Origin of the sequence: Bradyrhizobium dasycarpum (assembly GCF_042019905.1) — a bacterium.
Classification (GTDB): domain Bacteria; phylum Pseudomonadota; class Alphaproteobacteria; order Rhizobiales; family Xanthobacteraceae; genus Bradyrhizobium; species Bradyrhizobium japonicum_B.
This window is the reverse complement of the sequence record NZ_CP169574.1, coordinates 1,863,981-1,918,645: the sequence shown is the minus strand read 5'-3', so window position 1 is coordinate 1,918,645 and position 54,665 is coordinate 1,863,981. Positions and strand designations below refer to the sequence as shown.

General features: G+C 64.4%; 52 protein-coding genes, 1 tRNA gene and 7 pseudogenes (1 of these 60 only partly in view). 36 read left to right on the top strand and 24 right to left on the bottom strand.

The window, feature by feature from the left end:
* The 3 genes and pseudogenes from ACETMP_RS09650 to ACETMP_RS09640 all read left to right on the top strand — a co-directional run.
* Positions 1-314, top strand: a pseudogene (locus ACETMP_RS09650) (type I secretion system permease/ATPase); it begins 1,619 nt to the left of the window's first position.
* Positions 311-1,624, top strand: a complete 1,314-nt coding sequence (locus ACETMP_RS09645; RefSeq protein WP_375160743.1) for an HlyD family type I secretion periplasmic adaptor subunit — start codon at positions 311-313, stop codon at positions 1,622-1,624. The pseudogene ACETMP_RS09650 and the gene ACETMP_RS09645 overlap by 4 nt, the downstream one beginning before the upstream one ends.
* 809 nt (positions 1,625-2,433) lie before the next feature.
* Positions 2,434-3,048 carry a transglutaminase-like cysteine peptidase gene (locus ACETMP_RS09640; RefSeq protein ID WP_375160742.1) on the top strand — a complete coding sequence of 205 codons (615 nt, stop codon included), beginning with the start codon at positions 2,434-2,436 and terminating at the stop codon, positions 3,046-3,048.
* A 46-nt stretch (positions 3,049-3,094) separates the two neighbouring features.
* Here ACETMP_RS09640 and ACETMP_RS09635 read toward each other — a convergent pair whose 3' ends face one another.
* The 3 genes from ACETMP_RS09635 to ACETMP_RS09625 form a co-directional block, all read right to left on the bottom strand.
* Entirely contained in the window at positions 3,095-4,096 is a 1,002-nt protein-coding gene (locus ACETMP_RS09635; RefSeq protein WP_375160741.1) for a methionyl-tRNA formyltransferase, read from the bottom strand.
* 1 nt (position 4,097) lies between these two features.
* Positions 4,098-5,060, bottom strand: a complete 963-nt coding sequence (locus ACETMP_RS09630) for a hypothetical protein (RefSeq protein WP_375160740.1) — start codon at positions 5,058-5,060, stop codon at positions 4,098-4,100.
* Between the two features lie 139 nt (positions 5,061-5,199).
* The gene (locus ACETMP_RS09625; protein WP_375160739.1) at positions 5,200-6,039 is read right to left on the bottom strand and encodes a 2OG-Fe(II) oxygenase; all 840 of its coding nucleotides are present in this window, start codon (positions 6,037-6,039) and stop codon (positions 5,200-5,202) included.
* Between the two features lie 273 nt (positions 6,040-6,312).
* Here ACETMP_RS09625 and ACETMP_RS09620 point away from each other — a divergent pair, with 273 nt between their 5' ends.
* Positions 6,313-6,534: a hypothetical protein gene (locus ACETMP_RS09620; protein WP_375160738.1), complete on the top strand. Its 222-nt coding sequence runs from the start codon at positions 6,313-6,315 to the stop codon at positions 6,532-6,534.
* Between the two features lie 42 nt (positions 6,535-6,576).
* Here ACETMP_RS09620 and ACETMP_RS09615 read toward each other — a convergent pair whose 3' ends face one another.
* Positions 6,577-7,221: an H-NS family nucleoid-associated regulatory protein gene (locus ACETMP_RS09615; protein ID WP_375160737.1), complete on the bottom strand. Its 645-nt coding sequence runs from the start codon at positions 7,219-7,221 to the stop codon at positions 6,577-6,579.
* A gap of 626 nt (positions 7,222-7,847) precedes the next feature.
* Between ACETMP_RS09615 and ACETMP_RS09610 the strand changes: the two genes are divergently transcribed.
* Together ACETMP_RS09610 and ACETMP_RS09605 are read left to right on the top strand one after the other, a co-directional pair.
* Positions 7,848-8,534 carry a LuxR C-terminal-related transcriptional regulator gene (locus ACETMP_RS09610; RefSeq protein ID WP_375160736.1) on the top strand — a complete coding sequence of 229 codons (687 nt, stop codon included), beginning with the start codon at positions 7,848-7,850 and terminating at the stop codon, positions 8,532-8,534.
* A gap of 643 nt (positions 8,535-9,177) precedes the next feature.
* Positions 9,178-9,459: pseudogene (locus ACETMP_RS09605) on the top strand (hypothetical protein); the annotation flags it as partial.
* Positions 9,460-10,296: 837 nt separating this feature from the next.
* On the opposite strand, the gene ACETMP_RS09600 reads toward ACETMP_RS09605, so the two are convergent.
* A complete protein-coding gene (locus ACETMP_RS09600) occupies positions 10,297-10,542 on the bottom strand; it encodes a Crp/Fnr family transcriptional regulator (protein WP_375161874.1) in 246 nt (81 codons plus the stop codon).
* 689 nt (positions 10,543-11,231) lie between these two features.
* Here ACETMP_RS09600 and ACETMP_RS09595 point away from each other — a divergent pair.
* The 5 genes from ACETMP_RS09595 (at position 11,232) to ACETMP_RS09575 (ending at position 17,466) form a co-directional block, all read left to right on the top strand.
* Positions 11,232-11,600: a DUF2200 domain-containing protein gene (locus ACETMP_RS09595; RefSeq protein WP_375160735.1), complete on the top strand. Its 369-nt coding sequence runs from the start codon at positions 11,232-11,234 to the stop codon at positions 11,598-11,600.
* Between the two features lie 248 nt (positions 11,601-11,848).
* Positions 11,849-13,156: a cation:proton antiporter gene (locus tag ACETMP_RS09590; protein WP_375160734.1), complete on the top strand. Its 1,308-nt coding sequence runs from the start codon at positions 11,849-11,851 to the stop codon at positions 13,154-13,156.
* Positions 13,157-13,450: 294 nt separating this feature from the next.
* The gene (locus tag ACETMP_RS09585) at positions 13,451-14,893 is read left to right on the top strand and encodes a cytochrome ubiquinol oxidase subunit I (RefSeq protein ID WP_375160733.1); all 1,443 of its coding nucleotides are present in this window, start codon (positions 13,451-13,453) and stop codon (positions 14,891-14,893) included.
* On the top strand, positions 14,890-15,900 hold the full coding sequence (gene cydB / locus ACETMP_RS09580) for a cytochrome d ubiquinol oxidase subunit II (protein ID WP_375160732.1): 1,011 nt from the start codon (positions 14,890-14,892) through the stop codon (positions 15,898-15,900). The genes ACETMP_RS09585 and cydB overlap by 4 nt, the downstream gene beginning before the upstream one ends.
* A gap of 309 nt (positions 15,901-16,209) precedes the next feature.
* On the top strand, positions 16,210-17,466 hold the full coding sequence (locus ACETMP_RS09575) for a serine hydrolase domain-containing protein (protein ID WP_375160731.1): 1,257 nt from the start codon (positions 16,210-16,212) through the stop codon (positions 17,464-17,466).
* 184 nt (positions 17,467-17,650) lie between these two features.
* Here the strand turns inward: ACETMP_RS09575 and ACETMP_RS09570 are convergent, their stop codons facing one another.
* Complete coding sequence (locus ACETMP_RS09570) at positions 17,651-17,995, bottom strand: cupin domain-containing protein (protein ID WP_375160730.1); 345 nt, start codon at positions 17,993-17,995, stop codon at positions 17,651-17,653.
* A gap of 162 nt (positions 17,996-18,157) precedes the next feature.
* Between ACETMP_RS09570 and ACETMP_RS09565 the strand changes: the two genes are divergently transcribed.
* The gene (locus ACETMP_RS09565; RefSeq protein ID WP_375160729.1) at positions 18,158-18,820 is read left to right on the top strand and encodes an SRPBCC family protein; all 663 of its coding nucleotides are present in this window, start codon (positions 18,158-18,160) and stop codon (positions 18,818-18,820) included.
* A complete protein-coding gene (locus tag ACETMP_RS09560) occupies positions 18,820-19,182 on the top strand; it encodes a helix-turn-helix transcriptional regulator (RefSeq protein ID WP_028135835.1) in 363 nt (120 codons plus the stop codon). The genes ACETMP_RS09565 and ACETMP_RS09560 overlap by 1 nt, the downstream gene beginning before the upstream one ends.
* 105 nt (positions 19,183-19,287) lie before the next feature.
* Here ACETMP_RS09560 and ACETMP_RS09555 read toward each other — a convergent pair whose 3' ends face one another.
* Complete coding sequence (locus tag ACETMP_RS09555; RefSeq protein ID WP_375160728.1) at positions 19,288-19,791, bottom strand: peptide deformylase; 504 nt, start codon at positions 19,789-19,791, stop codon at positions 19,288-19,290.
* A gap of 76 nt (positions 19,792-19,867) precedes the next feature.
* On the opposite strand from ACETMP_RS09555, the pseudogene ACETMP_RS09550 reads away from it, so the two are divergent.
* Both ACETMP_RS09550 and ACETMP_RS09545 read left to right on the top strand, forming a co-directional pair.
* Positions 19,868-20,451: pseudogene (locus ACETMP_RS09550) on the top strand (TetR/AcrR family transcriptional regulator).
* Positions 20,452-20,537: 86 nt separating this feature from the next.
* Positions 20,538-21,113, top strand: coding sequence for a DUF308 domain-containing protein (locus ACETMP_RS09545; protein WP_375160727.1), 576 nt, complete (start codon positions 20,538-20,540; stop codon positions 21,111-21,113).
* A gap of 8 nt (positions 21,114-21,121) precedes the next feature.
* Here the strand turns inward: ACETMP_RS09545 and ACETMP_RS09540 are convergent, their stop codons facing one another.
* Positions 21,122-21,580 carry a cupin domain-containing protein gene (locus ACETMP_RS09540; RefSeq protein ID WP_375160726.1) on the bottom strand — a complete coding sequence of 153 codons (459 nt, stop codon included), beginning with the start codon at positions 21,578-21,580 and terminating at the stop codon, positions 21,122-21,124.
* 261 nt (positions 21,581-21,841) lie between these two features.
* On the opposite strand from ACETMP_RS09540, the gene ACETMP_RS09535 reads away from it, so the two are divergent.
* Positions 21,842-23,062 (top strand): MFS transporter, encoded by a 1,221-nt coding sequence (locus tag ACETMP_RS09535; protein WP_375160725.1) that lies wholly within the window; start codon positions 21,842-21,844, stop codon positions 23,060-23,062.
* Between the two features lie 36 nt (positions 23,063-23,098).
* Here ACETMP_RS09535 and ACETMP_RS09530 read toward each other — a convergent pair whose 3' ends face one another.
* Together ACETMP_RS09530 and ACETMP_RS09525 are read right to left on the bottom strand one after the other, a co-directional pair.
* Positions 23,099-23,503 (bottom strand): ester cyclase, encoded by a 405-nt coding sequence (locus ACETMP_RS09530; protein WP_375160724.1) that lies wholly within the window; start codon positions 23,501-23,503, stop codon positions 23,099-23,101.
* A 57-nt stretch (positions 23,504-23,560) separates the two neighbouring features.
* Entirely contained in the window at positions 23,561-24,433 is an 873-nt protein-coding gene (locus ACETMP_RS09525) for a GNAT family N-acetyltransferase (RefSeq protein WP_375160723.1), read from the bottom strand.
* A gap of 208 nt (positions 24,434-24,641) precedes the next feature.
* Between ACETMP_RS09525 and ACETMP_RS09520 the strand changes: the two genes are divergently transcribed.
* The 4 genes from ACETMP_RS09520 to ACETMP_RS09505 all read left to right on the top strand — a co-directional run bounded on the left by ACETMP_RS09520 (position 24,642) and on the right by ACETMP_RS09505 (position 28,832).
* Entirely contained in the window at positions 24,642-26,306 is a 1,665-nt protein-coding gene (locus tag ACETMP_RS09520) for an acetolactate synthase large subunit (RefSeq protein ID WP_375160722.1), read from the top strand.
* A gap of 222 nt (positions 26,307-26,528) precedes the next feature.
* On the top strand, positions 26,529-26,876 hold the full coding sequence (locus ACETMP_RS09515; protein ID WP_028135844.1) for a Lin0512 family protein: 348 nt from the start codon (positions 26,529-26,531) through the stop codon (positions 26,874-26,876).
* 4 nt (positions 26,877-26,880) lie between these two features.
* Positions 26,881-27,573 carry a GNAT family N-acetyltransferase gene (locus ACETMP_RS09510; RefSeq protein ID WP_375160721.1) on the top strand — a complete coding sequence of 231 codons (693 nt, stop codon included), beginning with the start codon at positions 26,881-26,883 and terminating at the stop codon, positions 27,571-27,573.
* 74 nt (positions 27,574-27,647) lie between these two features.
* Positions 27,648-28,832 carry a serine hydrolase domain-containing protein gene (locus tag ACETMP_RS09505; protein ID WP_375160720.1) on the top strand — a complete coding sequence of 395 codons (1,185 nt, stop codon included), beginning with the start codon at positions 27,648-27,650 and terminating at the stop codon, positions 28,830-28,832.
* Between the two features lie 75 nt (positions 28,833-28,907).
* Here the strand turns inward: ACETMP_RS09505 and ACETMP_RS09500 are convergent, their stop codons facing one another.
* The 3 genes from ACETMP_RS09500 to ACETMP_RS09490 form a co-directional block, all read right to left on the bottom strand.
* Positions 28,908-30,248, bottom strand: a complete 1,341-nt coding sequence (locus ACETMP_RS09500) for an RtcB family protein (RefSeq protein ID WP_375160719.1) — start codon at positions 30,246-30,248, stop codon at positions 28,908-28,910.
* Between the two features lie 112 nt (positions 30,249-30,360).
* A complete protein-coding gene (locus tag ACETMP_RS09495; RefSeq protein WP_375160718.1) occupies positions 30,361-31,686 on the bottom strand; it encodes a TROVE domain-containing protein in 1,326 nt (441 codons plus the stop codon).
* Positions 31,687-31,793: 107 nt separating this feature from the next.
* Positions 31,794-31,950 (bottom strand) — tRNA-Arg (locus tag ACETMP_RS09490).
* Between the two features lie 976 nt (positions 31,951-32,926).
* Here ACETMP_RS09490 and ACETMP_RS09485 point away from each other — a divergent pair.
* Positions 32,927-33,592, top strand: coding sequence for a DUF429 domain-containing protein (locus tag ACETMP_RS09485; RefSeq protein ID WP_375161873.1), 666 nt, complete (start codon positions 32,927-32,929; stop codon positions 33,590-33,592).
* 5 nt (positions 33,593-33,597) lie between these two features.
* Here ACETMP_RS09485 and ACETMP_RS09480 read toward each other — a convergent pair whose 3' ends face one another.
* Entirely contained in the window at positions 33,598-33,810 is a 213-nt protein-coding gene (locus ACETMP_RS09480; RefSeq protein WP_375160717.1) for a hypothetical protein, read from the bottom strand.
* Between the two features lie 152 nt (positions 33,811-33,962).
* Here ACETMP_RS09480 and ACETMP_RS09475 point away from each other — a divergent pair, with 152 nt between their 5' ends.
* From ACETMP_RS09475 to ACETMP_RS09465, 3 genes and pseudogenes are all read left to right on the top strand, one after another.
* On the top strand, positions 33,963-34,121 hold the full coding sequence (locus ACETMP_RS09475) for a hypothetical protein (protein ID WP_375160716.1): 159 nt from the start codon (positions 33,963-33,965) through the stop codon (positions 34,119-34,121).
* A 113-nt stretch (positions 34,122-34,234) separates the two neighbouring features.
* A pseudogene (locus ACETMP_RS09470) lies at positions 34,235-34,925 on the top strand (glutathione S-transferase family protein).
* 125 nt (positions 34,926-35,050) lie between these two features.
* Positions 35,051-35,660: pseudogene (locus tag ACETMP_RS09465) on the top strand (cysteine hydrolase family protein).
* A gap of 11 nt (positions 35,661-35,671) precedes the next feature.
* Here the strand turns inward: ACETMP_RS09465 and ACETMP_RS09460 are convergent.
* From ACETMP_RS09460 to ACETMP_RS09440, 5 genes are all read right to left on the bottom strand, one after another.
* Entirely contained in the window at positions 35,672-36,844 is a 1,173-nt protein-coding gene (locus ACETMP_RS09460) for a DUF305 domain-containing protein (protein ID WP_375160715.1), read from the bottom strand.
* A complete protein-coding gene (locus ACETMP_RS09455; protein ID WP_375160714.1) occupies positions 36,841-37,020 on the bottom strand; it encodes a CsbD family protein in 180 nt (59 codons plus the stop codon). Before ACETMP_RS09455 ends, ACETMP_RS09460 begins: the two co-directional genes overlap by 4 nt.
* 183 nt (positions 37,021-37,203) lie before the next feature.
* Positions 37,204-38,808 (bottom strand): alpha-amylase family glycosyl hydrolase, encoded by a 1,605-nt coding sequence (locus ACETMP_RS09450; protein WP_375160713.1) that lies wholly within the window; start codon positions 38,806-38,808, stop codon positions 37,204-37,206.
* Complete coding sequence (locus tag ACETMP_RS09445) at positions 38,789-39,358, bottom strand: hypothetical protein (protein ID WP_375160712.1); 570 nt, start codon at positions 39,356-39,358, stop codon at positions 38,789-38,791. The genes ACETMP_RS09450 and ACETMP_RS09445 overlap by 20 nt, the downstream gene beginning before the upstream one ends.
* A 12-nt stretch (positions 39,359-39,370) precedes the next feature.
* Positions 39,371-40,546, bottom strand: coding sequence for a zinc-dependent alcohol dehydrogenase (locus ACETMP_RS09440; RefSeq protein ID WP_126258655.1), 1,176 nt, complete (start codon positions 40,544-40,546; stop codon positions 39,371-39,373).
* A gap of 150 nt (positions 40,547-40,696) precedes the next feature.
* Here ACETMP_RS09440 and ACETMP_RS09435 point away from each other — a divergent pair, with 150 nt between their 5' ends.
* Positions 40,697-41,479: an SDR family NAD(P)-dependent oxidoreductase gene (locus ACETMP_RS09435; protein ID WP_375160711.1), complete on the top strand. Its 783-nt coding sequence runs from the start codon at positions 40,697-40,699 to the stop codon at positions 41,477-41,479.
* A 279-nt stretch (positions 41,480-41,758) separates the two neighbouring features.
* Here the strand turns inward: ACETMP_RS09435 and ACETMP_RS09430 are convergent, their stop codons facing one another.
* Complete coding sequence (locus tag ACETMP_RS09430; protein ID WP_375160710.1) at positions 41,759-42,232, bottom strand: response regulator; 474 nt, start codon at positions 42,230-42,232, stop codon at positions 41,759-41,761.
* 353 nt (positions 42,233-42,585) lie between these two features.
* Here ACETMP_RS09430 and ACETMP_RS09425 point away from each other — a divergent pair, with 353 nt between their 5' ends.
* From ACETMP_RS09425 to ACETMP_RS09415, 3 genes are all read left to right on the top strand, one after another.
* Positions 42,586-44,337: a PAS domain-containing protein gene (locus ACETMP_RS09425; protein WP_375160709.1), complete on the top strand. Its 1,752-nt coding sequence runs from the start codon at positions 42,586-42,588 to the stop codon at positions 44,335-44,337.
* The gene (locus tag ACETMP_RS09420) at positions 44,337-45,083 is read left to right on the top strand and encodes a Crp/Fnr family transcriptional regulator (RefSeq protein WP_375160708.1); all 747 of its coding nucleotides are present in this window, start codon (positions 44,337-44,339) and stop codon (positions 45,081-45,083) included. Before ACETMP_RS09425 ends, ACETMP_RS09420 begins: the two co-directional genes overlap by 1 nt.
* Before the next feature lie 640 nt (positions 45,084-45,723).
* On the top strand, positions 45,724-45,924 hold the full coding sequence (locus tag ACETMP_RS09415) for a hypothetical protein (protein ID WP_375160707.1): 201 nt from the start codon (positions 45,724-45,726) through the stop codon (positions 45,922-45,924).
* A 157-nt stretch (positions 45,925-46,081) separates the two neighbouring features.
* Here the strand turns inward: ACETMP_RS09415 and ACETMP_RS09410 are convergent, their stop codons facing one another.
* Positions 46,082-46,366, bottom strand: coding sequence for a hypothetical protein (locus ACETMP_RS09410; protein ID WP_375160706.1), 285 nt, complete (start codon positions 46,364-46,366; stop codon positions 46,082-46,084).
* 272 nt (positions 46,367-46,638) lie between these two features.
* Here ACETMP_RS09410 and ACETMP_RS09405 point away from each other — a divergent pair, with 272 nt between their 5' ends.
* The 6 genes and pseudogenes from ACETMP_RS09405 (at position 46,639) to ACETMP_RS09380 (ending at position 49,696) form a co-directional block, all read left to right on the top strand.
* Positions 46,639-46,848 carry a hypothetical protein gene (locus tag ACETMP_RS09405; RefSeq protein WP_375160705.1) on the top strand — a complete coding sequence of 70 codons (210 nt, stop codon included), beginning with the start codon at positions 46,639-46,641 and terminating at the stop codon, positions 46,846-46,848.
* Positions 46,848-47,048 (top strand): hypothetical protein, encoded by a 201-nt coding sequence (locus tag ACETMP_RS09400; RefSeq protein ID WP_375160704.1) that lies wholly within the window; start codon positions 46,848-46,850, stop codon positions 47,046-47,048. Before ACETMP_RS09405 ends, ACETMP_RS09400 begins: the two co-directional genes overlap by 1 nt.
* Positions 47,049-47,108: 60 nt before the next feature.
* Entirely contained in the window at positions 47,109-48,185 is a 1,077-nt protein-coding gene (locus tag ACETMP_RS09395; RefSeq protein WP_375160703.1) for a flavodoxin family protein, read from the top strand.
* On the top strand, positions 48,182-49,081 hold the full coding sequence (locus ACETMP_RS09390) for an NAD(P)/FAD-dependent oxidoreductase (RefSeq protein ID WP_375160702.1): 900 nt from the start codon (positions 48,182-48,184) through the stop codon (positions 49,079-49,081). The genes ACETMP_RS09395 and ACETMP_RS09390 overlap by 4 nt, the downstream gene beginning before the upstream one ends.
* A gap of 82 nt (positions 49,082-49,163) precedes the next feature.
* Positions 49,164-49,494, top strand: a pseudogene (locus tag ACETMP_RS09385) (four-helix bundle copper-binding protein).
* A gap of 13 nt (positions 49,495-49,507) precedes the next feature.
* Complete coding sequence (locus ACETMP_RS09380) at positions 49,508-49,696, top strand: hypothetical protein (protein WP_028135865.1); 189 nt, start codon at positions 49,508-49,510, stop codon at positions 49,694-49,696.
* Positions 49,697-49,705: 9 nt separating this feature from the next.
* Here the strand turns inward: ACETMP_RS09380 and ACETMP_RS09375 are convergent.
* Positions 49,706-49,965 (bottom strand): annotated as a pseudogene (locus ACETMP_RS09375) (hypothetical protein).
* A 289-nt stretch (positions 49,966-50,254) separates the two neighbouring features.
* On the opposite strand from ACETMP_RS09375, the gene ACETMP_RS09370 reads away from it, so the two are divergent.
* A complete protein-coding gene (locus ACETMP_RS09370; RefSeq protein ID WP_375161872.1) occupies positions 50,255-50,629 on the top strand; it encodes a hypothetical protein in 375 nt (124 codons plus the stop codon).
* Positions 50,630-50,632: 3 nt separating this feature from the next.
* Here the strand turns inward: ACETMP_RS09370 and ACETMP_RS09365 are convergent, their stop codons facing one another.
* Together ACETMP_RS09365 and ACETMP_RS09360 are read right to left on the bottom strand one after the other, a co-directional pair.
* Positions 50,633-51,907: a polysaccharide deacetylase family protein gene (locus ACETMP_RS09365; RefSeq protein WP_375160701.1), complete on the bottom strand. Its 1,275-nt coding sequence runs from the start codon at positions 51,905-51,907 to the stop codon at positions 50,633-50,635.
* Between the two features lie 179 nt (positions 51,908-52,086).
* Positions 52,087-52,893 carry a polysaccharide deacetylase family protein gene (locus tag ACETMP_RS09360; protein WP_375160700.1) on the bottom strand — a complete coding sequence of 269 codons (807 nt, stop codon included), beginning with the start codon at positions 52,891-52,893 and terminating at the stop codon, positions 52,087-52,089.
* Positions 52,894-52,976: 83 nt separating this feature from the next.
* On the opposite strand from ACETMP_RS09360, the gene mgtE reads away from it, so the two are divergent.
* Positions 52,977-54,398 carry a magnesium transporter gene (mgtE, locus tag ACETMP_RS09355; protein WP_375160699.1) on the top strand — a complete coding sequence of 474 codons (1,422 nt, stop codon included), beginning with the start codon at positions 52,977-52,979 and terminating at the stop codon, positions 54,396-54,398.
* The last annotated feature ends 267 nt before the right edge of the window (positions 54,399-54,665 follow it).

The window sequence follows — 54,665 nt, the reverse complement described above, 5'->3', positions numbered from 1 at the left end:
GCAGCGGCAGCGTATCGGGCTCGCACGTGCCTTCTACGGCAAGCCGTTCCTGGTCGTGCTCGATGAGCCCTCGTCAAACCTCGATGCCGAGGGCGAAGAGGCGCTGACCGAGGCGATCCTGAACGTGCGTCGCCGCGGCGGGATAGTCGTCGTTGTTGCCCATCGTCCAAAGGCGCTTGAAGCCGTAGACCATGTCTTGTGTCTCGGGGAGGGCAGGGTTCAGTCCTTCGGAAAGAGAGGAGGTCCTCAGGAAGGTCTTGCGGAATCCCGTGCCGCTCAAGGTGGTGGCGGAAGCTCAAGGAGGCAGCCGATGAGCGGCCAGGTGGCGCCGGCGATGCAATCGATCCAGCGTTACATGATCGTCGGTATGATCATGTTGGGTCTGGTCACTTTCGGGATCGGCGGTTGGGCAACGACAAGCCAATTGTCGGGCGCGGTGATCGCTCAGGGCGTCGTCGTGGTGGATTCGAGCGTCAAGAAGGTTCAGCACGCCACTGGCGGAATCGTGGGTGAGTTGCGCGTGCGACAGGGTGATCGGGTCAAAGCGGGCGACGTTTTGATCCGCCTCGACCAGACGCAGACGCTCGCAAATGCGACGATCGTCACCAATAGCATCGATGAGCTGCTGGCGCGACAGGCGCGCCTCGAGGCCGAGCGCGATGGTGCCGAGCAGGTCGTGTTTCCAAAATTGCTGCTCGACCGGGCCAGGGATAGCAACTCCGAGGCGAGCCGTGCGATCACCGCGGAGCGGAAGTTGTTCGACCTTCGCCGTCAGGCGAGGAGCGGCCAAAAAGCGCAACTGCAGGAGAAAGGCGCGCAGCTGGAAAACGAAATCAAGGGCTATACGGGTCAGACCGAGGCCAAGCAGAAGGAAGTCGAATTCATCCGCCAGGAGCTCGAGGGTGTGCGCACCCTCTGGCAGAAGAATCTGGTGCCGATCACGCGGCTCAATTCCCTCGAGCGCGACTCCGCCCGCATCGAAGGCGAGCGCAGCCAGCTTGCAGGAATGATCGCTCAGTCGAAGGGCAAGATCTCCGAAATCGGACTCCAGATCATTCAGATCGACCAGGACCTCCGAACGGAGGTCGGCAAGGACCTGATCGAAACGCGCTCGAAACTCTCCGAGCTGGGCGAGCGCAAGACAGCGGCGGTCGACCAGTTGAATCGCGTCGATATCAGGGCGCCGCAATCCGGCCGCGTCCATGAGCTCAGCGTCCATACGGTCGGAGGGGTGATCTCTCCTGGCGAGCAAATCATGCTGATCGTACCCGATGCGGACTCGCTTGCGGTCGAGGTCAAGATCGCACCGAAGGATATCGACCAGGTCTATGTGGGGCAGACTGCGACAATGCGCTTCGCAGCCTTCAACCAGAAGACCACGCCCGAAATCGATGGCGAGGTCAGCATGGTCTCGGCAGACATCACGCAGGATCAGCGTGCCGGCACGAGTTACTACACAGGCCGCGTCCTGCTGAAGCCGGAAGGGCTGGCGGAGCTCGGGGCCGCAAAGTTGCTGCCCGGCATGCCAGTCGAGGTCTTCATCAAGACGGCAGGCCGGACCGCGCTTTCATACCTGCTCAAGCCGCTGCAGGATCAGGCCGGGAGGGCGTTTAAGGAGCGCTGAGTTGGTGCAAGATGGCAGCAGCGCTCGACTGCATGGATCCGGGACCGGCGTGTTTTCCCTGCGCGTCGGTGTCGCGACCAGCCGAAGAAGGCACGGCCGGGCGGTCGCAAGCACCGAGGACGGGCGCGCCGGCCCGACGCGCGCGCGTCTGAAACCGGACCAGCGATGGCGCTCTGGTTTGAAGGACCCGTAGCAGCATTTTGGCTATCGGCGCGCTGTAGAAAATCCGGTGGAACGAGCGTAATGAGATCGTCCACCTCCCGGTCACCCGCGGTAAACCGCGGAGCTTTCGACGGAGCGACCGCGCTGGATGTCGTTTCTCTCCCCGCGAGACGATGGGGCGCTCGAATGATCGTCCGCTCAGGACGTCCATTCGCCTGGCATGCAGCCTCATTGTGGCTACGAAGCCCAGTAGCAAAGCTTCAGCTCCGAGAATGACGAGTAGTTCGACCGGCATGCGACTGGTCCCGCCCGAGATCGCCCGTTTGATGGTTTGACCCCGGTAATTTTTCAAATCAACGATTAAATTACGTTGGTGGCAAACAATTATTGCGCCGCTGTGCGGAGCGAGCCCTTTGCCGCGCGCCGCTTCAACACCATCCACCCGAATATACATCCGCGATCGAAGCGGTGTCGCTCCCCGTTTTCGGCGCGTCGGCACAGTTGCGCGCGTCGCGCATGAGCGACGGATTTAATATTTATGGCTATTTAAATATAATTGAATATAATATATTAAATAACGATTATGTGGGTCGGGCGTTTGCGCCGGCTGGACCGACACGGTTTGACGCACGGAGGGGGATCGGCAGATGCAGCGAACCTCGGGCCCGGTCATCGCAGCGGCCATAGCAATCGTCATCGGAGGCGTTCAGTGGGCGCGAGCGGCTTTGCTGGTCACGCCGAGAGTCCCCCAGGCGGATTCTGCGCATATCGAGCTGGGGCGCCCGGCTCTGCCGCCCCTCACTTACACGGTGTTTTGCCTGCGCTATCAGGCCGAATGTCGCCCGCGACGCTCCTTTCGAGGCGGCCCGATCCGGTTGACCGAGAAGCGATGGGCAGACCTGCGGGAGATCAATCGTACCGTCAATCTGGCGATAGAACCGGTCCGCAACGAGCTTGGTCTTTCGGGCGAGGTATGGACTATCCACCCCGCGCGTGGCGATTGCAACGATTACGCGGTGAGCAAGCGCCACGACTTGCTTCGGCGCGGCTGGCCCTCGCGCGTCCTCCTATTGGGCGAAGTCGTCGTCAGTTCCGGTGAACATCATCTGGTGCTTCTCGTGCGTACCAGAAGCGGCGATCTGGTCCTCGACAATCTCACGTCACAGATCAAGCCGTGGTCGCGGACGTCCTATCGCTGGGTTCGCGTGCAGAGCCCGGGCCCTGACGGGCTGTGGGCCACGGTTGGACGGGAAGGGGTATGAGACAGGAGCTAATGCTCTGAGCCTTCCCTTGCCTGAATGGTTGTGCTTACTCGGGAGCGCATTTGAGCTGCTCCAGCGAGGCGAGCCTATCTTCAAGCGCAACGATCCGGTGGAGAAGGTCGAGACGCGACAGCCCGAGGGTCGCTCGCGTCGATCCGATGACGGAAGCGGCAGCACACGGCCGCTCGGAATTGGGAGGAAGGACGCTGAACAGGCGCAGCACGCCGTCGCCAGTCAACACATCCACCCAGCCATCGGTAGGCGACCGCCCGACGATCCGGCCTGGTACGCGGCCGATATAGCAGGGCGCGTCAACCCGAGGTGAAGCGTTGGCAATGATGAGCCGATGGCCGCCAAGATGGGTGAAGGCACCAGGAAATGGCGGCGTTAAGCCGCGGATCAGCCGGTCGATGGTATCGGTAGGTTGCCGCCAGTCTATCTCTCCATCTTCCGGAACACGGGCGCAGCCATAGGAGGCATGGTCGGTATTTTGAGACGTGCCCTGGTAACCGGTGATCGCTCGTACCACGACCCCGCCGAGTTCGCGTTCCTGAATCGCGTTGAGGCGCTCGTAGAGCGCGGTGACCGTGTCATCCGCGCCGATCGGGATAGCCTGCTGAAACAGCAGATTGCCGCCGTCGAGTTCCGGGATGACGAGATGAATGCTGATGCCGGCAGTCGTCTCGCCATTGATGATCGCCCAGTTGACGTTGGCGCGACCGCGATAGTGCGGCAAAAGTGAATAGTGGACGTTGACGAAGCGGCACAATGCGAGAATGTGCGGCGGGATGATCCTATCGAACGAAGAAATCACAACGGCCGCCGGGCGCGCGTCCGCGATCACTTTCCGAAGTTGTGCCAGTTCCTGCAGCTCCGCGATCGGGATGTCGCGATTGTTCGCAAATGACCTTAGCGCGCCCGCCTCGGGCTGGTCCGGTTTTCGGAAGATCTGCACTACGCGGCACCGCGCCGCCAATGAGCGAAGCGCCGTGAAGCCGGTCGGTCCGTCCGCGAGGAGTACGACGTCGGGCAGGAGCTGCTCTGTCATGTCACCCCTGCCATGGTACGAGCTGGGCGAATCCATCTCGCGTCAAGGTGCCGCCGCGGCGAACCCATTCGGCCGCGCGCAAGCCGCCCGTTTGCAATCGTACGATCGGCTCGGGACCGATCTCGGACAGAAGAATGCCCATGTGGCCCTGTCCGACAGACTGCATGGGCCAGACCGCGAGACCGTTGGCTTGCAGCGCCGCTCGATCTATGTCGCCCCAGAACTGCACCACAATCGCGCCGGCAGGGGCGCATGCAGCCAGATGCGCAGCCTCTCCCTGGCCGACGCGCGGCGAGTCCGCGGGCCGCAACGCGACGACGAAGGCGTCCCACGCGCCGCGATGGACCGCCGCAACGCTGTTGAACGCCTCGACGTTCGCGCCCAGGCGTTGAAGCCCGTTCTGCACCGGGGCAAGGAAGTCATTGTCGCAGAGCAGGCCGATGCTGTTGCCGAGGACCGCCAGACCACAGTCGTGCAACTGCTTCACGGCGAGCGGGCCCAGGAACGAGAAGACATCGACAGCGGGGTGCCGCTCGTTGACGCCGACCACCGGGATCTTGCGCCGTGCGCACGCCTCGATATCGAGGTCCTCATGACGAAATTCCCAAGCCTCGAACATCAAGGCAATCACGGCGTCATCCCGCAGTTGGGCGATCAGTTCGGCTGTAAGAGGACGAAGGTGGCCACTGTTGGTTAAGATGTCGACGCTGTGGAGTACCTCAGGACTTATCGTGCCCAGAATCTCGATGCGATCAGCGACGCCCAGCGGGGCTGCGAGCTCCAAAGTCTCCCGCTTGGCGTCGGACACGGTCCCATGGCGGCCAGATTTCGTGAACGCGTAGACGTGCTTGGCTCCTGCCATTGCAGCAAGCACCGGGGTCACGGCATACGCGCCGGTCGCGGCTTCGGTCAGCACAGTCATTCCCGACATATCCAGCCCGGTGTCCGCGAGGGCGAGCTTCATCAGCGTTCGCAGTCGAACGGGCGAGAAGCCGGGCCTGCGAAGAACCCTCGTTTCCGCATCGCCAGGTCGCAATTGCACGGCCGTCGTTTGGTTCCCGGTCATTGATCGATCCTGTTGTTGCCGCTGAAAGAGGCCAGCTTCATGGTTCTTTCGACCGGCGCACTCCGGATATCCGATCGCGCGCTGCCCGGAGCACGTTGTAGAGTGGGTCGGGTATGAGCGTACGAAGGTGATCCTGCCAACACATTCGCTCGATCGCTTGATCCTCGCCTGGTCGCGCGGCCCAATACCGGACGCGGCGTTCGCCCGACGCGGCGACGCGGCGCGTTGTCGTGTAGTAATAGGATGCGACTGAAAGGCGCATTCGACCAGGCGGGCAGGTGACCGGATCCGGAAGGCCGTGAAGGGTGGCGCCGTGCGTCTCCCAAAGGATCATGGTGTTGAACCGCGGGAAGATGCGGCATCCAAGCGCGGACATATCCGCAGGCCACAATTCGAGGCTGCCGCCGTAAGCCTCGGGCCAATCCCGATTGAGATAGACGAGCAAATTGACCCGGTGGAACAGCCCGGTCGTCGGGTGAACTTCGAAATCGCGGTGAATCTTCGTGAAGCCCCCTGGAGGCGTTCGATGTACTCCCGCAAATTTGTGTGTCGGATCGCAAAGAAGATCACGAACGCCCGTGACCGCCGAAATGAATTCTCGGAAGCGGGCACTGTCCACCAGGTTCAGCAGATGCTGGGTGGCCGGCCCCAATCCATCCGATATCTCCTGCTTCACCAGGCAATCAGTATTCGTGGTAATCAGACGTGCCTCTGGGAGGGCGGTGCATTCGGCCGCGGCCACGTCCAACAGCCTCTCGGGAAAGGCGTCGTTGACGACGATGTGGGGCCAAGGTTTGGCGGCTACATATTCGTCGCGCAGAGAGTCAACGCGGGCAAGGAGGCCGCTCAGCGAGTGAAGCTGGAAATCAACATGCAATTCTGCAGACTCCGACTGTGCCTGGGGACGCTATCCCCGGGCTGTCGACCCTCCCATCAAATGTAATATTAAATCATCAAAAATTAAATGTCAAAAGTAAATACATCGGAGTCTGAGTTCAGGGCGCACTAGGGATGTCATCGAAATTGCCGTCGGATCCCGGCGCAAATGTGATCGGCCGAAATTAAACCATCAGAATCATCATATTTAATTTGCCCGCTGGTGAGCCGCGGTTTATCTTGAATGAGGCTGGGATTGGAGTAGGACGAGCTTATGACTCATCTCGATGCAGAAGGCGACGATCGTCGCGAATTCCTGAAGAGCTGCGGCAAGTTTGCCGCCGTGACCCCGCCAGCCGTGACGCTGTTGCTCTCCACCTCGCTGACCTCGGCTGCGATAGCCAGTTCAGGCGGTCGCATTGTGCGGGGCAACAATGGTTTCGGCAATGGCGGCGGTGACGGCAGCCCCAACGGGAAAGAAGATCGCGACCGATAAATTCTGCGGTGCAACGGGCAGCCGCTGGCAGCGGGGCCGGGTTCAACCGGTCCGGCGGCGCCTTTGCGCGGACGAGCGATCGATCAGGAGATCATGCAGCTTCTTACCGGCTCGAAGCTGAGCCTTCAGCCATCGGGGCTGCTTACCGCGACCCGACCAAGTTTCCGAGGGATTCTTCGGGTTCTGGTATTTCGGCAGCACTGGGGGGTAGGGGCGGCGAGAACGTTCCTCGTTCTGGGCCGCAGCGGCCGTCCCCTCAATCCTGCGAAGCCGTTCTTCGAGTTTGGCTTTCTCCGCGGTCATCCTGCGGCCAAGGACAGTCGTGACCTCATCGTAAAGTCGCCACAGCTCGGCTGTGGTCATGGACGCCCAGTCGCCGTTCTCCATGGAAGCCGTCCCCAATACCCCCGAACCGAAACTGAGGGGGATTATCAGGTCCAGCGGGGGTCCGGCAAGCGCGATCGACTTGCGCGTGCCTGGGCCCATTTCAACGTGGCGGTCGGAGTTACCGGCCGGGCCCGTGCCTTCGCATGCGCAATCGCCTTCCAAGCGCCCGCCCCTGGGGCGCCGCCTCGGCGCGAGCAACCGCTGCTCGGCCATCGACACGCGACTACGTAGGTTCTGCAATTCAGTGAATTGAATGATCAGGGCTTGATGAGTTTGACGCAAAACAGCCGAAGAATACATGTGAACACCTACTCATTGCCAACGACGCCCCTGCGACCCGTCCATTGAAGGTGCTGAATTGAGGAAATGCAGCTCCAACGTGGGGTGAGCAGCTTTCATCAGTGCTGGGACGAGCCGTGAAACGACGCAGCCGCCATTTTGTAATTACTTGCCCAGCTTTGTTTTGATGAATAGTATTACTTTTCTCCCTTTCAGAAGCGAGGCCTTCGCAGGCGTCGCTTTCGCTAAAACTTCGTCGAATGTTAGATTTGAATCGTGAAGGCACCAATATATCATTCGTAATAACGACGCCAACGAAGTTAATTGGGTGTTGACCATAATGTCAGGCAACCAGCCGGCGCACGGACGACATTTCTGAGAGAATTTCCCGGTCCATTCTGCCCTAAGTTGTTTAGGACGCGGTCCTTACGTTCGGGATTTGCGGGCTGAAGTTTTGCGGAAAGCACCGCATTCTTACGGTGCTGCGCGCATTCGCTGCGCAAGTTACGGTGGCGCGCCATAGATGTTGCCGGGCAGGCCAAGACTTGACGGCACGGCGTTACGGTCGAGCGGACTGGCTATCCTCGCGAACAGAGTGTTGGATTAAACGGCTGCACGGGGGGTTATCAGCAATAGGCAGGGGCAACATGCGCCGCATCAGAATTGTCATTGCGGATCGACATCCGATCGTCTTGCAAGGCATCAAGAGCGTTCTTGCGATGCACCGTGATTTCACCGTCGTCGCGTCTTGCAGCGATGGTGCGAGCTGCATCGAGGCCATCCGATCTCTTGTGCCGGACATCGCGCTTGTCGACGCTGCACTGCCCGACGTCAGTCCGCAGCAGATCCTCGCTCCCGCAACCGCTGTGAGCCCGAGCCTGCCGATCATCTTCTTCGCCGTTACCACGGGCGACCGTGACTTACAAAGGCTTGCCCTGGACGGCGCCTGCATCGTCCTTCCGAAAGACGCGGATCCGGAGATGCTGGTCGCGACCCTGCGGGAGGCTACGCAGGACCAAGCCGCGGTCGCGCCGAGCGCCGAGCAGGCCAGCGAGGAGCCCCGCGCCGGTGATCAGGTCCTGACGCTACTCACGGACCGGGAGCGTCAGATCGTGCGGCTCGTGTCGGAGGGTCTATCGAATAAAGCGATTGGACGTCGGCTGAATCTTGTCGACGGGACGATCAAGGTCCACCTCCATCACATTTTCCAGAAGCTGGATGTGAGCAACCGTACACTGCTCGCGGCATTGGCGATTTCGCGGAGCGAACCGCACGCAGCGTCGAGTGAGCTCAATCCTCGTGCTCTGTTGCAGCAGGATCCGGTCGAGGACTAACGGGGGCGCCTTGCGGTTCCGAAGCGTAGCAAAGCGGCGGGCTTATCGCGGTGCCAGATGCCCAATTGCGGTGCGGCAGGCCCCTTCGGCCTCGGCTAGCGTTCGAAACGGCGAGCCGCCAATCTTGATTGCAGCTTGGTTCTTGTAGAGCGGGCGCCAGCTCGCCAAGTAGCCGGTGCGGCCGTGAAAGCCCGGACCTCCGGGGCTTCCGAAACTGATGACGAACGAGAAGCCGTCGCTGCTCGCGCTCCAGATCTCCATGTCGCCCAGGGACCGATGGAATTGCAGTGGCATCGCAATGATCCAACATAATCAAATATCGCATCTATGTTAATCGTGTTAAATTGATAATAGCGATATTAAATTGCGAGAGCAACTCGAAATCGCGCGGGAGCGACAGGGTGCGTCGGAAAGTGGAAGCGGCGAGCCCGAAAATTGCCGGCAATCCTACGGCAACGCACGTTCGGCAGCGCCATTCGGGTAAATAAGATTACTGGTTGAAAAGTTATTTAATATATAATAGCGTGCGTTGAAATATTTAAATCGAGGAGTGCGTATCGTGACCCGGAACGGCAACGAAGACGACGACCGGCGGGCGTTTTTGAGAACTTGCGGAAGATTTGCGGCCGTGACGCCCCCAGTGATGACCCTGCTTCTATCCACATCTCTGACCTCCAGAGCCATTGCAAGTTCGGGCGGACTGCGTGGAGTGACACAGAACGACCGGGGGCCGTCGGTCTTCGATAATGATCGGCCGTCCGCGGCGGGGCCGGGGAGTTCCAGCGGCGGGTCATCGGGAGGTGGCGGAGCGCCGGGCGGTCCCTCTACTGGATCGTCTCGCGCCGGAGGGACATCTCGCAAGGATGGCGGATCCAGTGGCGGCGGCGGATCCGGTGGCGGATCCGGTGGTGGAGGCAAAGGGCCTTTCGCAACCGGCGGCGGCTCCGGAATTCCAACCGCTGATGGCGGGGTCGATTGCGCCGACGAAAAGAACGAGGAAAGGCGCAAGGCGGACTGCCCCGGAGCTAGTACTCGGATTTCCATCGTAACCGAAACGGGCCGGTAGGAGCGTTGTCAACGGTACGCACCTCCGTGGGCGGCTGACGGCGAGGCAATGCTGGGCCCTTGGCGCCGGCGCGCCGGACGCAAGCGTACCGACCGCAAAGCGGCCTCTCGATGCACCGCCGCGGCCTTTACGAGCGCAACATGTCACATGTTAGTGCAATTTTCCGAGGATTGCATATTTTTCCCGACTCTCGAAAGTGGGCGAGTTCTAAGAGCTCGATCAGGAGGCGCGTCATGAATAGCCCCGTTCAAGCCGGCGATCCCCGGGCTCTGCTTCGACAGCGTCTCGAAGCGCTTGTCACCGAACTCGCGGAGCTTGAGGAGCTCAGAGAAACGGTGAATAGAGAGGAGAATCGCCAGCGCGAGCTGCGGAAGGTGGGCAGGTTGCGTAGTCCAGCCCGGACCGCGAGCGGTCGTCGTAGCTTCGCAGAGGCAAAGCTCGTGCCTGTGCTACTCGGTCTCAATAAGTCCGGTTGTTGTAACGAGCGCCGCAAGGCGAATGAATGAGGGGCTTGATGCCTATAGGCAAACGGGCTCTATGAGCTTGTGCCGGCTCTTCGGCTGCCAGAGCAAGTGGAAGGCACCCCGCGCCGGCGTCCCATGAACCAGTCCAATCGCGCCACGTGAAACTATTGGATCAATTTCGCAGCTCATGACTTTGTAGCACTCGCATGCCAGCGCTTCGAGCCGCGGCCGGTCAATCTCGAGGCTGGCAGCGCCGATTGGATTTCAGTGCTCTCGATGCGCGCATTGTGCTCACGACATGTGTGACTGTGGTGCGGCGGACCCCCAGCAATTCCGACAATGTTTCCTGGGCCAGCGGGAGCAGTTCGCCGCCATTCGCTCGATCGTTAATGTGAAGCAGCCAGCGCGCCAGACGGGCTTCGACGGAATGCAGTGCATTGCATGCCGCCACGTGCTGGAGTTGCGTCAGCAACGACATCGTGAAGACCATGCACCATGGATGCGATTGCAGGGCTGCGATGTTGCGCTGCCAGAAATTGTGCGCGAGAGATCTGCAGCGCGGTCCCTGGTATGCGAACGACCGCTGTCGCGGGCGAGGCGGACGCGCCTGACGTCAAACCCACAGCCCCCTCGTGCCCGATGATCGCAGTGGCGACGGTCTGCCCGTTCGGCAACTCCGTGATAGCGGCGATCGCGCCGCTGAGCGGGAAAAAAGATGTTCGATCCGATCGCCCGATCGGACGAGCACGGAATCGCGTTGCATCACGACTTTCCTCAGCTGAGGCGGCGCGCAGCATGTTCGCTGGGCGGGCGGCAAGCTCGCGCAACTGCATAAGCTGCCGCCTTATAGAGCGAACGGCCAGGGCGTCGTCCGCGTTGTGTTGTTGCTTGTCGGCCCGCCACATCGACGGTATTGCAAAGCAGGGCACTGACAGGGACCAGCGCGCGCCCGCTCAAGTTGGCTCAGTCAATCGGCGTCGATAGTTGCTGAAACCATCGACGCTCCATAGCGAGCAAATTTTGTCTGTGGATTCAGGAGCTTTGGTCTTTGACAGAGCGGCTAGCGGCAGTTGGCCGTCAACGCCGCCGGGACTTGTCGTTACCGGTCAGCGTCTTACGGTCGCTTTGAACAATCGAGTGGGAGTAGGGCAAACACTTCAGTGACAGATGGCGCACAAAATCTACACAATGAGCTTTGCGAGCGTCTATCCGCACTACGTTGCGAAGGCGGAGAAGAAGGGGCGCACGAAGGCGGAGGTCGATCAGATCATCTGCTGGCTGACCGGACACACTCGGAAGACACTGGACAAGGAACTCGCGAAGAAAACCTCCTTTGAAGATTTCTTCGCTCAGGCCCCCCGCATGAATGCCTCACGTTCGCTCATCACGGGCATGATCTGCGGCGTCCGCGTCGAGAACATCGAAGAACCGCTCATGCGGGAAATCCGGTATTTCGACAAGCTGATCGATGAACTCGCCAAGGGCAAGGCGATGAAAACCATCCTGCGTGGCGAAGTGCCTGGCGGGTCGAACTGAGTGGTTGATCAAAGATTGTCCGCACGCTGACGCCGTCCGCATGGGCGGTTTTGGCCCCTGGAAAGCCGGCCGGCCGGATCAGAGTCGAGATCGTCGTGTCGATCCGGAAGACATGGCAGTGCTTGGCCCAGGCAATTTGGCTCGACCGTGGTCGTTCACGGTGCGCCGACTTGATCGACAGGTGTCGACAGCCCACAGAATCGTCGTCCGCGTGTGAACCGTTCTCGGCTTTGCGGCGTTGAAGCACCGTGCAGGACTCCTCCTTTGCCCCAGAACCATACATCCTGATCCTGACGGGAGCGGGTCTGCTGATCGCGCTCGTCGCGTGGCTGCCGCTCGCCCTGAAGCGGCTGCCGCTGTCTTTGCCGATCGTCTGCATTGGGATCGGTGCTGCGATCTTTTCGCTGCCGGCAGTCACGCTCCGGCCATTGCCGCTCGATTATCCCGAAGTCACCGAGCGTTTCACCGAGTTCGTCGTGATCATCGCGCTGATGGGGGCCGGCCTGAAGCTCGATCGCCCTTTCAGTTGGCGAAAGTGGAGCGTCACCTGGCGGCTGCTGGCGATCACGATGCCGATCGGAATCCTGGCAATCACGGCATTGGGCGGGTGGATGCTGGGCCTGTCCTGGATCGCGGCGCTGCTGTTGGCGGCAAGCCTGGCGCCGACCGATCCAGTGCTGGCGTCCGACGTTCAGGTCGGGCCTCCGAAGACCGGCGAAGAGGATGAGGTTCGCTTCGGGCTGACATCCGAGGCCGGCTTGAACGACGGCTTCGCCTTTCCGTTCGTGCATCTTGCGATCGCGCTCGGCTTGGCGGCGACAACCGGGGAGCCGTGGGCGGGGAAGTGGCTGCTCCACAATGTGCTGTGGGAGATTGCCGCCGGCCTGATCGGTGGCTGGCTCATTGGCCGGCTGTTCGGCTGGCTCACGTTCCACGTCCCCGCCGACACGAAGCTGTCCAGGACGGGCGACGGCCTCATCGCAATCTCGGCCACGTTCGTTTCTTACGGCGTGACCGAGCTGATCCACTGCTATGGCTTCCTCGCCGTCTTCGTCACCGCGCTGACGCTACGGCGATCGCACCGCGATCACCAATTCAACCGGCAAATGCACGACATCACCGAGCAGGTGGAGCGCCTGGCCATGATGGTCCTGCTGCTGTTGTTCGGCGGAGCGCTGGTCAGCGGATTGCTGCGCCCGCTTCATTTGGTGGACGTGGCAGCCGCGTTGGCGATCCTGCTCATTATCCGGCCGATCGGCGGGCTGATCGCGCTGGCTGGATTCGAGGCTCGCTTCTCCGAGAAGATGACGCTGGCCTTTTTCGGAATCCGAGGTGTCGGCTCGTTCTACTATCTGGCCTACGGGCTCAACCATATGGAGCTGACGGTCGGCGAGCGGCTATGGGCGATCGTTGGCCTCGTAGCGCTGTTGTCGATTCTGCTTCACGGGCTGACTGTCACGCCAGTCATGCGACAGCTCGACAGGAGTGGGGGGCGCGATCCAGACGCCGACGATGAAGCTTCGCCGCCAAGCCAGAAGGGACCGGCGCCGGCGTAGGCGGGATCAGCTTCGGTTGTGTATCGCGGCATCTGACGCGATGGATTCGATCAGGTGCCGGCGATTGTCCCTTGCCGTCCATTTCGCTGCATCAACGGCCATGCTCGCCCGCTGCAGACCGTGCGGGCGGTAGGACATTCGGGCCTATTGAGGCCGGATTGTGCCAACGATATCGTCCAGGGACAGTGCCCGCAGAATGCTTGAAACCCTCGACATCTGATGATCGAGGCAGCTGGAACCAGCGGAGGTTGAAAGCGTTGGCTGCGGGCCGCAATTGATGTCGGGGGCGGAGTTATGTCCGATTTACTGCCCAGCGCGTTGGATCTTGCGCGCTTCCAGTTCGCCTTCACCGTTGTCTGGCACTTCCTGTTTCCGGCCTTCACCATCGGACTGGCGAGCTATCTCGCCGTGCTCGAAGGCCTGTGGCTGTGGACGGACCGCGGCGCCTATCTCGATACCTACCGCTATTGGCTGAAGATCTTTGCTGTCGCCTTCGCCATGGGCGTCGTGTCGGGTATCGTCATGTCGTACCAGTTCGGCACGAACTGGTCGGTGTTTGCCGACAAGACATCGCCGGTGCTCGGACCGCTCCTTGGCTACGAAGTGCTGACGGCATTCTTTCTCGAGGCCGGCTTCCTGGGAGTCATGCTCTTTGGCCTTGGCCGCGTCGGTCCGCGCCTGCATTTCGTCGCGACCTGCTTCGTCGCGGGCGGCACCTTGCTCTCGGCCTTCTGGATTCTAGCCGCGAATTCCTGGATGCAGACGCCGACGGGACATGGGACAGGACCGGACGGCCAGTTCATTCCCGAGAGCTGGCTGGCGATCATCTTCAATCCGTCATTCCCCTACCGTTTCGCCCATACGGTGACGGCGGCTTACCTGACGACCGCGATGATCGTGGGGGCTGTGGGCGCCTGGCATCTCCTGCGGGACACGATGAACGAGCGCGCTCGCATCATGTTTTCAATGGCGATGTGGATGGCCGCGATCGTGGCGCCGATGCAGCTCCTGATCGGCGATCTGCATGGCGTGAATTCGTACCACCACCAGCCCGCCAAGGTCGCCGCCATGGAAGGTCATTTCGAGACCGAGCGCCGCGCGTCCTCCATCCTGTTCGGAATGCCGGATGCCGAAGCCGGGGTCACCCGCGGCCAGATTGCCATTCCCGGCTTCGCGAGTCTTTACCTCACGCACAGCCTCGATGGAGAGGTCAAAGGGCTGAAGGCGTTTCCGAAAGACACTTGGCCGACCAATATTCCGCTCGTGTTCTGGGCGTTCCGCATCATGGTCGGTTTGGGCATTCTGATGATCGCGTTGGGCGTGGCCTCGCTCATCCTGCGTTGGCGCGACAATCTCTATGACTCGCCATGGCTGCACCGCTTTGCCGTGGCGATGGGCCCGTCCGGGCTCGTCGCGGTGACCGCCGGATGGACTGTGACAGAGGCTGGCCGACAGCCTTTCACGGTTTATGGACTGCTGCGGACGGCCGATAGCGTCGCGCCTATCGCCGCGCCGGCGGTGGCCGCATCGCTCGCCGCATTCATTGTCGTGTATTTCGTCGTGTTCGGCGCGGGGATCGCCTATCTGTTTCACCTCTTCCGTCAGACGCCTGAAGCCGGCGAGCACGGACCGCCGCAAGGCCAGCCGGTGCGCACGGCCGGCATCACGCCGGCGCCAGGACTGGTCAATCGCGGGACCCACGGAGCAGAGCCGCGGCAGGCGGGGATCAGGCCATGAGCATCGACCTCACATTGATTTGGGCGTTGCTGATTGCCACCGCGGTGTTGCTCTACGTGGTGATGGACGGCTTCGACCTTGGCGTCGGCATCCTGTTTCCGGCCGAGGCGGCGAGAGCAGACCGCGACGTCATGGTCAATTCCGTGGCACCGGTCTGGGACGGCAACGAAACCTGGCTCGTGCTGGGCGGTGGTGGATTGTTCGCCGTGTTTCCGCTGGCCTACGCGACGATCTTTCCCGCGCTTTACATGCCGCTCATTCTGATGCTGCTCGCGTTGGTGTTTCGCGGCGTCGCCTTCGAGATGCGGTTTCGGGCGCGGACATCCGCCGGTGAGACCTGGTGGGACCGCGCATTTTCGTGGGGCAGCTTTGCCGCGGCCTTCCTGCAGGGCATCTGCCTCGGCGCCATCGTGCAGGGCATTCGCGTGGAGGGGCGGGCCTACGCCGGCGGTTGGTGGGATTGGCTGACTCCCTTCTCGGTGCTGACCGGAGTCGCCCTGGTTGTCGGCTACGGGCTGCTCGGCGCGTGCTGGCTGATCTGGAAGACGGACGGCGCCCTTCAGGCACGCTGCCGGGATTATGCACGCGTTCTCGGCTTTGCGACGCTTGGCTTCATCGCGGTCATATCCTTGATGATGGTGATCCAAAGCGCGGCCTTTCGCGAGCGATGGCTGACGCTGCCGAACATGCTTTACGCAGCGCCTGTGCCGATCCTCCTGGCTCTGCTGGCATGGCGCTTTCACCGCGCGCTGCGCAGCGCCGAGGATGTGGCGCCGTTCCTGTGCGCGCTCGGCTTCTTCCTGCTGTCCTATATCGGTCTGGGGATCAGCATGTGGCCGATGATCGTGCCGCCTTCCGTCACGATCTGGCAGGCAGCCACCCATCCCAGCAGCCAGCTGTTCCTGCTCGTCGGGGCAGCGGTGCTGGTGCCGGTGATCCTCGTCTACACGGGCTACGTGTACTGGATCTTCCGCGGCAAGGTACGGCACGGCGAGGGATATCACTGATGCAGCGCGCATCCCGGACCTGGAGGCAACTGCTATGGTTCGTGACGCTGTGGGCCGCAGGTGTCGCAACGCTCTTCGTGATCGCATTGCCGATCCGGTGGTTGCTCAAGACGGGATGAGGAATCCGAAAGTGCGCAGGATCGGTAGGACTGTCACTCCGCCCTCGGCATAGCGCGGCGCCGCGAGGCGCTCGCGCGCACGCTTGGCCACGTCATCCCGACTGCGCGTAGCTACCCGGCACAAACGTCGGATGCCTCGACCTGTGCTCCCGTGATACGACATCCGCATCGTCGTCAAGGAGCCCGCTTCATGTCCGTCGCGACTGCCGCCAGCCAGCAGCCCGCTGCCGCCGAAACCGATCCCGAAACCCTCGGCTGGATGCGGGGCTTCCCGCCGTCTCCCGACCGCACCATCACCTTCCAGGACGGCTCATTCCGCAGCTTCCCCGAATTGCGCTGGGCCTGGAGCAACATCCGCCAGCTGGTGCCCACCGTGAATGTCTGGCGCGGGGCAGGACCTGCATCCGCGTTGCCACGCGAAGATCACGATATCGGCGCGGTGCCTTCCATCACGATGGATGGGCGGCCCATGACCTTCGCAAAGATGCTGGAGGAGACGTACACCGACGGCATCGCGGTGCTGCATCGGGGCCGGCTGATCTATGAGCGCTATTTCGGCGCGCTGAAGCCGCACAAGCCGCATATCGGCATGTCCGTGACCAAGTCGTTCACCGGCGTGCTCGCCGGCATGCTGGTCGCCGAGGGCAGGATCGATCCGCAGGCGCCGGTGACGGACTATGTGCCGGAGCTGAAGGCCAGCGGGTTCGGCGATGCGCGCGTGCACGAGGTCATGGATATGACCACGGGGCTCGCCTACACCGAAATCTACACCGACAGGAATTCGGACGTGTGGGGCCTTCGGCGCGCCAACGGCATGGCGCCGATTCCGCCTGACTATGACGGCCCGACCACCATCTTCGATTTCCTGATCGCGCAGAAGAAGCAGGGCGAGCACGGCAAGGCCTTCGCCTACAAGACCGTCAACACCGACGTGCTGGCGTGGATATGCCGGCGGGTCGGCGGCCTGTCGCTGTCCGACCTCTTGTCCGAGCGGATCTGGCAGCCGATGGGTGCGGAGGAAGACGCGCATTATCACGTCGACCGCATCGGCACCGAGAGCGGCGGCGGCGGGCTCTCCACGACATTGCGCGATCTTGCCCGCTTCGGCGAGACCATGCGCAATCACGGCCGCTTCAACGGTCGCCAGATCGTGCCGTCGCAGGTGGTTGAGGACATCGCGCGCGGCGGCGATCCCGAGAAGTTCAAGCCGGCCGGCTACACCACGCTGCCGGGCGCGTCCTACCGCAATCAATGGTGGGTCAGCCACAACGCGCACGGCGCCTACATGGCGCGCGGCGTCTACGGTCAGGGCATCTATGTCGATCCCAAGGCCGAGATGGTGATCGCGCGCTACGCCTCGCATCCCATGGCGGGCAACGCCGCCAACGATCCCGTGACGCTGCCGGCCTACATGGCGCTGGCGAAAGCGCTGATGGCGGGCGGGTAGGGCGCCAAGGCTGGCCTCTTCGTAGCCCGGATGGAGCGAAAGCGAAATCCGGGACAGACGAAGTGAGTTGCGCGACGGCCCGCGCAGATCGAACCCCGGATTGCGCTGCGCTCCATCCGGACTACGAGGTCAACCAAAGCCGCAACCTCGGTCGAGCACGTCCGTCACCCGTCAAGCGGCGCCGTCACGCCTCCTGCCAATGCGGATAGGTGACGTAGGCGGTGAGGGCCCCTTGCTCGTGCGAGCGGATCGTGACCTTCTCGCCCTTCGGCATATGGACGATCTCGCCGGGACCGGCAGTGACGGTGCTGCCGTCGCTCGTGACCGACAGCTTCCCTTCCAGCACGATCATGACATCATCGACCTTCATCGTCTCCTCGAGATTCTGGTTCGGGGCGTAGCGGCCGAAGCCGATCGTGATCGGTCCGCCGTGACGCTGGTCGACCACATTGCCGGCGAAGATATCGCCGTCCTGTCCCGGCGAACGTTCGAGCGACGCATCGGCGAGGGCGAATTTGCGTACTTTCATGAGGCCGTTCCATCTGGTGTGGCTAGGGAGGGCACCAATAGACGCCGTGGCCGTTGTTTGGTTCCCGGTTTGACGCGGTCGAGCGCTCAAAATATAAGAATTGACTTATATAAGTTGTGACCGATATTACTCCCGGCGGAAGAACAACAGGGAGAGCCGAAAATGCAGATCGACGTCGCCAGGGTTTTGGGGCTTGTGACGCGCTCGGTGAGGAGCTTCGAGAAGGACGGCAAGCCGGCGAGCGCGGTGACGCTGACGCGGCTCTACGACACTGGCGTCGACGATCTCTGGGACGCCGTCACCAGCAGGGACCGCATTCCGCGCTGGTTCGCGCCGGTGGAAGGCGACCTTCAGCTCGGCGGACGCTACCAGGTCAAGGGCAATGCCGGCGGCACCATCACGTCCTGTACGCCGCCGACCCACTTCGCCGCGACCTGGGAATTCGGCGGCGCCACGAGCTGGATCGACGTCACGCTGAGGGAAGAGCGAGGCCAGGCGCGTTTGACGCTTGAGCACACCGCGATCATCGAGGATCATTGGAATCAGTTCGGCCCGGGTGCGGTCGGGATCGGCTGGGACCTCGCGCTCGCGGGACTGGAGCGATATCTTGCGACCGGGGCATCGGTCGATCACGAAACCGCGGAAGCCTGGATGGTCTCGCCAGAGGGCAAGGACTTCATGACGACCAGCGGCGAGTCCTGGCGTGCGGCGCATGTCGCAAGCGGGGTCGACCCGGCCGAGGCGAAGCAGCGCTCGGACCGCACCATCGCGTTCTATCGCGGCGAGACGCCGCCCGACATCGTTCATCCCGGCACAGGAAGCTGATGCACGCCTTCGAAGTCCTCGCCGATCCCGTGCGTCGCCGCATCCTCGAGCTGCTGGCATCAGGCGAATTGGCATCCGGTGAGGTGGTCGAGGCGATCGGAGCCGAGTTCGGCATCACCCAAGCGGCCGTCTCGCAGCACCTCAAGGTACTGCGCGAGAGCGGCTTCGCCACCGTTCGGGCGGAGGCGCAAAGGCGCCTCTATTCGGTCGACGTCGCAGGGCTCCGCGCGGTGGACATGTGGGTGGGCCAGTTCCGGAATTTCTGGGAGCCGAAGCTCGACGCGCTGGCAACTGAGATCGCGCGCGGCAAGCGCGAGCGCCGCAAGTCGCCGATCACCAAAAGGAGCGGGAAGAGGGCGTGAGGCGCAGCGAGATGCGTAGGGTGGATTGGCCGCCGGCTGCGCAAAGCGCGGCGGGCGGCGTAATCCACCACTTTTGCCGTGGCGCGATCGGTGGATTACGCTTCGCTAATCCACCCTACGCCCCATCTTCTCGTACTTCTTCACCAGCCGTTCCCGCTTCAGCCGCGACAGCCGCTGGATCCAGAACATCCCGTCCAGTTGATCAATCTCGTGCTGATGGCAGACGGCGCGCAAGCCGTCCGATTCCTCGCTCTGCACATTGCCGTCGAGATCCCGATAGCTGATCCGCACCCGCGCATGGCGCTGCACGTCTTCGTTCACCCCCGGCATCGCAACGCTTCCCTCGCGATGCAGAATCATCTCGGGCGACGCCCATGTGATCTCCGGATTGACATAGGTCTGCTGCCCACTATCGGCATCGAGCTCGAGAACGACCACGCGCAGGGGCACGCCGATATGCGGCGCGGTGATGCCGATGCCGGGCGCGGCGCGCATCGTGTCGAGCAGATCCTGCGCGAGCGCGCGCAAGCCGTCGTCGAACGCGGTGACGGGGCGGGCAGGGCTCGCGAGCCGGCGGTCGGGATAGCGGAGGATGGGGCGGATGGTCATGATGGCTCCTACCACTCACGCATCGTTGATGCACCCGCAACTTGCCAATCTACCAACTGGAAGGTAGATAGACGGTATGAACAATGCGTCTTCCACGGCCGACGATATCCTCGCCTGCGCGCGCACGTTGATCATCGCGGGCGGCTACAACGGATTCAGCTACGCCGACATCGCCGATGTCGTCGGCATCCGTAAGCCCAGCATCCATCACCATTTCGCCAGCAAGGTCGATCTGGTCCGTACCCTTGTGTCGCGCTATCGCGAGGAGGCCCAGGCCGGGCTGGCGGCGCTCGAACGCAACATCTCGGATCCCGGCGAGCAGCTGAAAAGCTATGTCGCTTACTGGGAGGCGTGCATCAAGGATACGACGGCTCCGTTCTGCGTCTGCGCGCTGCTTGCCAGCGAGCTCCCGATCCTGCCGGAGGAGGTGGCGCTCGAAGTCAGGGCTCACTTCCGTTCCTGGCCTCCTGGCTGACCTCGGTGCTGGAACGCGGCAAGCGGCAGGGCCGGTTGCAACTCGCCGGCACGGCCCGGGTCGAAGCCGAGGGATTCATGGCGACCGTTCACGGCGCAATGCTGTCGGCGCGCGCCTATGGTGATCCCAAGATGTTCGGCACCATCACCCGGCCGTTGCTGGACCGGCTTTCCACTAGGCACTAACGAGATCGATACGGCGCTGACATCGCGGCGGCACGACAATTCGCTTCGCGGTACAAACTACCAACTAGTAGGTAAGGAGAAGAGAAATGAGGCCTTATGAGATCGCCCCCGATACGACCGACCAGGCGCAATGGCTGAGGCAGTATTACTTCCTGCGTGCCGCCTTTTCCGTCGCCTGGGTCGTCGCGGCCTTTGCGATCGCGCCGTCGTCGGCAGTGATCGCAGCAGCATTGCTCATCGCTTATCCCGCATGGGACGCCGCAGCCAACTATCTCGATGCGCTCCGAAGCGGCGGGTTGAACCAGAACCGCACGCAGGGGCTGAACGTGCTGGTGAGCCTCGCGACCACCATCGCGGTGATCCTGGCGTTGCAGGTCAGCATGAACTGGGTGCTCGGGATCTTCGGAGCCTGGGCGATCCTGTCCGGATTGCTCCAGCTCGGCACGGCCGTGCGGCGCTGGAAGCGTTTCGGCGCGCAATGGGCCATGGTGCTCAGCGGTGGCCAGTCGGCTCTGGCGGGCGGCTTCTTCATCTTCCAGGCCGCAATGCCTGCAGTGCCATCGATTGCGAATGTCGCAGGCTATGCTGCAGTCGGTGCGCTCTACTTCCTCGTCTCGGCGGTCTGGCTCTCCGTCAGCACCTGGCGCCGCGCGGCCGTGTGAGCGTTATGTTAACCCGGATACGGCGTGCCGTCCTTGTGCAGGAAGCGGCCGTCGGAGGCCGGGCTCATCATGTCGATGTCGGAGCAGGTGATGAGATCTTCCTGCGAGCGGGAGCCGACCTCGAGGTAGACCGCCGCCGCATTCGACCTGTTGATCATGTGATGGCCGTTGCCGCTCGCCTTTGGGAAGGCTGCGCAATCGCCGGCGCGCAGCACGGTTTCGCCGCCGTCCTCGATCAGCGTCACCTCGCCTTCGAGGATGTAGACGAACTCGTCCTCGTGCGAATGCCAGTGCCGCTGGCTCGACCAGCCGCCCGGCGGCAGGCGCATCAGGTTGACGCCGAAATCCCTGAGGCCGCCGGCATCGCCGAGCCGCTTGCGGATGCGTTCGGCGCAAGGTGCATCGAAGGGTGCTGGATAGCCGGAGCCTTTGCGCGTTGGCACGACGGCAATGTCGATCTTTGGCATGGATGTTTCCTCGTCTCCGTATCGTGTGATTGGAGACAGCGCGTCGCGGTGTTTTGCCCGACACGTCAAAACGCCGCCCAGGTTTCGCAAATCACAGGGCTCGTAAGTCCTTGATCCCATTGAGTCGGATTACTGTGCATGGGGTTGTTTTTCAACTTTCTATTGGCAGGTGACAAAGGCCTCGGCAAAAATGTCGTTCCATTGTCGGCCGGCGCAGTTCCCATTCGTCTTCTCCCCGGACAGATCTCACGGGAGACCCAAATGACCCAATCCCCCTATCGCTGGGTGATCGTCGCCGCCGGCGGCCTGCTCGGCTGCGTCGCGATCGGCGGCATGTTTTCGCTACCGGTGTTCCTGCAGCCGATCGCCAAGGACACCGGCTGGTCGGTGACCGGCATCTCCAGCGCGATGACGATCGGCTTTCTGGCGATGGCGTTCACCAGCATGGCCTGGGGCACGCTGTCGGACCGGTTCGGGCCGCTGCCGGTGGTGCTGACGGGATCGACCGTGCTGGCGCTCAGCCTGTTCGCCGCGAGCCAGGCGACCTCGCTTCTGGTGTTCCAGATCGTGTTCGGCCTTCTGACCGGCGCGTCCTGCGCTGCGATCTTCGCGCCGATGATGGCCGCTGTCACCGGCTGGTTCGACACAAATCGCAGCCTCGCGGTGTCGCTGGTCTCGGCCGGCATGGGCATGGCGCCGATGACGATGTCGCCGTTCGCGGCCTGGCTCATCTCCGGCCACGATTGGCGGACCTCGATGCAGATCGTGGCGCTGGTGGTCGGCGCCATCATGATCCCGGTCTCGTTCCTGGTGCGCCGTCCGCCGGCGCTCGCGCAGGCCGCGGCCGCTCCGATCGGCGAGGGGACCGTGCAGGGCGAGATGTCGGTGGGCGAGGCGTTGCGCTCGCCGCAATTCATGGTCCTGCTCGCGACCAATTTCTTCTGCTGCGCCACCCATTCCGGCCCGATCATCCACACCGTCAGCTACGCCGTGAGCTGCGGCATCCCGCTGATCGCGGCGGTGACGATCTACAGCATCGAGGGGTTCGCCGGCCTCGGCGGCCGCATCGCCTTCGGCCTGATGGGCGACCGGTTCGGTGCCAAGCGCGTACTGGTGTCGGGCCTGCTGCTGCAGGCGTTCGGCGCGCTGGCCTACGTCTTCGCGCATCAGCTCACGACCTTTTACGCGGTCGGCGCGATCTTCGGCTTCATCTATGCCGGCACCATGCCGCTCTACGCCGTGCTCATCCGCGAGAACTTTCCGCTCAAGATGATGGGTACGGTGATCGGCGGCACGGCGATGGCCGGCAGCCTCGGCATGGCCACCGGCCCGCTCGCCGGCGGCCTGATCTTTGATGCGTTCTCCAGCTATGCTTGGCTCTACATCGCCTCCTGGGCGATGGGCCTCGGTGCGTTCCTGATGGCGATGACGTTCAGGCCGTTCGCCAAGCCGCAAGGGCAGGTGGCGCCGGCGGCGGCATGAGCTTGTAGCCCGGGTGAGCAAAGCTACTTGGTTCGCTCATCCGGGCTCCGGCGCCTTCAGCTGCGCTTCGATCGCGGCCTTGTCGATCACCGACCAGACCCGCTGGATTCGATCGTCGCCGAATTCGTAGAACACGTTCTCGCAGAACGAGACGCGCCGGCCATTGACGGCAAGTCCCAGGAACATCCCGACCGGTGTGCAATCGAACTGCAGCCGCGCCGCGATCCCCGGCGGGTCCGACATCAGCAGCGCGATGTCAAAACGCAAATCCGGAATCTCGCGAAAATCCCGCTCCAGCATCGCGCGATAACCGGACAGGCCGAGCGGCCGGCCGTTGTGAACGACATCGTCATGCACGAACCGGCCGAGCGAGGGCCAGTCCTGCCGGTTCAGGCAGGCGATATAAGCGCGGTAGGTCTCGGCGAGGTCGTCCTTCGTCATATCGAAGCTCTCCTTGCGGCTTCGACCCTAACGCGCAGACATCGCGACCGGTCCAGCTCAGAGCCGCTTTTCGAAGAACAGGTCGGGATAGGGATCGTCGTTGAAGCGGGGGATCTCGCGCCAGCCCGTGCTGCGGTAGAGCTGGCCGGCCTCGGGCAGCGCGCTGTTGGTGTCGAGCCGCAGCAACGTGATGCCGAGCTCGCGCGCAGCATCCTCGACCGCATCCATCAGGCGCTTGCCGAGCCGCAATCCGCGTGCGGCGGGCGCGACCCACAGCCGCTTGATCTCGGCATAGCCGTGATCGGTTCCCTTCAGGCCGACGCAGCCGATCGGCAGCGTGTCCGACATCGCGACGATGAAGGTGCCGCGCGGGCGGCGCATGTCCTTGGCGTCGGGGTCGCGCGACTGCGAGACGTCGAAGCCCTGGCTGAAGCGGCGGCCGAGCTCGGCATAGTACTCGCCGAGGCAGTAGCGCGCTTGCTCGGATCGCGGATCCATCTCGTCCAGCGCGATCCGCTCGCGCGTCAGGGTGGAGGCGATCAGATCCATCGCCGCCAGCAGCGCCTCGCGCTGTGAATGCTGCGCGAGGAAGCCTTCGGCTTGCGCGTTCGACAGCGCCTCATAGGCCGCGAACTCGCGCCGGCCCGACCGCGTCAAGGTCGCGACGCGCCGCCGCGCATCGTCCGGATGCGCTTCGGTCTCGACCAGCCCTTCGTCCTCGAGGCTGCGCAGCAGGCGGCTCATCAACCCGGAATCGAGACCGAGATAGTCGCGGATCTCGGCCACGTCCGTACGCCCATGCCCGATCGCGTTGAGCACGCGCGCCGCGCCAAGCGGGCGGCCGCGGCCCAGGAAGGAGGTGTCGAGCGCGCCGACCGCCGAGGTGACGGCGCGGTTGAAGCGGCGAACGCGCGAAATCGGGTCCAACATGATGTCTGACTATAGTCAGACATCATCGGCCTGTCAATCGCGACGGTCGCGATGGAACATGGAGGAAGCCGCTGATCCGGACCGTCGCCTTGCGTTCGCAATGACGAGGTTGATGCGGCCGCGCCTTTCTTTGTGAGTTGTGCCGAAGCCGCGAGCCACTACCATGCGCCGACTGCCGTGGAACACGGGAGCGAGCACGGGAGGCGGCATGAGCGGGCAGGAACGGAAGGCAAAAGGATCGGACCTGTTTGTCGCCGCGCTGGAGAATGAGGGCGTCGATCGCATCTTCGGCGTCCCGGGTGAAGAGAATCTCGATCTGGTGGAATCGCTCCGCACCTCCAGAATCGAGCTGGTCCTGACCCGCCACGAGCAGGCCGCCGCGTTCATGGCCGCCACCTATGGCCGGCTGACCGGCAAGCCCGGCGTCTGTCTGTCGACGCTCGGCCCGGGTGCGCTCAACCTGTCCACCGGTGCGGCCTATGCGCATCTCGGCGCGATGCCGATGATCCTGATTACTGGCCAGAAGCCGATCATGAGCAGCCGCCAAGCCCGCTTTCAGATCGTGGACGTGGTCGCGACCATGAAGCCGCTCACAAAACTGTCGCGGCAGATCGTCAGCGCCTCCAGCATTCCGACCGTGGTGCGCGATGCCTTTCGCGTCGCCATGGAGGAGCGTCCCGGCCCAGTGCATCTCGAGCTGCCCGAGGACATCGCCGGCGACGAGGTGCCTGCTACCCCCGTGATTCCCGTGCATCCGATCGAGATCCCGGTCGCCCATCGCGCCGCGCTCGACCGGGCGGCCGAGATGATCTTGGCCGCCAGGCGTCCGCTGGTGATGATGGGCGCGGCAACCAGCCGGCCGCGCTCGACCCACGGCATTGCGAGCTTCGTGCGGCGCACCGGCATTCCGTTCTTCACGACGCAGATGGGCAAGGGCACCGTGCCCGGCGGCACCAATCTCTACATGGGCACCGCCGCGCTGTCGGAGCGCGACTACGTGCATGATGCCATCGACGCCGCCGATTTGATCGTCGCGATCGGTCACGACCCGATCGAGAAGCCGCCCTTCATCATGGGCCCGTCCGGGCCGAAGGTGATTCACGTCAGCTACACCTCGGCCAGCGTCGAGCAGGTCTACTTTCCGGACGCCGAGGTCGTCGGCGATGTCGGCCCGAGCCTGGAGCTGCTCGCCGACCGGCTCGAAGGCAAGCTGCCGCAGGCCGCGGCGCTGCTGCCGTTGCGCGAAGAGATCTTGGGCCACATCGCCGACCGCGCCACCGAGGCGCGCTGGCCGCCGACGCCGCAGCGCATCGTGCACGACATCCGCCAGGTGATCCCAGAGAACGGCATCGTCGCGCTCGACAACGGCATGTACAAGATCTGGTTTGCGCGCAACTACCGCACCCGCGTCGCCAACACGCTGCTGCTCGACAATGCGCTGGCGACCATGGGGGCCGGCCTGCCGTCGGCGATGATGGCCGCGATGCTCTATCCCGACCGCCGCGTGCTCGCGGTCGCCGGCGACGGCGGCTTCATGATGAACAGCCAGGAGATGGAGACCGCCGTCCGCCTCAAGCTCAATCTGGTCGTGCTGGTGCTGGAGGACAACGCCTACGGCATGATCCGCTGGAAGCAGGCCGTGGATCATTTCGCCGATTACGGCATGACCTTCGGCAATCCCGATTTTGCCCTCTATGCGAAGGCCTATGGAGCGAGGGGACATCGCATTACGAGCATCGAAAGCTTCGGTCCGACGCTCGACGCCGCCTTCAAGGCGGGCGGCGTGCACCTGGTCGTCATCCCGATCGACTATTCGGAGAACGTGCGGGTGCTGGTGGACGAACTGCGCGCGCATGAGAAGGCGAAGACGTGAGATCGCCGGTCTTGTGCCCCGGACGCTGCGCAGCACCTCTTCGGCGGTGCGCTGCAGAGCCGGGGCCCATGCATCAGCGGTCTCCGTGGCTTCCTGGATCCCGGCTCTGCCAGCAACGCGAAGAGCGTTGCAGCGCGTCCGGGACACGAGAGAAGCGGTAACACTTGTCTAGCGCTCTCCAATCGCGGACACTCATCACCACACCAACCACAGGAATATCAAATGACCCGCGTTCGTTGTGTCACCGAGATGGGCATGGGCGTCGACGTCCACGGCAGGGACGCCACCAAGGCGGCGAAGCGGGCGGTGTCGGACGCGATCCGGCATTCCAGCCTCGGTTTCTTCCGGATGATCGGCAAGACCGCGAACGACATGTTCGTGGACGTCACGATCGGCGTGCCCAACCCCGAGGCGGTGGACAAGGAAGCCGTGGCCAGGGAGCTTCCCTACGGCACCGTGACCGTCACCGCGGTCAAGGGCGGGCTGGAGATCCCCTCGGCCACGGAAGTGGCCAACGATCCCATTCTCATCGCCAATGCCGCCGTCATCGTCAGCTTCGAGAAGGATTAGACCGGTGTCCGACAGCGATGAGGCGCTGCTCGATCGTCCGATCTGGAGCGCGCTGACGACGAGCCAGAAGCATCTGGCCGAGGGCGGCCCGCGAGCGTTGCGCTATCCCGTGGATATGACGCCGTTCGCCGACATGGCCGACATGTCCGCGGCGAGCTTTGCCGCGCTCCGCGACCTCCTGTCGGGCACGCAGGTCGCCGCGCTGTTCACGCCGGAGCCGGTCGACATGCCCTCGGGGTTCAAGGTCGTGCTGGCCGAGACCGGCGAGCAGATGATCGGCTCGCCCGCCGACAGCCCGCTCCGCGATGCCGAGATCGTCACGCTGGGAGCGGCCGACGTGCCGGCGATGATGGCACTGACGGAGCTGACCAAGCCCGGGCCGTTCGCGCTGCGCACCCACGAGCTCGGCACGTTCCTCGGCATTCGCGCCGGCGGCGAGCTGGTCGCAATGACGGGCGAGCGGATGAAGCCGGGCAAGTTCGTGGAGATGACGGCCGTCTGTGTGCATCCGGATTATCGCGGGCGCGGCTATGCGCAGGCGCTGTTGGCTGCAGTCGCGCGGCGGATCGAAGCACGGGGCGAAATCCCGTTCCTGCACGTGTTTTCGAGCAATACCTCCGCGATTGCGCTGTACCAGCGGCAGGGCATGCGGATCCGGCGCCGGCTGTATGTGACGGCGTTCATGAGAGAGGGATAGGCGCGCTCCGGGGCGCCCTTCATTTCCTGCGAATTTTCGCTATACCCGTCCCAACCACAAATTCGGGGAGACGCATGGACGCCAGAACGACCGATTTTTCCGCCGCGCGGACGGCGATGCAGCGCTACGTCGATCAGGAGATCATTCCGGGCGCGTCCTGGGCCGTGCTGCGAGGGCGCGAGGTGGTCGACCAGCAATGCGTCGGCTTTGCCGACCGCGAGGCGAGCACCGCGCTGCGGCCCGATCATATCTTCCGCGCGTTCTCCAACACCAAGATCTTCGTCACCTGCGCGATCATGCTGCTGGTCGAGGAAGGCCGCGTCGGGCTCGACGATGCGATCGAGACCTTCCTGCCGCAGCTCGGCCGTCGCAAGGTGCTCAAGCAGGACGCTTCGAGCCTTGCCGATGTCGAGCCCGCAAAGAGCCCGATCACGATCCGCCAGCTCCTGACCCACACCTCCGGTCTCAGCTACGGCATCTTCGATCCCGGCACGGTGCTGTTCAAAGGCTACAACGAGGCGCGCGTGCTCAATCCGCTGACGCCGCTGTCCGACATGATCGACAAGCTTGCCGATCTGCCGCTGTCCTATCATCCCGGCACGGCGTGGGAATATTCGGTTGCCACCGACGTGCTCGGTCGCGTCGTGGAGGTCGTCTCGGGTAAATCCCTCGACGCCTTCCTCCAGGCGCGCATCTTCGATGTCCTGGGCATGACCGACACCGGATTCCATGTGCCCGAGGCGCAGCAGGGCAGGCTGGTCGCGCTCTACAATGGTGCCGACGTGTTCGACCCCATGAAGCCGGGCCTGACTCGCGCCGACAACCTGCCGTTTCCGCAAGCCTATCGGCGGCCATTCCCGCGGCTCTCGGGCGGCGGCGGTCTGGTCTCGACCCTGCCGGACATGCTCGCGCTGGTGCGCGCGCTGCTGCCGGGTTCGGATGCCCTGCTGAAGCCGGAGACGCTGCGCCAGATGATGACGAACCAGCTGCCCGCGGGGCAGACCATCCGCTTCGCCAATCTCGGCCCGATGCCCGGCAAGGGGTTCGGCCTCGGCGGCGCCGTCACCTTCGCGCCAACGCCGTTCGATCCGCCGAACTCAACCGGCGAGCTCCAGTGGGGCGGCCTTGCCGGGACCCATTGGTGGATCTGCCCTGAGGCCAACACCGCCGGCGTGCTGATGACCCAGCGCTATATGGGCTTCTGGAATCCGTTCTTCTTCGAGTTCAAGCGTCTGGCCTATCAGGCCGCCGGAGGCTGACGAGGCCGGCGGTCCCGCTTTCCAAGACGGAAGCGAAGCGGGCGGGAGACATCACCTTCCGCCCGCGGTTTCGCGTCAGTCCTTCCACGGATCGAATTCGCCTTCGCCGGCCATGGCGACGGCGAACGGCCGTAGCGTGTGCAGCACCTTCACCGTGCCGGCGTGCTGCGCCAGCACGTCGGGCAGGCGGCGATAGGCCATCGGGCTCTCGTCGAGGTCGGCACCGATCAGGGTGACGCCGCGCTCGTTGAGCCACTGGTCCATCTGTTCGCGCGAGAATCGCCGCTTCGCCTCCCGTCGTCCGAACAGGCGGCCGGCGCCATGCACGGTCGAGTAGAGCGAGGCCTTGGCTTCCGGGCTGTCGACGCCTTCGAGGATGACGGCGTCGTCGCCCATCGAGCCGCCGACGAATCCCTTCTGGCCGGGAAACGCCGGTGTCGCGCCCTTGCGCACCACCCACAGATCCTTGCCGTCATGGGTCTCACGCCAGGCATAGTTGTGGTGGTTGTGCACGCTCTCGGTGACGCTGCCGCCGATGATCTGGCGAACGCGCTCGACGACCCACTCGCGGCCCGCATAGGCATAGCGCCCGGCGAGCTGCATCGCGGCGATGTAGCGGCGGCCGAGCTCGCTGTCCTCGTCGACCACGGCGGGCGGAACGTTCATGCCGTCCTTGCCGCCGGCGGCCTTGAGGTAGCGCGTCGCGGAGGTGTGGCCGAGACCGCGGCTGCCGAAGTGGACGCCGATCCAGACGAAGCCGTCCTCGTCGCGCATGAGGTCGACATAATGGTTGCCCGATCCGACCGTGCCGAGCTGGGCCACCGCCTTCTGGCGGTAGGACTCCATGTCGCTCTCGCGCCAGGCATCGCCGTCGTCGAACAGGTCGTGCTCGGCCCGCTCGGCGTTGGCACGGCCGACGCCGAACGAGATCGTCCTGGCGACGTCGCGGATGATCGTGGGAACGAGACCCGCGATGTCGTCGAAGCGCGTGTCGAGCCGGGCCGCCATGTTGCCGCAGCCGATATCGAAGCCGACGCCGGAGATGCTGATCTGCTTCTCATAGGCGATGACGCCGCCGACCGGCTGCGCATAGCCGAGATGGCCGTCGGCGCAGATCACGCCGGAGACGACGTTGCCGACCGCCATGCAGTTGCGCATCTGGGCGATCGTCGCGTCCTCGTGCGGGCCGAACACCTTCAGCGGCGCATTCTGGAAGCGGGCGTCCTGCATCCGGAACTCGGCGATCGAGCTCGCGGTTGCATTGGCCTCGCGGGCCAGATGCTCCTTGCGGGCGGCGTCCTTGTACAGGCACCAGGCCGGCTGGCCGCGTCCTTCGCCGACGCGCGCGTCGGGATCGACACCGGCGGCGAGGCAGAGCTCGCGGGCGCGTTCCATGTAGGGATCGGGTCGTCGCATGGTCTTAGGTCCTGCTTGCAGTCCGCACGCATATAGCCGGGGCGGGCGGATCATTTCAGAAATTTCGCAAGACCCCGAGCGCATCTTGCGTCCGGGGCCGCGTCGTAGCGCATCAGTTCAACGCCGTGACCGACGCCGCGATCCACGCGACCACGGCCTCGGAGAAGCCGGTGACGCGGGTCCAGGCGCCGTGACCGACACCGTGCTGATACGAGGCCACGTTGACCATGGTGCCGCGCGCTCTGGGCTCGGGCACCTGGTCGTGGCTCTGCTCGTCGGTGAAGACGATCAGGCGATCGCCCTTGCGGTCGATCTCCGTCACGGCCTTGCCGAGATAGGTTCCGCCATGCGGCTGCGAGTTGACGATCGCGTCCCTGAGCGCGAAGCCGCGGCGGGGCGGGACCTTCACGACCTCGTTGGAGAAGGTGAAGATCTCGACCTCGTCGCAGATCTCGCGCGCGAGGATGGCAAGGCCGCACGCCGCCTCCGCACGCGTCATTTCCGACTGCGCGGAGAGGGTCGCGAACATCGAGCCCGATACGTCGATCAGGAGCCGCGTCCGGCCCGGAAGCCGCACGTGGTCCTTGACCGACTTGAGCATCGCAGCTTCGAGCTCGGGCTCGAAGTCCGGCGCATAGCGCGCCGCCGTGATGAAGCGATAGGGCAGGATGCGATCCGTCCGCATCGCCTCGATCGCGCCTGCGATGGTCTCGCGCGGGACCTGTGCGTTCTGCATCAGCCGCAGATTGCGCAGCAGCGCCAGGCCGCCGAGCTTGCGCTCGGCGATCAGCCGCTCGAAGGTCTCGCGCTTGTTCTTGCCGGCCGAGAGCGAAACCTCCCAGGTGTCGGGAGAAGCGAGCTCGCCGTCAACGAGCTGCTTCCACACCTTCTCCTGCTCGGCGTCCTTCGGCTTGGCGTGGACCAGGAACAGCACGTCCCTGATCCGCACCGCCCCGTCACGGTCCCACTTGGCGAGCTGATAGGCGTCGAACTTGGTCAGCGCGCGGGCAAGGCCCTTCTTGACCTGTGCCGAGACCGGCTGACGCTTGCGCTGCTGCTGAGGGCCCAGCGCATCCGCCCAGTAGATCGCGAGCAGCTCCGTCATCTCGTCGGGCCGCTGGATCACCCGGGTGAGCGTGTCGGCCACGAGAGCCCGGTGCTTCTCGCTCCGCGCCATCTCGCGGATGACGAGCAGCGGCGCGTGCCGCAGCTTCATCACCTCGCGCGCCTCGATCGCAAGCTGCGCGACCTTGGCGGGCGCGACCTTGGGCACCAGCGCCTTGATGCGGTCGGCGATCGCGACGCCGTCCTCGTAGAACTGGTCCTCCCACAGGAGGCAGTTCATCAGCGCGCGCTTCAGCTCCATCTCGGGCGTGAAGCGCACCGCGCGCGCGCCCTCTCGCGTGAAGGCGCGAACGATCTTGTTGAGCCTGACCATGATGGCCTCCTCTTGGGTTGGTGGGGATTGAAACGGGTGCCGGGGAACAGGCGAGGCTGTACTGCCCTTGCGGGCAAGTCACATGCTCTACCGCTGAGCTACGGACTTTCGTCCGGAAGGATTCGAACCTTCGACATTGCGATCCGAAGTAACAGCGCTCTTCACCACCGGCGGTGGCTAAGGGGACACGATCCGGGAACAGGCGATTGCTGTGACCCGACGAGCGAAGCTCGCCGGAAAGCGCTCTATCCTCTGAGCTACCGGTGCATGGAACACCGGGCGGGATTCGAACCCGCGACCTCTCGCGTTGCAGGCGAAGTAACAGAAATCTTCACCACGGATCGTAATGGAGTTGGCGGGAACGGGCGATGCTGTTGTCGCTCCGAGGAGCAAGAACTGAGCTACGGCATTTCAGCCGGCGAGATTTGAACCCGCGACCTCCGTCCTGGCAGGCCGGGACGGTGCTCTACCGAAGTAACAGACATCTTCACCACCGCCGGGCCGATGCTGTGGCACCGGCCGTTGATGGGTAAGCTGGGGAACGGGCGATATCGGCCTCAGTGACGACAACGCAGGACCGTCCTTGCGGATGGACCTGCGCCGGGCCGCGTGCGTACCTTTTCCGAGGCCGCATCCCGGTGCGTGTGTCACAGGCGGGAGGCATACCCGCTGTGCCGTGTGGAGAAGTATCCGACATCTTCACCACCAGCGTCGGTTGAGCCGCGACCACTTGCGGCAAACCGAGTTACAAAAATCTATCGCGGCGCTGTCGACGCGCCGCATCTTGCGAACCCTTTGGGTTCGCTCTGCCATCGGTGTCCGGCTCATCGCCTCGTTCCCTCCGGCAGGCCCCGCGCGCTTGGGCACGCGCCTCTCCAGCGCGAGCCCCGAGATCCGGGTCTCTCGTTCCGGCGATTGCCGGATTGTTCGGTTGGCCGCGCGGCGGGCAATAAAAAACCCTCCGGAGCGGCAGGCTCGGGAGGGTCCGTGAGAAGCGGACGATCGATCGTGCGGTCAGGCAAGATCGCTCCCATGAGCCGGGCATGCGCAATCGAACAGCTTCGGGCTATTCGGCATGCGGACAATTCTTTCGTAGCGGTTCAGCATCGCTCGGTTCATGGTGTCTGTTGCAAACGGAAGTGCTTGCGAGGGCGCGGGACATACGCCCGCGACTTGCGGATGTCAAGCGAGGTGCGTGTGAAAATTGCGGGACGCCGACGACAAGACACGGGTTCATGAGGTGCCGAGCTATCTCGGCCTTGATGGATTTCGTTTCGGCTGGGTCGCGGCCTGGATCGACGCGCGCGGTGATCACGGTTTCGACTATTCGCCGGGCTTGGCGCGCCTGCTCGCGCTGCCGCATGCGCGCGCGATGATCGACATGCCGATCGGATTGAATCCGAGCGGCTATCGCGCTTGCGATCTGCGCGCCCGCGAGCTGATTGGCCCCGCCGTGTTTCTCGGTGCGCGCCGCGACCTCTGGACATTCCCGGACATGGCCGCGGCCAATCGGCACTACTGGGCACACGAGGGCAAGGGCAGGGGCGTGTCGGCGCAGCTCTGGAATATCAGGGACAAGATCAGAGAGGTCGACGAGATCATGACGCCGGCGCGGCAGGCGACGATCGGCGAGGCGCATCCGGAATTGGTGTTCTGGAATCTGGCGGGGCGCGTGCGGCTCGAGCCGAAGACGTCGCCACGGGGCCGCGAGCAGCGCGTTGCGCTGCTGAGAGACCGCGGCTTCACCAGGGTGGAAAGATGGCTGACGCTTCGCCATGGCACCGGCATCGGTCGCGACGATCTCATCGATGCCTGTGCCTGCGCGGTCGCAGCGCGCGACAGCAGGCAGCGTGTGGGTGGCGAGGACCTCGATCCGCGCGGCTTGCGGATGGAGATCAACTATTGAACGGATCAACTCTGCCGATCGCCAGTCTCGGCAAGGCGGCTGCGCTCGTGATGGTCGGGCTTCGGGGAGCCATCCTCGTCGTCCAGGCTTGCGGCCCGCGCCTCGTAGACATCGGCCATTGCTCGTAGCCGCCGCGCGGCTTCGCGATGGGCGAGATCGTCCGCGACGCTGCGACAGCGTTGCGCGTGGTCGAGCAGGGCACGCTTCTCGATGTTCATCCCGTCACAACGCGCAGAGCTGCTCGATGGTCCCTCGAAACAAAGCAATGTCTCGTTTGTGAAAGCGGGAAAAACTGGCAAAATTTTCGTACGGCGTCGGAACACCGCGCGTGAGCTTGGCGTTTAGCCGCAGGAGTTGAGGGACAAAGGCCATGTACGACGTCTGCCAATGGGCGACCGCCACGCTCGCGGCTGCCTTCACGGCTGCGCTGCTGATCACAGGGGATTGGTTTATCCAGTATCGACTGCAGCATGAAACCATGACCCCGATCGTCAGCCCGGTCGTCAGGATGGCAACGCTGCCGCCTTAGTCGCTTCAAGCGCACTGCGGCTCTTCTCCGCGATCTTCCAGACGATTGGCCGGCCTTGCGTCGTTCGTCCGCTCGCCTAGACTGCGCGCATCCCACGAACAGCCGGAGTGCCGATGTCCGATCTATCCGCTTTTCCTATCACCAGGCGCTGGCCGGCCAGGCATCCCGAGCTGCTTCAGCTCTACTCTCTGCCGACGCCGAACGGCGTCAAGGTCTCGATCATGCTGGAGGAGATCGGACTTCCCTACGAGGCGCATCGGGTCGACTTCGGCAAGGATGAGCAGAAGACACCCGAGTTCCTCTCGCTCAATCCGAACGGCAAGATCCCGGCGATCCTCGATCCTAATGGTCCGGGCGGCAGGCCGCTGCCGCTGTTCGAGTCCGGGGCAATCCTGCAATACCTCGCGGAGAAGACCGGCAAGCTCCTGCCGCAGGACCCCGCGCGCCGCTACCAGACCATCCAGTGGCTGCATTTTCAGATGGGCGGCGTTGGGCCGATGTTCGGCCAGGTCGGCTTCTTCCACAAATTCGCCGGCAAGGATTTCGAGGACAAGCGGCCCCGTGACCGCTACGTCACTGAGGCCAGGCGCCTGCTCGGTGTGATGGAGACGCATCTCGCCGACCGGCAATGGTTCATGGATGACGACTACACCATCGCCGACATCTCCATGCTGGGCTGGGTGCGCAATCTCATCGGCTTCTATGGCGCCGGCGATCTCGTCGCGTTCACCCAGTTCAAATCGGTCGGGGCCTGGCTCGAGCCGGGGCCTCGCGCGTCCGGCGGTCCAGCGCGGGTGTGCCTGAGAGGGGGAGCTCGAAGACCGCCGGCCTCGTTTCGGGCCTTGATGCGGAACGATGGCCGCCGGAACCGCATTTGCAGTAAACCCGCCGCGGACGTGCCGCGGCCATGCATTCGCCGGTGGAAGACAATGAGAAGCAGCGCGTCGGCTGTCGCCGAGATCAAGGATGCCGCTCACCTCTGCATCGACATGCAGAACATCTTCGCGCCCGGCGGTCTGTGGGCGACACCCTGGATGGAGCGCGTGCTGCCGACGATCGCCTCCATCGTTGCGCGTTATCAGACCAGAACGATCTTCACCCGCTTCATCACGCCGCAGGATCCGGAGGATCGTGCCGGGCAATGGCAGACCTATTTTCGCCGCTGGCACCAGGCCACCCGCAGGCATCTTCCGCCGGCCGCGCCTCGAGCTCGTGCCGGCCCTGGGCAAGTTCGTTCCGCCGGCCGCAATCATCGACAAGCCGGCCTATTCCGCCTTCAGCAATCCCGGCCTTGCGGGCCGGCTGGTCGACAAGAAGGTCGGCACCGTCGTGATCTCGGGCGCCGAGACCGACGTCTGCGTGCTTTCGACCGTCCTCAGCGCCGTCGATTTCGGCTTCAGGGTCGTGATCGTCGAGGACGCGCTGTGCAGCTCCTCCGACGTCGGGCACGACGCGCTCATGACGATGTATCGCACCCGCTTTCACGGTCAGGTCGACCTGGTGACCGCGGAGGAGCTGACCGAGTTCTGGCGCGAGTAGCTGCTGCCTGCTCAATTGACGTTGTCGCCGAACATGTTGCGGAACGCCGTGGCGACGGCTGCAATGCCGTCCACGCCCCGCATGAGCGCGATCTCGCCTTGCTGCCCGTGGCGAATGGCATGCGCCATGATGCGCAGCCGCAGATCGCCGCGGCTCCGCCACATCCGGTCGGCCATCCTCACCGCGCCGGAATGATGCCTGCTCATGGCCTCGATGAAGACCGGGTCGAACTGGTCGGACGGCGCGGCCTTGATCGCTCGCATCTCGGCCGGCGTCAAATAGCCGGGCATGGCAGCGCGTTCCTCCGTGCTGCAATCGGGCATCTCGGTGTCGAACCAGCTCAGCCACCAGTTCTCGAAGATCCTGATCTCGCCGGCCTGGCTTGCCACCATCAGCATCGCGAGCTTGCGCAGATGCGGGTCCTGGGCGCGCTCTGCGCCGATCCGCGCCAGCTCGACGCCCTGGGCGTGATGCGCGGTCATGTGACGGATATAGGCCTGGTCCGCATCCCTGTCGCGGCCCATCCATGGCGGCTCGTGGCCGTGGCTGCCGAACCATGCGACTGCGCCGAGCAGCACGATCACGGCAACCGCCCCGGTGGTCCATACATTGGTGAAGCGAATGTCGCGGGCCGGCGCGCGGCCGCGTCTCCAGCGTAGCCGGGCGAACAGAGGATACATCACGGCAGAGGCGCCATGGACCAGCAGGCCGATCCAGTACGGCTGTTGCAGCGTGAACAGGGGCTGCCAGAACGGAAACAGCGGCACCAGCACGAACCATTCCAGGCTCGAAGAGAAAACCGCCCAAGGCAGTGCGAGCAGCAGGATCGTTCGCGGCCCCAAGTCCGCAGTCCAGCGCCCGAGCACACCGAAGAACACCAGTGCCCAGGAGAAATCCGCCCATTGATGAAAGGCGATGCCGGCGAGGATCGCGCCCCACGACGGCTCGGCGCCGAGCGCCCAGTCGCGCGCGGGAATGGCGGCGACCGTCATCCAGTCGACCGCGGCGTCGCGGCCGATACGGGCGGCGAACAATTGGCTAGCAAGGGTCGAGAACGTGCTGCTGATCAGGCCGAGCTCGGCGGCGGCGATCCAGCGCGAACGTCGCTGTCGCGCCAGCCGCGACGCACCTCCGCCGGCGTACCGTGCCGTGTCGGAGAGGGTTGGCCGCGGCTGCGCGTTCACGTCAGCGGCTTAAGCTTCTTCAGCGGATCGCGCTCGCTCGGCTGGTCCTGTTCGTCGCGGCCGCGCTCGGCCTGCGCCTTGCCGTCATCGTGGAGTTCCTGGTCGCCGATGATCTCGCCGACAGCCTGCCGGGTCTTGCCGACGATCCGTTGCTGGAGACCCTTCGTCTTGCTCATGAGCTGCCTCCCTTGACGCCTCTCCCGTGGCGCCTCTTCCTTGCCTGCCTCCAAGCTTGATGCCGCTGGCCCCGGCGCTTGAAGGCGGCGAGCGCCGGGGCCGCGGTTCGCGCAGTCCGCCTCCGGCAGGGGGGATGTCGGAGGCGTTGATCAGACGCGCTGGCGCGCCGATAGTTCCTGCCGTCACCGCGCCTCGATGGCAATGATCACGCCCTCATTGCCGCGGAGCAGGATGGATGCGTCCGGCACCGGCTCGGGCGGCCGATCGAGGTGCGTCGACATCAGCAGGCGGCCGCGGCCCTGCCAGTGGTATTTCCGCGGCTCGGCAGCGATGTTGAGCGCGATCAGGAATCCGTTGCCGCCGTCGGTGCGCTTGTAGGCGAGGACGTCGTTGTGCGAACGCAGCGGCTCGTAACCACCTGTTCGCAGGCAAGCCTGCTCGCGCCGCAGCGCCATCAGCGCATGAAACAGCGCCAGGATCGAGTGCTCATCGCGCTGCTGCGCGGCGACGTTGGCGGCGCCGTCAGGCCGTTCCAGCGGCAGCCATGGATCGCCGGTCGTGAAGCCGCCGTCGGGACTGTCGTCCCAGCGCATCGGCGCGCGCTCGGGATCGCGGCACAGGCCATGGCCCGGCACCAGCTTCTCGAAGGGATCGCGGACGCGGTCGGACGGAATCGGGACGCGCTTGCGGCCGATCTCGTCGCCCATGAAGAAGAACGGCGTTCCGCGCAACGTCAGCAGCAGCATCGCCAGCACCCGCATCTGGGCCTCGCCGATCTTGCTGGCGATCCGCTGCTTGTCGTGGCCGCCGATGACCCAGACCGGCCAGGCTTGCTCCGGGATCGCGTTGAAATACGCGTCGATCGTGGCTTGCAGCGACAGCGCGTCCCATCGCGAATCGAGCAGCGCGAAATTGAGCGGCAGATGCAGGCGCGGCTTGTCGTTGCCGTAGAAATGGCCGATGCGGTCGGTCTTGCCCTGGACCTCGCCGCAGAGCATGCGCTGCGGATATTGGTCGATCACGCTGCGGATGAACTCGATGCAATCCATCGTCTCCGGCCGGTCGTCGGTGAAGACCGGCGTCTGACGCTGCGGCGGCGGCTTGCCCCCGGCGTCGGGATTGGCGGGATTGTCCCGCATCAGCGCGTCCTTGATCAGGACCGCGCTGGCGTCGACGCGAAAGCCGTCGACGCCACGGTCGAGCCAGAAGCGCATGACGTCGGCGATCGCGGCGCGCACATGCCGGTTGCGCCAATTGAGGTCGGGCTGCTCGACGAGGAAGGAATGGTAGTAATATTGCCGCCGTGCCTCGCACCATTCCCAGCCGCTGCCGCCGAAACGGCTCAGCCAATTGTTGGGCGGCCCGCCGTTCGCGGCCGCATCGGCCCAGATGTACCAATCGGCCCTGGCGCTGTGGCGCGAGCTCGAGCTTTCGACGAACCAGGAATGATCATTGGCGGTGTGGTTGGGGACGAGGTCGAGGACGAGGCGGATGCCCTTCGCGTGCAGCGCCGCAAGCAGGCGGTCGAAATCCTCCAGGCTGCCGAAGGCGGGGTCGATCGCGCAATAATCGGAGATGTCGTAGCCGAGATCGCGGAACGGGCTCCTGTAGATCGGCGTCAGCCACACCGCGTCGACGCCGAGCCATTGCAGGTAGTCGATTCGCGAGATCAGCCCGGCGAGGTCACCCTTGCCGTCGCCGTTGGAGTCCTGGAAGGAGATCGCTGCGATCTCATAGATGACGGCGGATTCCCACCACGCAGATTTGTCAGGGGACTCGTCGCTCATCGGCTTGCTTCACCTTGTTCTGTCCCGCATGCGCTGCGATCTGCCTCGCCGCGGTTCGGATGCTGTCGATGCCCTTGGGGAAACCGCTGCGGTTCGGATAGAGCTTGCGCCGTGCATCGCGCGCGGGGCGGCGGGGCTTGGTCGCCTGCGCGGTCCGGTAGTCGAGCATGGCGATGCCGCCGACCATCAGCAGCGCCAGCGCGATGTTGCCCTTCTTGGGATTGTCAGGCGTCAGCCCCGACAGCAGCGCGGCGGCATCGAGGCCGTCGCCGCCGACGCGCGTCCAAAGACCGGCGTTCTTCTCGACCGACAGCGTCATGATCCCGGCCATGATCTCGCGGACGCCGAAGGCCCGTACCATCGTCTCATGGCCTTCCATGCCGAGCGTTTCGGTGACGCGCCGCGGCGCGAACAGCTCGACGACGCCGAGGCCGATGCTGAACCAGCCGAGCGCGCGGGCGAGCTGGTCCACCGGCTGCTTCAGGCTCGGCCCGCCCTCGACGATCTTCGGGTCACCCTTGGTGCGCACGATGTTGGAGAAATGAAACATGGGTTTGCTCCTTCAGGGCTTCAGCACGACCTTGACGCAGGAATCGCGCTTGTCGCGAAACACCTGGTACATCTCCGGTCCCTGTTCGAGCGGGACGGTGTGGGTGATGACGAAGGACGGGTCGATCTCGCCGTCCTCGATGCGGCGCAGCAGATCGTCGGTCCAGCGGTTGACGTGGGTCTGGCCGGTCCGCATCGTCAGCCCCTTGTTCATGAAGGCGCCCATCGGCAGCATGTCGGACAGGCCGCTGTAGACGCCCGCTACCGAGATGATGCCGCCGGGCCGGCAGACATAGATCATCTCGCGCAGCACGTGGGGCCGGTCGCTCTCCGCCATCACCATCTGCTTGGCGCGGTCGAGCAGGGTGTCGGGCAGCGAGGCCATCACATGCGATTCCATGCCGACGCAGTCGATGCATTTTTCCGGGCCCTTGCCGTCGGTCAGTTCCTGGAGCCGCTCCAGCACGCTTTCGGTCTCGAAATTGATCGTGGTGGCGCCGCCGGCTTCCGCCATGCTGAGGCGCTCGGGCAGGCAGTCGATTGCGATCACCTGGTTGGCGCCGAGCAGGATGGCGCTGCGGATCGCCATCTGTCCGACCGGGCCGCAGCCCCAGATCGCGACCGTGTCGGTCGGCTCGATGTCGCATTGCACGGCGGCCTGCCAGCCGGTCGGGAAGATGTCGCTGAGGAACAGCAATTGCTCGTCGGGAATGCCCGCGGGCACCTTGATGTGGGTGGCGTCGGCATAAGGCACGCGCAGATATTCGGCCTGGCCGCCGGGATAGCCGCCGGTCAGGTGGGTGTAGCCGAACAGGCCGGCGGTGGTGTGTCCGAACACCTTGTCGGCGAGATGGCGCTTGCGGTTGGTGGTCTCACAGACGGAAAAGTTGCCACGCTTGCACTGGTCGCATTCGCCGCAAATGATCGTGAAGGGCACCACGATGCGGTCGCCCTTCTTCAGCTTGCCGTCGACGCCGGAGCCGACCTCGACCACTTCGCCCATGGTCTCGTGGCCCATGATGTCGCCGGGCAGCATGCCGGGAATGAAATTGTGGAACAGGTGCAGGTCGGAGCCGCAGATGGCGCAACTCGTGACCTTGATGATGGCGTCGCGCGGATCCTGGATCTCAGGATCGGTGACGGTGTCGCAGCGAATATCCTCCTTGCCGTGCCAAACCAGCGCCTTCATCTTTCGTCCTCTCGGCTGAACCAGTTGGCACTCAAGTCCAGGAATGAACGATGGTTGCTAAGCGACGAGCAATTCTTCGCACCGCACCTGTTTGGAACGAGAGGGCGGCGGAGTGATTGGGGTCATCATCCCATCTCGAGGACATATGCCATGCCCGCCAATCAACTCGCCGTCGTCACCGGCGCCTCCACCGGCATCGGCCTGGAGCTCGCCAGGTGCTGTGCCCAGGACGGTTTCAACCTCGTCATCGCCGCGGATGAGCCTCAGATCGAACGGGTCGCCGTCGATCTGCGCCGGCTCGGCGTCAGCGTGGAGCCGGTCGAGGCCGATCTGTCCACGACGGAAGGCGTGGACAAGCTCTGCGCCGCGGTGGGCGACCGGCCGATCGATGCGCTGCTCGCCAATGCCGGGGTCGGCCTCGGCAAGGCGTTCCTCGACCAGGACTTCACAAGGGTGAAGCACCTGATCGACACCAACATCACCGGCACGCTGTATCTGATCCACCGCGTCGGCAACGAGATGCTCCGCCGCAATGCCGGGCGCATCCTGATCACCGGCTCGATCGCCGGCTTCACACCGGGCAGCTTCCAGGCCGCCTATAACGCCAGCAAGGCGTTTCTGGACTCGTTCTCGTTCGCGCTGCGTGAGGAGCTGCGCGACAGCGGCGTCACCGTCACCTGCCTGATGCCGGGCGCCACCGAGACCGAGTTCTTCCGCCGCGCCGACATGATGGACACCAAGGTCGGCACCGAGAAGAAGGACGGCGCCTACGACGTCGCCAAGGCCGGCTTCGACGCCATGCTGCGCGGGGAGGCCGATATCGTCACGGGGCTGAAGAACAAGATCCAGACCACGGTCGCCAATGTCACCCCGAACGAGATGCTGGCCAAGCAGCATCGCAAGATGGCTGAGCCCGGCACGGCGAGGTCGTGAAACGACTCCGCCGCAATCTATGCTAGGCGATGCGGCCCATTCCGTGGCCCTGCAAAGGAGGAAGGCGATTCACATAGCCTAATGCGCGGCGGTTCCGAACCGGTCACATTTCCCGAGCTGGAAAGGGGGCTGTGATCGCGATGGACCGCATCGAACAGGCCTTTATCGCGACCGCCGTCACGGGTTTTCTTGTCATGATGGCGGCAATCGTCTGGATGATGAGCTGACTCGAGGGAGCTGGCCGTCTTGCGCGTCGCGCTACCTTACGCCGCGGTTGTCCTATGCCTGGCCGTCACCGCCTGGCTTGCTTTCGCGCACCTGTTCTGATCGGTGGCGAGGCTGCGGGGAATCATGTGGTTGACCGCCGACGAGGTTCGCAATGTTCTGGGCCATGGCCACGATGTTGATCGGCTTCTCCCAGAGCGGCACGTCCCGGAATTCCGTTTCGATGCTGAGCCTCTCGTAGCCTGTGGTGAACACGAAGGGTACCTGCCGTGCCCTGAGCTCACGGGCGATCGGAAAGATGGGCTGGGCGCGGATGTTGACGTCGAGGACCGCCGCGTCGAGAGCGCCGCCATTGTGGAGCATCTCGACCGCATCGTCGATGTGGCCGACGGGACCGGCGATCTCCGCGCCGAGCTTGCGCAGCGCGTCGGCGATGTCATCGGCGAGAAAATATTCGTCCTCGACCACGAGGATGCGGCGACCCATCAGCACTGTGGCTTGATGAGACAACGCGGGCGATACCGACATGATCCCTCCGGCGCCTCCTCGTCCCATATGTTGGACCGATCGGGGCCGAGGCGCTTTCGGACAACGATGCAGCCGAAGGCCGGTTCCATGGGTCACCGCGATAAGCATTATCGAGGGCTCGGCCGGTGCCACCCAGCCCAGCCAGGGTAGCCGTCAGCCACCTACGCATTGAGACCGAACATGCGACCGAGCCGCTCCTTGATGCCGCCACGCCGGGAGGGGCTTGGTTCGGAAATCGAAACACGCGTCGGGACGTTTTTCTCTTTGATCTATTGGGATAACATCAAATTCCTGCGATTTGCAGGGCCCGAGTGCCGGTTGGCCCCGGTCGATGAACGAAAGCTGCCAGTGCCATGCATGAAGTCGGCGACCAGCCGGTCGGTGGAGAGCGTCAGAGGAGAGCCCCGCTGATCGTCGGCGTGGGTGCCTCGCCGGGTTCGCTGGGCAGCATCGCGCGCTTTTTCGCCAAGCTGACGGTCGGTACCGATCTGACCGTCGTGCTGACGCTTGGGCATCACGAGGCCTTGGACGAGGTGCGCGAGGCCGTGCGAAAGGCCAACGGCGGCAAGGTCGTTGAGATCACCGATGGCCATGCGGTCGACGGGGGGACGATCTATCTGTGCCCGCCGGCGATGATCACCACCATTCGAAACGGCCGGTTCGCGGTTCGGAAGGCCGAGCAGTCGCCGGGCGAGCGCGCCATCATCGACAGCTTGCTGGTGTCGCTCGCGGAGGAACGCGCCGAGCAATCCGTCGGAATCCTCCTTGCCGGCACCGGCGGTGACGGCACGCTCGGCATTGCGACGCTGAAGGATCATGGTGGTCTCGCCATTACCGAAGGAGTCGCGAGCCCGGAGCAAGCTGCACATCTGGTCGACGGCAACGCGCCGGCTTCCATCGCCGATTTCGTGCTGCCGCCGGAGGAGATCCCCGCATACATCCAGGTCTATGCCCGCCATCTGCGGTGCCTGGAGCGGAAATCCTCCAACGCGCGATTTGACTCGCTCAACAAGGAACTTCAGTCGGTCAACGGGGAGCTCGAAACCTCGCGCGAAGAGTTGCAGTCGGTTACCGCGGAATTGACGATGGTCAGCGGCGAGCTGGCGCATCGTGTCCAGGAATTGACGCGCACCAGCAGCGACCTCAAGAATTTGATCGAGAGCACGCAGATCGCCACCTTGTTTCTCGACAACGATCTGCGCGTGATGAACTTTACGCCGGCGATCACGCAGGTCCTGCATCTCGTCGAGACCGATACGGGCCGCCCGATCGCGCAGATCAAGGCTCACGTCCCGATCGAGGAGCTGTATGACGACATCCGCCGTGTGCTGCGCACGCTCGAGAGCGTGGAGCGCGAACTGAGCGCGACGGACAGCGGCACGCGCTACGTCGTGCGCATCCTGCCTTACCGCAGCATCGACAATCTTATCGCCGGCGTGGTCATCACTTTCGTCGACGTCACCGCGGTCATCCGTGCCGAGGAGCGCCAGCGCCTGCTGCTGGCCGAGCTCCAACATCGTGTCCGCAACACGCTCGGTGTGGTGCGCTCGATCGCCCGCCGCTCCGCGGAGACGAGCTCAACGGTGGAGGAATACGCCTCTCATCTCGACGGCCGGCTGAACGCATTCGCCCGCACCCAGGCGCTGGTGACCCGCGATCCCGAGGGCGGGGTCGACCTCGAATTTCTCGTGGTCGAGGAGTTGCTGGCTTATAATGCCCGCGAAGGAGAACAGATGCGGGTGGCCGGCCCCAGGGTGCGCTTCCAGGCCAAGGCCGCGGAGACGTTTGCGCTCGCGATCCACGAGTTGGCGACCAATGCACTGAAATACGGTGCCCTGAGCCGGCCCGACGGACGTGTCGAAATCACCTGGCGCCTCGAAAAAGGCAGGGATCCTGCCATGTTCCTGTTCCGGTGGCGCGAGCGTGGCGGGCCGCCGGTCAAGCCGCCGCCGCGAAAGGGCTTTGGTACCGAGCTTCTGGAGCGCACGCTGGCATTCGAGCTCAAGGGGGACACCGCGTTGGCATTCGACCCTGCGGGGTTGGAATGCTCCATCGCGATTCCCCTCAGCAAGCGCATGTTCCACACACCGGTGGTGGATGGCTGATGCCGCTCTCGGCGTTCGATCGCAGCGTGGTGGAGCCGGCCATTCGCCGGCTGGGCGCGTTGAGGCCGTTGTCGGCGGAGGCCCGCGCTTCACTCGAATATGCGATGCTCGAAGGCTTGCAACGCGCCGGGTCGGATGAGGACCTTCTCGCCGAGGGGGATCCCGTCGACAGCGTCCGTATCCTGCTCTCGGGCTGGCTCTGCCGCTACAAGACGCTGGAGGACGGGCGGCGTCAGATCGTCAATTTTGTTTTTCCCGGTGAGAGCTGTGACGCCCATGCGTACCTGCTCCCGGTGATGGACCATTCCATCGCGACGCTGACGCCGGTGGTCTACGCCGAGATCAAGCGCGCCCGTTTCGAGACCCTGCTGGCCGGCGACCGCTCGCTCGCGGAAGCGTTCTGGTGCGAGACGCTGGTCAACAGCGCGATCCAGCGCGAATGGGTCGTCAATCTCGGAAGGCGCATGGCGGTGGAGCGCGTGGCGCATCTGTTCTGCGAGATCTTCGAACGGTTGCGTCCTGTCGGAATGATCGAGGGAAATTCCTGCATCATGCCGGTGACGCAAACGGATCTCGCCGACGCGACGGGATTGTCGGTGGTCCATCTGAACCGCACCGTCCAGGAGCTGCGTGCGTCGGGCCTGATCGTGCTGCGCGATCGCACGCTGACCATCAACGATCGCGCCGCGCTCGAGGACGCGGCTTTGTTCTCGCCGGGCTATCTGCAGCTCTATCGGCGCGGCTGAACTGCGACCGGGCCTTCGCGGGGCGGCTGCGGTCGGACCAGGGATCGGTCATTCAACTCTCGGGGGTACTTGCGTCGCCGTGACCATCGGCCTTGTCAAGCCGCTGCTTGGGGAAGGGCTCGTAGCTCTTGCGGCCGAGAAACGTGTCGGGGAGGGGAAGCCCGAGCACATCCAACGCCTCGCGGATTGCCCTGCGCGCGTGCACGACGTGCTCCGCGTCAGACGGCAATGACGCATCAGACGCCAATCGCGCGTCAGACGACAATGGCGCGTCAGACGACAATGGCGCGTCAGATGACAATGGAAAATGAGTAGGCTTGTGCATAGCCGCGCTCCCTGTTGTTCAGGCGGGAGCGCAGGCGAGTCTCTCAGCCACCGACGCCTGGGGCAGAGCCTCAGCCGGTGATGGAGCGACAATACGCCTTTCGCAGCGATATGGCCACAGGAACCGTGCGCCACGACCTGCTGACTAGCACAATGAGCCACTGGCTAAATTTACTCATGTTGCGGTTTGCAGCGGTCGAGGCCCGCGCAACCGTTCCGGTTCTGGAACGTTGTAGAGGCATCGCCTGTGCGCGATCATCTCAATCGGTCAGGAGGCGACGGCGCGCTCCGACCCAATGATCAGGGAGAACGCCTGATGACGACGCGACATCGGTTCAAGCATGCTGACACTTTGGAAACGCGGCTCGCCGCCGAAGCGGAGCGGCTGCGCGAGGAAGCCAAGTCGCTTCCGCCCGGCGCAGCCCGCGACGAGATGTTACGCAAGGCGCGTCAGGCGGAGACGGGGTCTCAAATGAGCGAATGGCTGAGGTCGCCAGGCCTGCAGCCGCCAAACTGAACGGTGCAGCGCGCGCGGCCCTCAGGGCTGCACGCGCCGGGAACGGGTTAGATGCCGGCGCGTACCGATGCGCTGATGTCGTGGGCAGAAACCGGAAAAATGAGCGCCACGTCCATCGTCCCCGTTGCGTCCGGTTGTCACCCGGCGGTGCGGATCGTCAACGTCGCTTCGCCGACTTGGTTCGGCGGTTGTAGGGCGAACGGTTTACCGGCCGCAGCGATATGCCTTCGCGCTGCGCCTTGCTGCGGATGGCCGCGACCGGCCGCTGCAGCTTGATGCTCATCACGCCGGTGGGCGTGTTGCCTTTCGCAAGCTGCTTCAACTTGCTCACGTCCGCGGCCGTCCAGGGCTGCCGCGCGCGGCGCTTGTATGCGGGATTGGCCTTGCGCGGTCCCTTGCGGCCGATCGGTGAGCCCGGCCGCTTCCATGCTGCTTTCGCCATGATGATCCTCCTTCAGGTCATCCTTGAACATACGAATCAGCATTTCGGTTCCGACGCAGTGCAACGCGGCGGTCATACGCGTTCGTCCCGCAAAATCACGCCGCGTTAACTTATTGAAATGCCGGAACCGCAGGTTGCAGCGGAAGCTACAAACGTTACCGGCTGGGCCGCCCCAACCGGCACGCGACTTGAGTGACTAGAGAACTCAGGCCCCGGCGCCCCATCCCCCGCCGGGGCCATTCCTCCAATCCGAAATCCGCTGTGAAAGTCCGATGACCGCCAAACGTAACCGCAGGAAACAGACCCAATCGCTTCAGGAGCGGCTCGCCGCCTTTGCCGAAAGCGCCCGCGAGCACGCGCGCAGCCTGCCACCCGGCAGGGAGCGCGAGATGCTGCTGCGTCGCGCCAAGCAGAACGAGATCACCTCGAACCTGACGGACTGGCTGAGTGCACCGGTCTCCCCAAGACGAGGACCATCATAGTGGGAAGCCTCAAGCACTACCGCGCCTTCCAGATCGATCCGGACGGGCACGTGTTCGGATGCATCAATCTGGTGTGCGACGACGACGAACAGGCCAAGCGCAAGGCCGCCGCGCTCGCGCTGGTGCATCGCATCGAGCTGTGGCGGCTGGACCGGCGCATCGCCAAGTTCGACGCGGCACGGGAAGTCGTTCGCCAGTAGCGGAAGGAACCGCGTGCATTGCCCCGGGTTGGTCGGATAGCCGACTTTGCCGGAGCATGCATGAGGGACGCCGAAATTCGCAAGGGGATGCCGCCCGTCAAGCTGTCGCGCGACGAGTTCGAGCGGCGCTACAAGGGGCAGTTCGTCGATCCCGTCTTTGCGCCGCTCGGGCGCGAGCTCGATGCCATCACCGCAGCGGCCTGGGACGCCTACAGCCATTCCCGCAAGGCGCCGCTGACGCGCAAGGCGGGCCCGGGCTTCTCCGATCCCGACTACGAGGTCGCCGTCGACTGGCTCGATGCGCGCGCAAGAATCCTGGAAGCGCAGCGACGGCACGACGACGCCGACGAGACGCCGCGCATCCTCGTCATCAACGGCTCGGCGCGCAGCGAGCACACCTGTCCCGGCGAGATGTCCAAGACCTGGCGGCTGGTCAAGCTGGCCGAGCCTGTCTTCACCGGGATGGGGTTTGCCGTCGACATCCTCGATCTGTCGCGCCTCGCCTCGGAGTACGGCAAGATGATTCATCCCTGCAAATCCTGCGTCGGTACCGCGATGCCGCTCTGCCACTGGCCGTGCAGCTGCTATCCGAACTATTCGCTCGGGCAGACCCAGGACTGGATGAACGAGATCTATCCGCTGTGGGTGGCCGCTCACGGCATCCTGATCGTGACGCCGGTGAACTGGTATCACGCGCCATCAGGCCTCAAGGCGATGATGGACCGCATGGTCTGCGCCGACGGCGGCAATCCCGATCCGACCTCGACGCATGGCAAGAAGGCCGACGAGGCCAAGGCGATCGAGCTGAAGGGCTGGCCCTATCCGCGCCATCTCGCCGGCCGTCATTTCGGCCTCGTCGTGCACGGCGATGCCGTCGGTGCGGAGAATGTGCGCCGCGTCCTGTCGGACTGGCTGACCGACATGCAGCTGATCTCGGCGGGACGCTTCGCCGAGCTCGACGGCTATGTCGGCTACATGGAGCCATACGCCACCTCGCACCACGAGCTCGATGAAGACCAGGAATTCCAGCAGGAGGTACGCAACGCGGCGCATGCGCTCGGCAACGCCGTCCGGCTGGCAAGGAGCGGGCGCCTTCAGGATCCCGGCGAGGGTCTTGCGGATCCGAACCCCAAATGAAGTCGGCGCAGTTCGATTGCCTGATCATCGGCGGCGGCCCCGCGGGCCTGATGGCTGCGATCTATCTGGCGCGCTTCCGCCGCAGCGTCTGCGTCGTCGATGCCGGCGCGAGCCGGGCCGCGCTGATCCCGCGCAGCCACAACGTTCCGGGCTTCGTCCACGGCCTGTCAGGCGCGGAGCTGATCGAGAGGATGTCGGCGCAGCTGGACGAACTCGCGGTGACGCGCGTGGCGGCCGAGGTCACGGGGTTGCGGCGGCACGAGGACGGCTTTCAAGCGAGCTGGAACGGCGAAGCGCACGCTGCCGCCACCGTCATTCTGGCCAGCGGCATCGTCGACACGCATCCGCCATTCCGGGAATGGCGCGCTGCGGTCGCGGACGAGGTGCTGCGCTACTGTCCCATTTGCGACGGCTTCGAGGCGACCGGCCGCCGCATCGGAATCGTCGGTCCGCTTCCGCGTGCCGCCGGCAAGGCGCTGTTCCTGCGCGGCTATTCGCGCGACGTGACGCTGCTTGCGACCGGACCGGATGACGACCGGAGTGCAACCTCGGAGCTGACTGAGGCCGGCGTCGAGGTCGTGTTCGCGCCCGACCTGCATCTGGGGCGGAGCGGCGAGGGCGTCGCGGCCGTCTTCGCCGGCGGCCGGACGCTGCAATTCGACACGGTCTATCCTGCGATGGGAGCCGAGGTGCGTTCGCAGCTCGCGGTGTCGCTCGGCGCGGCGCATGTCGAGGAAGGCTGTCTGAAGGTCGACGACCATCAGCGCACCTCCGTCCGCGGGCTCTACGGCATCGGCGACGTCGTCACCGATCTGCACCAGATCTCGGTCGCGTTTGGCCACGCCGCGGTCGCGGCCTGCAACATCCATCACAGCCTGCCGCGGCGTCTCGCATGAGCTCACATTTGCCTGGGAACCGGGAACGAAGGCCGTTGCCTCGCCTTGGTTGAGCGGGGCGATGCGCAACTGGAGAGAACGGATGGCGCAATCAGACGACATGACCCGCTGCATCGCGCTCTGCATGAGCTGCTACCAGACCTGCCTCGGCACGGCGATGAACCATTGCCTCGAGACCGGCGGCAAGCACGTCGAGCCGAAGCACTTCCGCCTGATGATGGCCTGCGCCGAGATGTGCCGGACGGCCGCGCATTTCATGCTGCTCGATACCCCGCATCACCGGCATACCTGCGGCGAGTGCGCCGAGATCTGCACCGAATGCGCCGCGGATTGCGAGCGGGTCGGCGGCATGGACGAATGCGTCGCCATGTGCCGCTCCTGCGCCGAGATCCTGCCGCGCGATGGCGGCTTGAAGGACGACAGCCCATGCTGGAAGAGAAGCTCAAGGACGCCATCATCGGCGAGCTGCAACGGCAGGCCGCCAACCGGCCGCAGGCGCTGACGATCGCGGGCGCGAAAGACGCGAAGGGCTCCGAAGAGCTGACCGTCAACGGCAGCATCGATCTCGGCGCGCTGGTCATGGCGATCGCGGGATCGGTTGCGGGCGGCCCTTAAGCCGCCGCCTCAGCCGTATTCATCGCCGATGCCGTATTCCCGGTAGATCTCCAGCGGATCGAGCTCGGGAAACAGGCGGCATTTGGCCTGGGCCAGGTGCAGGCTCACCGCTGCCGGCTCCTTGCCGCCTCGAGAGCATCTTGCGGATGTCGTCCATATGGGCGTTCGGCTGGTGCTTCGGCTCGAGGCTGCTCCAGCGCGACCAGCGCGGTCGCGAGGGCCTCGGTCAGAACCCAGTCGTCGTGGCCGGTGATTCCCTTCTTCGACATCGGCAGACCCCGGATGTGGCAGCGCCAGCCCAGTCTATCGCGACTTCCGCCAAATCGCCATCGAGCCGCTGCGGCTGTCCTGCGGTGCTGCGCCACCGGATCATGCTCCGGCTTGCCTTATGTCCGGGGCAGGCTAAAAGGCGGCGAGGTGCGGGGCGACAGTATTCTTGTTGAAACGAACTTGGCGTAGACGGGCCGCTACCGCATCCAGGCCGGCCATTCCGGTCTGGGTCCCCCGATCCCGCATTTGCAGCACGATGTGACTGCACTCCTCAAGGTTCGAGCCAGCATGGGCATTCTCAGCTTCGTCTACCGCTTCCTCACCAATTTTGCCTTCATGGCGGTGGTCTATTTCAGCCTGAACTTCATGGAGAAATATCCGAACCGGGCGACACTGGCGATCCTGGTGCTGGTCTACACCGCCATGCGCGGAGCCTCGACGCTGCGCGCGTTCTACTTCTTCCAGAAGATCGAGAGACTGGAAGCCGAGACACGGCGCCTTCAAGGCCCGATCAACGACGGCTCCGGAGGGACGAACACGCGCAAGCAGGTCGTCGCCGACGTGGCCCGGCTGCGACGCGACGGCGAGCTCAAGTCCTACATGGACCTGTTCTTCCTGGCGCTGATCGTGCTGCTCTGCGTCGCCGCCATCCTGCGGCCGTAACGCTCAAGCGCGCTTCTTCAGGCTGGCGACGCGGGTCGGGGGCGGCGTGGCGCTCTTGACCTGGGCGGCATGGTTCGGGGCGGCCGGTGCCGCATGCGCGGCGTGCCGAGCCTGGGGCTTGGCGGCCTTGCCCTTTGCGACCTTGCCCCTGGCCGCATGCGGCGTCTGGGCCGCCATCGCCAGCCGCGTCGCGGCACGCCGCGACAATGTCGTCGACAGCAGTACCTCGACCGAGCCTTCCGGAATCGCAAAGAGAGCACGGCCGGGCACGGGCAGCGTGGATGCGATATCCATCTGTCCCTTGGTCCGGCGCGGCAGCAGCGGCTGATGCTCGGTCCGTGCGTTGAGGTCGGCGAGCGAGGGCGCCGGAAGCGTCCTGGTCTCGGTGAACACGAAGTGCGGGACGGCCGGCCAGCGCGCGATCGGCATGGTCTCGGTCGGCGGATGCAGCAGCCACTCCACCGCCTGGGTCGGCGTTGCGGGCCGCTCGGCGGTCGCCGGCACCACATGCACGATGCGATAGCCGCGCGCCTTGAGGTCGCGAATGATCTTCGGCAGCGCTGCCACCGTGCGGGCCTGGATGTCGTGCAGCAGCAAAATGCCTTTGCCCTTGGCCTCCAGCCGCTGGATCGCGAGCTGATAGACGCGGTCGGACGAGACATGGCGCCAGTCGTCGGCCGGGAAGTCGGCGCTCCAGATCTGGATGCCGCGCGAGATCAGATAATTCTCGACGCCGTCGGCGCGCATCAGGCCGGGGATGCGGAAGAACGGGGCGAGCTGGGACGGATCGGTCATCGCGGCCGAGGTCCACTCGATGCCGCCGTTGATCTCCGGCTCGAACTTCTCGATTCCCATGCGGTCGAACGTCAGCGGATGGTCCATGCTGTGGGTGCCGACGGTATGGCCCGCCGCGACCAGCTTGCGCACGCCTTCGGGGTTCGCCTTGGCCTGCTGACCGACGATGAAGAAGGTCGCCTTGATGCACTCGTCGGCCAGGATCTTGAGCACCTGGTTGGAATATTTCGGGAGCGGACCGTCGTCGAAGGTGAGGACGACTTCATGGTCCCTCAGCGGCAGCGTCTCGCGGTACTGCATGGTGCCGATGCGCGGATGTTCGCGCGGATCGACCACGAGGGTGCGGGAGGTCCCGAGCGCGTCCGGGTGGCCCGGACATTCGGCCGCGAGCGCCGTCGATCCCATCGCCGAACACCCAAGGAATCCACTGAGGCAAAGGACGATCCACGATCGCGTCCGCACAACAACGCTACTTCCGATCATGAACCCCGTCTGCCCTCATCCGCGATGGCCGCCATAATAGGTCGGAGACGGCAGGAAACGGTTCAGGCGCGAAGAACCCTTCCCATGGCGACGTCCTCATCCATTTTCAGGGGGTAGCATGAACAGAGTGTTAATAGGACCCAAATCACCCCATTTTGGTCAGGCGTGACATTCCGGCATCAGCGCGCGTCGGCGTTCTTCTGTGATTTGCCCGTCGGCACGACGTGGACCACCCGGTAGCCGTTGTCCTTCAGATACCGGAGAAAGGCCGGCATCATTGCGGCCGTACGCACCTTGTTATCGTGGAACAGGATGATACCTTTTCGGCTCGCGGCGAGGCGCTCGGTGACGAGCTTCAGTTGCTGCTCCGGCGTCATCTCCTCCCAGTCGCTGGCCCAGAGATCGGCCCCGAACACGACGATGCCGCGTGACTGGAGCAGGTCGAGCTGGGCCTGCGTCGACTCGAAATAGGGAAAGCGGAAGAACGGCGTCGAGGGCGTCGTCGTCGAGGTGCCGTGCAGCGCCATCTCGTCGGCGGCGATGCCGCGGTCGACGTCCGACATCGCCTTCTCGAACGGGATGTGCGCCATGAACGGGTGCGACCAGGTATGGTGGCCGACGGTGTGGCCCTCGCGGGCGATGCGCTTGACCATGTCGGGATACTCGGCGGCGTGCTGGCCGATCAGGAAGAAGGTCGCGCGCACGCACTCGTTCGCCAGTGCCGCCAGCACCTTCGACGTCGTCGGCGGGAACGGGCCGTCGTCGAAGGTCAGCACGACCTCATGATCGGCCAGCGGCAGCGTTTCGGGGAAGCTCTTCAAGCCGACGCGCGGATACGTCTTGGCGTCGACGCTCAGAACCCGCGAGGTGCCGAGCGCGTCCTTGCGCGGGCACTCGGCGGCATCGGCCGAGGCGATGCCGATGATGGCCGCGATGACCGCGCCCGCCGTCATCAATGTCCATTTCAGTCGAAGCATCTTTGTCATTGCGCTCAGAGTTGCCTTGTGGGTATTGCCTGAACCATCAGCTCAGACCACTGGTTCCAACCTGTCAACCGGCGAGGCGCGCCATGGATGAACAAATGGACGTTGCCCCATCCGCCTCGGATTCGGTACTCGACCATGTGCCGATGCGCAATGAGGACGGCGAAATTCGTCACGAATTCGTCGAAGAAATTGCCCGGGCGATCGAGGCCGGCGACAGCGCATCGCTGCGCGCCTGCGTCGCCGAGCTGCACGAGGCCGATCTCGGCGATCTGATCGGCGCTCTGGAGCCCGACGACCGTGTCCGCCTGGTCGAGCTGACGGGGCGCGATTTCGACTTTTCCGCGCTGAACGAGGTCGACGAGGCCGTCCGCGAGGAAATCCTGGACGAGCTGCCGCCGGAGACGGTTGCCGAGGGCGTCCGCGAGCTCGAATCCGACGATGCGGTCGAGCTTCTGGAAGCCCTCGATGCCGAGGAACAGGAGGAGATCCTTGAGAAGCTGCCGCTGAAGGAGCGCGTCGCGCTCGAGCGCAGCCTGCTGTACCCGGAGAATTCCGCCGGCCGCCGCATGCAGACCGAGTTCATCGCCGTGCCCCAGGATTTCACCGTGGGCCAGGCGATCGACTACATGCGCGAGACGCCGGATCTGCCCGACCGCTTTTACGAGATCTACGTCGTCGACAAGGACCAGCACTGGCTGGGCGCGGTGCCGCTCGACGTGCTGTTGCGCACGCGCCGCCCGGTGCCGCTGACCGAGCTGACCGACGAAGACCGCCGCCGCGTCTCCGTCCTGGAAGACCAGGAAGAGGTGGCGCGGATGTTCGGCAAGTACAATCTCGTTGCCGCGCCCGTGCTCGACACCCAGGACCGGCTGGTCGGCGTCATCACCGTCGACGACGTCGTCGACGTCATCGAGGAGGAGGCGGACGAGGACCTCAAGGCGCTCGGCGGCGTCACCAGCGACGAAGAGCTGTCGGACACCTTCCTGACGATCGCGCGCGGCCGCTTCAACTGGCTGCTGGTCAATCTCGCCACCGCGTTCCTCGCGTCCTCCGTGCTCGGCCTGTTCGAGGGGCAGCTCGAGAAGATGGTCGCGCTCGCCGTGCTGGCCCCGATCGTGGCCAGCCAGGGCGGCAACGCCGCGACCCAGACCATGACGGTGGCGGTGCGGGCGCTGGCGACGCGCGAGCTCGGCGCCTCCAATGCCTGGCGGGTGGTGATGCGCGAGGCACTGGTCGGCCTCGTCAACGGGCTCGCCTTCGCGGTGATCACGGGCATTGCGGCGGTGGCCTGGTTCAAGATTCCGGGCCTTGGCATCGTCATCGGCCTCGCGATCATCTGCAACCTCATCGCCGGCGCGCTCGGCGGCATCCTGATCCCGATGGCGCTCGAACGTGTCAGGGTCGATCCGGCGGTGGCCTCCGGCACCTTCGTCACCACCGTGACCGACGTCGTCGGCTTCTTCTCCTTCCTCGGCATCGCGACGCTCTGGTTCGGATTGAGGTAGAGGGAGCCCTGGCTCCCTCCACGTCGTTGCGAGCGCAGCGAGGCAATCCAGAATTCTCCACTGCGGCAGTCTGGATTGCTTCGTCGCAACAGCTCCTCGCAATGACGGGGTGGGTAGCGGGGTAGCCTCACTCTCGCGTCCCGGGCGCGCTGCAACGCTCTTGGCGTTGCTGCGCAGAACCGGGATCCAGAAAGCAACAAGCACGCTGCGGAGACATGGGCCCCGGCTCAGCAGCGCACCACGCCGCGAACGCGGCGCGCTGCGTCC

Excerpts from the sequence above, each read along its gene's own strand:
- ACETMP_RS09645 (WP_375160743.1), top strand. The coding sequence starts at position 311 with ATGAGCGGCCAGGTGGCGCCGGCGATGCAATCGATCCAGCGTTACATG.
- ACETMP_RS09640 (WP_375160742.1), top strand. The coding sequence starts at position 2,434 with ATGCAGCGAACCTCGGGCCCGGTCATCGCAGCGGCCATAGCAATCGTC.
- ACETMP_RS09635 (WP_375160741.1), bottom strand. The coding sequence starts at position 4,096 with ATGACAGAGCAGCTCCTGCCCGACGTCGTACTCCTCGCGGACGGACCG.
- ACETMP_RS09630 (WP_375160740.1), bottom strand. The coding sequence starts at position 5,060 with ATGAAGCTCGCCCTCGCGGACACCGGGCTGGATATGTCGGGAATGACT.
- ACETMP_RS09620 (WP_375160738.1), top strand. The coding sequence starts at position 6,313 with ATGACTCATCTCGATGCAGAAGGCGACGATCGTCGCGAATTCCTGAAG.
- ACETMP_RS09615 (WP_375160737.1), bottom strand. The coding sequence starts at position 7,221 with ATGTATTCTTCGGCTGTTTTGCGTCAAACTCATCAAGCCCTGATCATT.
- ACETMP_RS09610 (WP_375160736.1), top strand. The coding sequence starts at position 7,848 with ATGCGCCGCATCAGAATTGTCATTGCGGATCGACATCCGATCGTCTTG.
- ACETMP_RS09600 (WP_375161874.1), bottom strand. The coding sequence starts at position 10,542 with ATGTCGTTGCTGACGCAACTCCAGCACGTGGCGGCATGCAATGCACTG.
- ACETMP_RS09595 (WP_375160735.1), top strand. The coding sequence starts at position 11,232 with ATGGCGCACAAAATCTACACAATGAGCTTTGCGAGCGTCTATCCGCAC.
- ACETMP_RS09585 (WP_375160733.1), top strand. The coding sequence starts at position 13,451 with ATGTCCGATTTACTGCCCAGCGCGTTGGATCTTGCGCGCTTCCAGTTC.
- cydB (WP_375160732.1), top strand. The coding sequence starts at position 14,890 with ATGAGCATCGACCTCACATTGATTTGGGCGTTGCTGATTGCCACCGCG.
- ACETMP_RS09575 (WP_375160731.1), top strand. The coding sequence starts at position 16,210 with ATGTCCGTCGCGACTGCCGCCAGCCAGCAGCCCGCTGCCGCCGAAACC.
- ACETMP_RS09570 (WP_375160730.1), bottom strand. The coding sequence starts at position 17,995 with ATGAAAGTACGCAAATTCGCCCTCGCCGATGCGTCGCTCGAACGTTCG.
- ACETMP_RS09565 (WP_375160729.1), top strand. The coding sequence starts at position 18,158 with ATGCAGATCGACGTCGCCAGGGTTTTGGGGCTTGTGACGCGCTCGGTG.
- ACETMP_RS09560 (WP_028135835.1), top strand. The coding sequence starts at position 18,820 with ATGCACGCCTTCGAAGTCCTCGCCGATCCCGTGCGTCGCCGCATCCTC.
- ACETMP_RS09555 (WP_375160728.1), bottom strand. The coding sequence starts at position 19,791 with ATGACCATCCGCCCCATCCTCCGCTATCCCGACCGCCGGCTCGCGAGC.
- ACETMP_RS09545 (WP_375160727.1), top strand. The coding sequence starts at position 20,538 with ATGAGGCCTTATGAGATCGCCCCCGATACGACCGACCAGGCGCAATGG.
- ACETMP_RS09540 (WP_375160726.1), bottom strand. The coding sequence starts at position 21,580 with ATGCCAAAGATCGACATTGCCGTCGTGCCAACGCGCAAAGGCTCCGGC.
- ACETMP_RS09535 (WP_375160725.1), top strand. The coding sequence starts at position 21,842 with ATGACCCAATCCCCCTATCGCTGGGTGATCGTCGCCGCCGGCGGCCTG.
- ACETMP_RS09530 (WP_375160724.1), bottom strand. The coding sequence starts at position 23,503 with ATGACGAAGGACGACCTCGCCGAGACCTACCGCGCTTATATCGCCTGC.
- ACETMP_RS09525 (WP_375160723.1), bottom strand. The coding sequence starts at position 24,433 with ATGTTGGACCCGATTTCGCGCGTTCGCCGCTTCAACCGCGCCGTCACC.
- ACETMP_RS09520 (WP_375160722.1), top strand. The coding sequence starts at position 24,642 with ATGAGCGGGCAGGAACGGAAGGCAAAAGGATCGGACCTGTTTGTCGCC.
- ACETMP_RS09515 (WP_028135844.1), top strand. The coding sequence starts at position 26,529 with ATGACCCGCGTTCGTTGTGTCACCGAGATGGGCATGGGCGTCGACGTC.
- ACETMP_RS09505 (WP_375160720.1), top strand. The coding sequence starts at position 27,648 with ATGGACGCCAGAACGACCGATTTTTCCGCCGCGCGGACGGCGATGCAG.
- ACETMP_RS09500 (WP_375160719.1), bottom strand. The coding sequence starts at position 30,248 with ATGCGACGACCCGATCCCTACATGGAACGCGCCCGCGAGCTCTGCCTC.
- ACETMP_RS09495 (WP_375160718.1), bottom strand. The coding sequence starts at position 31,686 with ATGGTCAGGCTCAACAAGATCGTTCGCGCCTTCACGCGAGAGGGCGCG.
- ACETMP_RS09480 (WP_375160717.1), bottom strand. The coding sequence starts at position 33,810 with ATGAACATCGAGAAGCGTGCCCTGCTCGACCACGCGCAACGCTGTCGC.
- ACETMP_RS09475 (WP_375160716.1), top strand. The coding sequence starts at position 33,963 with ATGTACGACGTCTGCCAATGGGCGACCGCCACGCTCGCGGCTGCCTTC.
- ACETMP_RS09455 (WP_375160714.1), bottom strand. The coding sequence starts at position 37,020 with ATGAGCAAGACGAAGGGTCTCCAGCAACGGATCGTCGGCAAGACCCGG.
- ACETMP_RS09450 (WP_375160713.1), bottom strand. The coding sequence starts at position 38,808 with ATGAGCGACGAGTCCCCTGACAAATCTGCGTGGTGGGAATCCGCCGTC.
- ACETMP_RS09445 (WP_375160712.1), bottom strand. The coding sequence starts at position 39,358 with ATGTTTCATTTCTCCAACATCGTGCGCACCAAGGGTGACCCGAAGATC.
- ACETMP_RS09440 (WP_126258655.1), bottom strand. The coding sequence starts at position 40,546 with ATGAAGGCGCTGGTTTGGCACGGCAAGGAGGATATTCGCTGCGACACC.
- ACETMP_RS09435 (WP_375160711.1), top strand. The coding sequence starts at position 40,697 with ATGCCCGCCAATCAACTCGCCGTCGTCACCGGCGCCTCCACCGGCATC.
- ACETMP_RS09430 (WP_375160710.1), bottom strand. The coding sequence starts at position 42,232 with ATGTCGGTATCGCCCGCGTTGTCTCATCAAGCCACAGTGCTGATGGGT.
- ACETMP_RS09425 (WP_375160709.1), top strand. The coding sequence starts at position 42,586 with ATGCATGAAGTCGGCGACCAGCCGGTCGGTGGAGAGCGTCAGAGGAGA.
- ACETMP_RS09420 (WP_375160708.1), top strand. The coding sequence starts at position 44,337 with ATGCCGCTCTCGGCGTTCGATCGCAGCGTGGTGGAGCCGGCCATTCGC.
- ACETMP_RS09415 (WP_375160707.1), top strand. The coding sequence starts at position 45,724 with ATGACGACGCGACATCGGTTCAAGCATGCTGACACTTTGGAAACGCGG.
- ACETMP_RS09410 (WP_375160706.1), bottom strand. The coding sequence starts at position 46,366 with ATGGCGAAAGCAGCATGGAAGCGGCCGGGCTCACCGATCGGCCGCAAG.
- ACETMP_RS09405 (WP_375160705.1), top strand. The coding sequence starts at position 46,639 with ATGACCGCCAAACGTAACCGCAGGAAACAGACCCAATCGCTTCAGGAG.
- ACETMP_RS09395 (WP_375160703.1), top strand. The coding sequence starts at position 47,109 with ATGAGGGACGCCGAAATTCGCAAGGGGATGCCGCCCGTCAAGCTGTCG.
- ACETMP_RS09390 (WP_375160702.1), top strand. The coding sequence starts at position 48,182 with ATGAAGTCGGCGCAGTTCGATTGCCTGATCATCGGCGGCGGCCCCGCG.
- ACETMP_RS09380 (WP_028135865.1), top strand. The coding sequence starts at position 49,508 with ATGCTGGAAGAGAAGCTCAAGGACGCCATCATCGGCGAGCTGCAACGG.
- ACETMP_RS09370 (WP_375161872.1), top strand. The coding sequence starts at position 50,255 with ATGGGCATTCTCAGCTTCGTCTACCGCTTCCTCACCAATTTTGCCTTC.
- ACETMP_RS09365 (WP_375160701.1), bottom strand. The coding sequence starts at position 51,907 with ATGATCGGAAGTAGCGTTGTTGTGCGGACGCGATCGTGGATCGTCCTT.
- ACETMP_RS09360 (WP_375160700.1), bottom strand. The coding sequence starts at position 52,893 with ATGACAAAGATGCTTCGACTGAAATGGACATTGATGACGGCGGGCGCG.
- mgtE (WP_375160699.1), top strand. The coding sequence starts at position 52,977 with ATGGATGAACAAATGGACGTTGCCCCATCCGCCTCGGATTCGGTACTC.